The organism is Streptomyces endocoffeicus (assembly GCF_016741935.1).
GTDB classification, from domain to species: Bacteria; Actinomycetota; Actinomycetes; order Streptomycetales; family Streptomycetaceae; genus Streptomyces; species Streptomyces endocoffeicus.
In genome coordinates this window covers 288,358-346,028 of the sequence record NZ_JAERRG010000004.1, presented here as the reverse complement: position 1 = coordinate 346,028, position 57,671 = coordinate 288,358, and the positions used below count along the sequence as shown (strand labels likewise).

The window sequence follows — 57,671 nt, the reverse complement described above, 5'->3', positions numbered from 1 at the left end:
GACCTCGCCGCGGTGAAGGCGGCCGGAGAAGCGAAGCAGAAGGCGGAGCGGGCGCGGGCCGACGCGGCCCGCACCGGGGGCGCGCCCGCGCCCGGCCGTCTGATCTTCAATGTCGACGAGGCGGATTTTCAGCAGGACGTCCTGCAGCGCTCCACCGAAGTGCCGGTCGTCATCGACTTCTGGGCCGAGTGGTGCGAGCCGTGCAAGCAGCTCGGTCCCGTCCTGGAGCGGCTGGCCACGGAGTACGCGGGGCGGTTCGTCCTCGCGAAGATCGACGTCGACGCCAACCAGATGCTCTTCCAGCAGTTCGGCGTCCAGGGCATCCCCGCGGTCTTCGCGGTGATCGCGGGCCAGCCGGTGCCGCTCTTCCAGGGCGCCGCGCCCGAGGCACAGATCCGCCAGGTGCTGGACCAGCTGATCCAGGCGGCGGAGCAGCAGTTCGGCATCGTGGGTACACCGGTCGAGCCCGGCGACCAGGCCGAGGAGGCCGAGGAGGCCGCCCCGGAGGTCCCCGAGTCGCCGCAGGACCTCGCGCTCGCCGCGGCCCATCAGGCGCTGGACGCCGGTGACCTGGGCGGTGCGGTGCGGGCGTACCAGGGCCTGCTCGCCGACGACCCCGGCAACGGCGAGGCCAAGCTGGGCCTGGCCCAGGCCCAGTTGCTGGAGCGCGTCTCGGGGCTGGACGCCACGCAGGTGCGCAAGGCGGCCGCGGAGAGCCCGGCGGATGTCAAGGCCCAGATCGCCGCGGCCGACCTCGACCTGGTGGGCGGTCATGTGGAGGACGCCTTCGGCCGGTTGGTGGACGCGGTGCGCCGTACGGCGGGGGAGGACCGGGACGCGGCCCGCGTTCATCTCCTGAGTCTGTTCGAGGTGATCGGCGGTGAGGATCCCCGAGTGGTGGCGGCGCGCGGCGCGTTGGCGCGGGTGCTGTTCTGACCTCCGGCTCCTCAAACAACACAGCGACCGCTCTTTACCAAAACTTGGTAAACGCGGTCGCTGTTACTGCCAGTAAATGCAAGCCCCGGCTTTGTCCGGTCTTGGAGTAAATCTCCCTCTCTTTCCGGTCACTTTCCGGCAACCCTGAGTGCCCGATCTCGACCGTCCTGCCGCGGTTCGGTTATCCGTCCGTTACTCGCTAGTAACGAGCCCCTTGTGCCCAGGCCGCGAATGGACCACGATCGGCCAAGCTCGGTCCATCCCCCCGTAGCTCGGCATCCGGTCGGCGCGTCGGTGTGGTTGGGTCCCCACCGGGCAGGTCGGCGGCAGTGGCGCCGACCGTGGACAGGGGGGTCTCTGCCCACAACGCAGGGCCTGTCCAGGAGGTTGCGCGAGATTGCGTGGCCAGTGGTTGTCGCTCGGGGGTGATCGCCGGTGTTTCGGGTGCGGTGTGCGCCTGTGAGACGTGGGCGCTCTCCTTCCCGAGGACGTAGCACTTCTCCCATCCCAGGTCCGGGGCCCCGCCCCGGCCGGAGATGTACGTCCGAGAAGGAGGAAAGTCATGGAGTCCGTGGCTCGTGGCGGCACCAGATGGAAGCGGTTCGCCGTTGTCATGGTGCCGAGCGTTGCTGCCACGGCCGCGATCGGCGTCGCCCTGTCCCAGGGTGCGCTCGCGGCCTCGTTCAACGTGTCCGGTCAGCAGTTCAAGGTCTCGGTCGACCGGCTCGACGGCACCGGGTTCGCGCAGTACGGCGCGCTTGACACCCAGCACGGGGGCAAGAAGATCCCCGTCGCGGTGTCGGCGTTCAAGAGCGCGAAGCTCAAGGGCCTGTGCCAGTCCGTCGTGATCCCGGTTCCCGTCTTCGGCGATGTGTCGCTGAAGCTGACGGCCGGCAATGGCAGCAAGACGGTTGAGGCCAAGAACCTCTTCATCGATCTCGATCAGCTCAACGCGGACGCCACGTTCCGTGGGATCGACATCGGTGTGGCGGCGGGTGACGCCCACAAGGGTCCCGGCATCAACAAGGGCGATGCGGCCGATCCCGGTTCGTTCGGCCAGCAGTCGGATTCGGCGACGCTGGTCGGTGTGAAGCAGACCGCCTGGGCGACCAGTGCGGGCACGTTCAAGCTCTCCGGCCTTTCGATGAAGGTCAGCAAGGGCAAGAACGAGTGCTTCTGATCAGCTGAGCCAAGGGTGGGGGGCCGCGGTGCTGCCCCTCACCCGGGCATCGACCCGCAGCGTGTATGCGCCAGGCTAGTACCGCTGCAGAACAACCGCGATCACACCGATCGCCAGCCCCAGGGAGCTGTTTTCAATGAGTGCCGAGTCGCCGGGGGCGAGTGACCGTATCAGCCGTTGGCGGGGGTCCTTCAGGGCATGGCGCTGGCAGCGCCCGTTCTGGGCGGGGCTGTTGAGCCTGCTGGCGGGCGTACCGATCATGTACTTCCCGTACAACGACCTCAACGCCGGTGGATTCACCATCAACATGTCCACCACCGCCGGATCGGCCTCGCTGATCATCGGGGTGCTGTTGGTGGTCCTGGGCCTGACCATGTGGTTCCAGCCCATGGTGCGGGTGTTCGCCGGAGTCGCCACGATCCTGCTCGGTCTGGTGTCGATCCCCGTCTCCAACTTCGGCGGCTTCCTGCTGGGATTCCTGCTCGCGCTGTTCGGCGGCGGCATGAGCATCGCCTGGGCACCCGGGGAGACTCCCTCCGCGCAGCCGGCCGAGGGGCCGGGAAACGCGTCGGAGGACGACGGGAACGGTGGAAGCGTGCCGGAGCCGGCCGGGGCCGGGTCCGCGTCGGACCAGGAAGCCAGGAATGGGAGGCACCGTGCGGGGTGAAGACCGACCCGAGCAGCCGGAGGGAGTGAGCCCACGCCGGGTCAGAACCGGCCCACGGCACGCGGCACCGAAGAAGTCGGTACTCACCCGCCTTCAGGTGCCCGCCGGCAAGGCCATAGCGCTGGCCGCCATGCCGACGGCCGTGCTGATGGGCATGGGGCTCACTCCGCAGCTCGCCTCGGCCAACCCCCGGCCCGAGGACCGCTACAAGCCCGGCCCGTGTGTGTCGCAGCCGGACGAGGCGGACAAGGACGACGCCAAGGGCAGTAAGGACGCCCAGGGCGAGGACAAGGACGCCAAGGACTCCAAGGACGCCAAGGACTCCAAGGGTTCGTCCGAGAAGGGCTCCAAGGACGGCTCCAAGGGCTCCGAGGAGCCCTCGGGCAGCCCGACCGGGTCCCGGGACGACAAGGCCGCTCCTACACCGTCTCCGTCCAGTTCCTCCTCCGCTCCGTCGTCCGGCTCCGGGGACGAGAAGGAGTCGACGGAGCCCTCGGCCTCGCCGAGCCCCTCCAAGTCCAAGAACCCGCTGGACCCGCTGGGACTCGGGGACGTGCTCCACGACGTCCTCACGCCCGGCGAGAAGAGCGGGGACGACTCGGCCGAGCCGAGCACCTCGCCGAGCCCGTCCTCCAGCGACAAGCCCAGCTCGTCGCCGTCGCCGTCCCCGTCCAAGTCCTCCGACAAGCCCACCGATCCGGTCAAGGACACGGTGGACAAGGTGGGCAAGGGCGTCAAGGACACCGTGGACGAGGTGGGCAAGACCGTCGACGACGCCAAGGACAAGGCGGACAAGGCGCTTCCCAAGCCCTCCGCGTCCGCCTCGAAGGACGCGGACGGCAAGGAGGCGTTCCCCTGCCCGAAGTTCGACGCCGACGCGTACGACAACGCCGAGACGGAACCCACCTCGAGCCTGCTGCCCGAGGACCCCTGGACCCTCAAGAGCACGATGCTGAGCCTGCACGGCCTGGACTACAAGGGCATCGTGGAGGTCAAGACGCAGGGGGGCCAGATCAAGAAGGTCCTGAAGTTCACCGCCTCGGGCGTGGACATCAAGGACCTCCACCAGCTGGTGGTGGGCCCGGCCGGGACCACCACGCATGTGCAGGCGCGCGAGGGGTCCACCTCGACCATTCGCGACGGCACGGTGACCATGTACACCGAGGAGCTGAAGGGGAACCTGCTGGGGCTCATCCCGATCACCTTCAGCCCCAAGAGCCCGCCGCCGGTGAACATCCCCGAGGTGTTCTTCACCGATGTCACGGTCACCCAGGCCGGCCAGTTCGGCGGCACGCTGACCGTTCCGGGGATGCATCTGTTCAAGACCGGGGAGTGATCCCGCGACCCACCGACCCGCTCGGGAGCCGCACGCCCCTCCGCGAGGAGGGAAACGCCCGTGGGCACCGCCTCCACTCGGAGACGGTGCCCACGGTCGCGTTACGGGGCGCCTCGGCGCTACTCGCTCGCGCCGCCCAGGTGGTGGACCCGGACCATGTTGGTGGTGCCGGGGACGCCGGGGGGCGAACCGGCGGTCATGATCATGGTGTCGCCCTCGGAGTAGCGGCCCAGCTTCAGCAGCTCGGCGTCCACCAGGTCGACCATCGCGTCGGTGTGCTCGACATACGGCACCACGTAGGACTCCACGCCCCAGCTCAGCGTGAGCTGGTTGCGGGTGGACGCGTCGGTGGTGAAGGCCACGATCGGCTGCTGGGCGCGGTAGCGGGACAGTCGGCGGGCGGTGTCCCCGGACTGGGTGAACGCCACCAGCGACTTGGCGCCCAGGAAGTCGGCGATCTCGCACGCCGCACGCGCCACCGAACCGCCCTGGGTGCGCGGCTTCTTGCCGGGCACCAGCGGCTGGAGACCGCGCGAGAGCAGCTCCTGCTCGGCGGCCTCGACGATCCGGGACATCACCTTGACCGTCTCGATCGGGTACGAGCCGACCGAGGACTCGGCGGAGAGCATCACCGCGTCGGCGCCGTCCAGGATCGCGTTGGCGACATCGGACGCCTCGGCGCGGGTCGGCCGGGAGTTGGTGATCATCGACTCCATCATCTGGGTCGCGACGATCACCGGCTTGGCGTTGCGGCGGCAGAGCTCGATCAGCCGCTTCTGCACCATCGGGACCTTCTCCAGCGGATACTCCACCGCGAGGTCACCACGGGCCACCATCACCCCGTCGAAGGCCGCGACGACCTCGGTCATGTTGGCGACCGCCTGCGGCTTCTCCACCTTGGCGATCACCGGCACCCGGCGGCCCACCTCGTCCATGACGCGGTGGACGTCCCGGACGTCGGACGCGTCCCGGACGAAGGAGAGGGCGACCATGTCGCAGCCCATCCGCAGGGCGAACTTCAGGTCCTCGATGTCCTTCTCGGACAGCGCGGGCACGTTGACGGCCGCACCCGGCAGGTTGATCCCCTTGTGGTCGGAGATCACCCCGCCCTCGATGACGATGGTCCGTACCCGGGAGCCCTCGACGGCGGTGACCCGCAGCTCGACATTGCCGTCGTTGATCAGGACCTGGTCGCCCTTGGAGACGTCGCCCGGCAGCCCCTTGTAGGTGGTGCCGCAGATGGTCCGGTCACCGTCCACGTCCTCGGTGGTGATGATGAACTCATCCCCGCGGACCAGTTCCACCGGTCCGTCCTTGAAGGTCTCCAGACGGATCTTGGGGCCCTGGAGGTCGGCGAGGACGCCGACCGCGTGCCCGGTCTCCTCGGAAGCCTTGCGGACGCGGTGGTACCGCTCCTCGTGCTCCGGGTGGCTTCCGTGGCTCATATTGAACCGGGCCACGTTCATCCCGGCCTCGATCAGGGACTTCAGCTGGTCGTAGGAGTCGACGGCGGGGCCCAGAGTGCAGACGATTTTGGAACGGCGCATGAGGCAGATCCTATCGGGTTTGTTTCGGAGCGGAATATTTCAATCAAGGGCACAGCGGAGCGGAACCGCAGCCTAGGCGCTGACCAGGTCGAACGTCTGGCTGGCGATCTCCAGCTCCTCATCGGTGGGCACCACGGCCACCGCGACCCGGCTGGTCTCCGTGGAGATCAGCCGCGCCGTGGCGGAGCGCAGCGCGTTGCGGACGCCGTCCACCTCGATGCCGAACGCGGTGAGGCCGCGCATCGCCGCCTCCCGCACCGCCGCGGAGTTCTCCCCCACACCGGCGGTGAACGCGATGGCGTCCACCCGTCCGAGCACCGCGGTGTACGCGCCCACATACTTCCGCAGTCGGTGGATGTAGATGTCGAAGGCGAGCTGGGCGGCCCGGTCGCCCTCGCCCATCCGGCGGCCGATCTCGCGCATGTCGTTGTCCCCGCACAGCCCGGCCAGCCCGCTGCGCTTGTTGAGCAGCGTGTCGATCTCATCGGTCGACATGCCGCCCACCCGGGACAGATGGAAGATCGCCGCCGGGTCGATGTCCCCGGAACGGGTACCCATCACCAGGCCCTCCAACGGCGTCAGCCCCATCGAGGTCTCCACGCACACACCGCCGCGCACCGCCGAGGCGCTGGCCCCGTTGCCCAGGTGCAGCACGATCGTGTTGAGCTCCGCGGGCTCCTTGCCCAGCAGCTCCGCGGTGGCCCGGGAGACATACGCGTGCGAGGTGCCGTGGAAGCCGTAGCGCCGCACCCCCCAGCGGTCGGCGGTCGCCACGTCGATCGCGTAGCGCGCCGCCGCCTCCGGGATGGTCGAGTGGAACGCGGTGTCGAAGACCGCTACCTGCGGCAGGTCCGGGCGCAGCGAGCGGGCCACCTTGATCCCGGTGACATTGGCCGGGTTGTGCAGCGGGGCCAGCGGGATCAGCTTCTCGATCTCCTCGACCACCTCGTCGGTGATCAGGGTCGGCTCGGTGAACCGGGTGCCGCCGTGCACCACCCGGTGGCCGACCGCCGCCAGCTCGGGCGAGTCGAGGCCCAGGTCCTTGGCGGCCAGCTCGTCGGCCACCTGCTTGAGGGCCGCCGCGTGGTCGGCGACGGGGCCCTCGCCGATGCGCTCCACGATGCCGGAGGCCGGACGGGAGCCGTCGGCCATGTCCAGCAGCTGGTACTTCACGGACGAGGAGCCGGAGTTGAGGACGAGGACTCGGGAGCCGTTCACGCGGAGTGCGCCTTCTGTGTCGGGGACGTCGGGGAGGCCGGGGACGTCGGGGAGGTGGCGGTCGCCGGGGACTGGGCCTGGATGGCGGTGATCGAGACGGTGTTGACGATGTCCTGCACGAGTGCCCCGCGGGACAGGTCGTTCACCGGCTTGCGCAGGCCCTGGAGCACCGGGCCGACCGCGACGGCGCCCGCCGAGCGCTGCACGGCCTTGTAGGTGTTGTTGCCGGTGTTCAGGTCCGGGAAGATCAGCACGGTGGCCTTGCCCGCCACCTCGGACCCGGGCAGCTTGGTCGCCGCCACCGCGGCGTCCACCGCCGCGTCGTACTGGATCGGGCCCTCGACCAGCAGATCCGGGCGCCGCTCGCGGACCAGCTCGGTCGCCTTGCGGACCTTGTCCACGTCCGCGCCGGAGCCCGAGGTGCCGGTGGAGTACGACAGCATCGCGATCCTCGGCTCCACCCCGAACTGGGCGGCCGTCGTCGCCGACTGGATGGCGATGTCCGCGAGCTGCTCGGCGCCCGGGTCGGGGTTGACCGCGCAGTCGCCGTACACCAGCACCCGGTCGGCCAGGCACATGAAGAAGACCGAGGAGACGATCTGGGCGCCCGGGGCGGTCTTGATGATCTCGAAGGCGGGCCGGATGGTGGCGGCGGTGGAGTGCACCGCGCCGGAGACCATGCCGTCGGCCAGCCCCTCCTGGACCATCAGGGTGCCGAAGTACGACACGTCGGCCACCACGTCGTACGCCAGCTCGTAGGAGACGCCCTTGTGGGCGCGCAGCTTCGCGTAGCCCTCCGCGAAGCGCTCCCGCAGCGGGGAGGTCTGCGGATCGATGATCTGCGCCTCGGCGAGCTGGATGCCGAGCTCGGCGGCGCGCTTGCGGATCGGCTCCTCCTCGCCCAGCAGTGTGAGATCGCACACATCGCGGCGGAGCAGTACGTCGGCGGCGCGCAGCACCCGCTCCTCCGCGCCCTCGGGCAGTACCACCCGGCGGCGGTTCGACCGGGACCGCTCGATCAGCTCGCGCTCGAACATCATCGGGGTGACCCGGCCGGAGCGGCCCACCGAGATGCGCTCGGTCAGCGCCGCGGTGTCCACATGCCGCTCGAAGAGGCCCAGCGCGGTCTCCGCCTTGCGCGGCGCGCTCGCCGTGAGCTTGCCCTCGATGGCGAACAGCTCGGCCGCCGTCGGGAAGGACCCGCCCGCCACCGAAACCACCGGCGTCCCCGGGGCCAGCCGCGAGGCCAGCGCCAGGATGTCGGGACCCGGCCGCTCGTCCAGGGTGAGCAGCACCCCGGCGATCGGCGGGGCGCCCGCGCTGTGCGCGGCGAGCGCGCCGACGATCAGGTCGGCGCGGTCCCCGGGCGTCACCACCAGGCAGCCCTCGGTCAGCGCGGGCAGGAAGCTCGGCAGCATCGCGCCGCCGAAGACGAAGTCCCGCACATCCCGGGAGAGCCCGGTGTGATCGCCGAGCAGCACCTCGGCGCCCAGGGTGCGGACGATCTGGGAGACGGTGGGCGCCGACAGCGACCCGTCCTCGGGCAGCACATAGCTGGGGACCGGCAGCTTGGCGGCCAGCCGGTCGGCGATGGCCGCGCGGTCCCCGGGGGCCACCCGGTTGACGACCACCGCGACCACGTCGCAGCCCCGCCCCTCGTAGGCGCGGTAGGCGTTGTGGGCCTCGGCGCCGGCCGACTCGGCGGTCTGCCGCTGCCCGCCGACCACCGTGATCACCGAGGCGCCGAACTCATTGGCCAGCCGTGCGTTCAGCCCCAGCTCGTCGGGGAGGCTGGTGGCCGCGTAGTCGCTGCCCAGCACCAGGACGTAGTCATACGCGTCGGCCACCTCGTGGAAGCGGCCGACCAGCTGCGAGACCAGCTCGTCGGTGCCCCGCTCGGCCTGGAGCGTGGCCGCGTCCTCGTAACGCATGCCGAAGACGGACTCCGGCGACTGGCCGAGCCGGTAGCGCGCCCGCAGCAGGTCGAAGAGGCGGTCGGGGTCGTCGTGCACCAGCGGGCGGAAGACCCCGACCCGGTCGACATGGCGGGTCAGGAGCTCCATGACCCCCAGCTCCACGACCTGGCGTCCGTCGCCACGCTCGACTCCGGTCACGTACACGCTGCGTGTCACGCGTGCTCTCCGTTCCTCTGGCGTTCGTCGGTGTTTTCGTTATGTGCGCCCATCGGACACAAATTGGTCACATTGACCGGCCCAGTCCTCTTGACAATACCTGCGACCGTGATTAAGGCGCTTGTCGCGCGGGGGATACAGCACCACCCCGCCCATGAAACAATCGGACTGGCTCACATCTACCCGTAGGGAGCAGGAGACACAGCACGATGCGCATCGGAGTTCTCACCGCAGGCGGCGACTGCCCCGGTCTCAACGCTGTGATCCGGTCGGTGGTGCACCGCGCGGTCGCCGGCCACGGAGACGAGGTGATCGGATTCGAGGACGGTTTCAAGGGGCTCCTCGACGGCCGTCACCGCAAGCTCGACCTCGACGCCGTCAGCGGCATCCTCGCCCGCGGCGGCACCATCCTCGGTTCCTCCCGCCTGGAGCGCGCCCGGCTGCGCGAGGCGTGCGAGACCTCGAAGGACCACGCCCGCGACTACGGGATAGATGTGCTGATCCCGATCGGCGGCGAAGGCACCCTCACCGCGGCGCGGATGCTCTCCGACGCCGGGCTGCCGATCGTCGGCGTCCCCAAGACGATCGACAACGACATCTCTTCCACCGACCGCACCTTCGGCTTCGACACGGCCGTCGGCGTCGCCACCGAGGCCATGGACCGGCTGAAGACCACCGCCGAATCCCATCAGCGGGTGATGGTCGTCGAGGTCATGGGGCGCCACGCGGGCTGGATCGCGCTGGAGTCCGGGATGGCCGGCGGCGCCCACGGCATCTGCCTGCCGGAGCGGCCCTTCGAGATCGACGGGCTGGTGAAGATGGTCGAGGAGCGGTTCGCCCGCGGCAAGAAGTTCGCCGTCATCTGCGTCGCCGAGGGCGCGCACCCGGCCGAGGGCTCCATGGAGTACCAGAAGGGCGAGATCGACCAGTACGGCCATGAGCGGTTCACCGGGATCGGCAACCGCCTCGCGGCCGAGCTGGAGCGGCGCCTGGGCAAGGAGGCCCGTCCGGTCATCCTGGGGCATGTGCAGCGTGGCGGCACGCCCACCGCGTACGACCGCGTACTGGCCACCCGCTTCGGCTGGCACGCCGTCGAGGCGGCGCACCGGGGCGACTTCGGCATGATGACCGCGCTGCGCGGCACGGACATCGCGATGGTGCCGATCGCCAACGCGGTCACCGAGCTCAAGACCGTGCCGGTGGACCGGATGGACGAGGCCGAGTCGGTCTTCTGACCCGCCACGGCCTCCGGCTCTCCCTTTCCCGTCTCTCGACTTCTTCTCGTCTTCGTCTCTCGTCCTCGCCTCTCGTCTTGATCGGTCGCGGCGGTCTTGATCATCCCCCCGTGGAAGATCAAGACCGCCGCGGCCGTGCGCTGTTGGCGAGGTTCAGCCTTGAACGAACGGCCGGAGTGAACAAGGCTGTCCCCTGTCCGGGACATGTTCCGGAGCAGTCCCGGACAGGGCCGGGACACAACGGCGGGGGAGACAACCACAGATGGCCGACGCGGACAGAGCACCGGATCCACAGGGGGCGCGGAGCCCGGGGGAGTTCATCGCCGCGCTGCAGGCGCTCAAGGACTGGTCCCGGCTGACCTACCGGGAGCTGACCACGCGGGCCGACGCGGTCGGGGACGTACTGCCGCGCAGCACGGTCGCCAATATGCTCGGGCGCGCCACGCTGCCCCGCGAGGAACTGGTCGCGGCCTTCGTACGGGCCTGTGGGGTGGGGCCCGCGGAGCTCACCGTATGGCTGGCCGTCCGCAAGGACCTCGCGGCCCGCGCCGCCGGCGTCACCGAGATCGAGCCGGTCGAGCTGGCCGAGCCCATCGAGCCCATCGAGCCCATCGAGCCCGTCGAGCGTGGTGGGCGTGGTGGGCGTGGTGAGCCCGCACCGCCGACCGGCCTCTCCTCCTCCCGTACGCCCGATGCGGGCGCCCGGCGCCTACGGATGCCGATGCTGAGCGCCGCGCTCGGGCTGACGGTCGTCGTGGCCGCCGTCGCCGCCGTGCTCGTCTGGCGGGCGCACGACGACGAGGGCGGGGGCGAAGGGCGCGGCGGACGGGACGACAAGGGCGGGTCCGTGGCGGTCTCCCCGGACGACTCGGCGCCCACGCCCGCGCCCGGGAAGTACCGGATCCGGGCCGTCCACTCCTCGCTGTGTCTGTCCGAACGCCGGACGGACAAGACCTCCTGGGTCTATCAGGTGCCGTGCGCGGAGGTCTTCCCCTCGTTCTCGCTCAAGCGCCTGGACGACGGGCTGTGGCAGATCGCCACCCTGCACCCCGAGCACGGCCCCGGCTGCTCCGGGATCATGGGCCAGAGCAAGGCCGAGGGCGCCTGGCTGGGCGACGACTACTGTGAGAGCCGCGGAGCGGGCGAGGAGTTCCGGCTGGAGGCCGTGGACCGGCCCGCCGAGGGGTTCCGGCTGCGGCCCGCGCACACCGGCCAGTGTCTGGCGCTGCCCGGCGGCACCACCCGGCGCTGGGCCCATGTGGTCCAGCTGCCGTGCCGGTCCGACGCCCCGGGGCAGGTCTTCCGCTTCGACCCGGTGGGCTCCGGGGCGAAGGGGCGGCCGTCAGGGGCGAAGGGGTAGTCGTCGGGGCGAAGGGGTAGCCCGCGCCGCCGCCGTGGTCCCGGCCCTCTGATACTGTCCCCGCCTGATCAAGGGGGAACTGGTCAGGGGATGTAAGGAGTTAAGGGCGGGATGCGTGGTTTATGGGGCCGTGTGTGGCAGCGCCGCACGCCCCTTGTCGTACTGATGGCGGTCGTGGGGATCGCGGGGGCCGTCCTCGTGACCCGGGACAGCGGCGGCGGCCATCTCGCCGCCAACCGGGCCCAGTTGAGGAAGGCGTGCGACGGCACCCTGCCGTACGGGGACCTCGAACGGCTGGTGCGTGACGAGCGGCCGGGCGAGCTCAGAGAGCACGGCACGATGCTCGCCCCCGGCCAGGAGAGTCGCTCGTTGCTGGACTGCTCCCTGTCGTGGGGCGACGGATTCGGGGTCAGGGTCCACGCCGAGGCGCTGGTCTCCGATGTGCCCGAGGCCGTCGAGACCCGGGACCTCCTCGAACCGGCCGGTGGCCGTGGCACGTTCGTGGCGCCGGGCACCACCGGCCAGTACGGGAAGCGGGGCGCCTGGCTGGTGGCCGACTGCCTGGGCGGGCTCGGCGGCCGGGTCCGGCCCACGACCGATCTGTATGTGACGGCCCGGGTGACGGACGGGACGGAGGGGGCCGACGGGACGGACGGGACCGACTCGGCGGACGAGCCCGGTGAGGCCGACGGGGCCGATGAGGCGACGGCGGGCAACGGCAAGCCGGACCGCGCCACCGCGCTCCTCGGCTTCCGTACCGCCGTACACGTGGCCAACGCCCTCACCAAGGCCCAGCACTGTGGCTCCGGCCCGCTCACGACGCCCACCGCCGTGCTGGACACGGACGAGACCCATGGCGCGCCCGGCCAGGGCCTGCGCAAATGCGAGTGGATCGACGGCTCCTCGCTCCCCGGTGTCGCCTCCGGTTCCTGGACCACCCTCGGCGATCTCCAGGAGTCCACCGGCCTGAGCGCGTGTGCCGGGGAGTGGGACGCGGAGAAGAACGCCGGTGAGCGCCCGCGCCCGAAGCAGTGGCGGGTCACCGAGGTCGAGGCGGCCAGCTGGTCGGGGATCCTCGGCCGGTCGGCGTACGACTCCTACGAACGCGAGGGCCATGTGCCCGGGTGGGGGGCGGAGGACGACAAGCGCCCCTCCGAGGCCGGTTCCGAGGCCGGTTCCGAGACGGACTCCGAGGCGGACGCGGGCGCTGACACCCGGCAGGAGGACCGCGTCTCCTCCTACGCCGGACGGCCCCAACTCGCCCTGTGGGCCCAGTCGGTGTGCGGCGGCCGCACCACCTACCACCGGGTCGCCGTGCTCCCCGAGATCCGGCTCGAGGACGGCGAGACGGCCGTCATCGGCGGCAAGGACCGCGCCAGGCTCTCCACCGCCGCGCGTACGGTCCTGGACCGCTATCTCGACGCCGACGACGGCTGGCCCGCGTCCGCGAAGTGCCGCGACACCAAGGTGCTCGGGGAGGTCGAGCAGTGGCACTGACCCGACCCGCACTGACCCGACCCGCACTCACCCGCCGCCGGATCCGCGCCCTGGTGGCCGTCGCGGTGGCGCTGGCCGCCCTCACCGGGGCGTTCGTCTGGTTCGCGGGCAGCGAGGACCGGGCGCTGGAGGGGGCCTGCGACGGGGTGCTTCCGGTGGGCGAGGTCCGCTCGGTGCTCGGCGACGACACCGAACTGGACGTCACGAACCGCACCGAGGGCTCCTTCGGCAAGAAGGCCGACAGCGCCGCCAAGAGCGGCGAGAGCGGCGAGAGCGCCAAGAGCGGCGAGAGCGACAAAAGCAGCGCCAAGCGGGCCAACTCCCTCTCCGTCCACTGCCGGATCACCGCCGAGGACACCGGCCACATCGCCGTCTCCATCGCGGGCTCGCCCCGCCCCCGCGCCGAGTACGGGTACGACGACCTCTACACCGCCGTACCCGCCCGCCGAACGCTCCCCGTCCCCCTCGGCCACGGCTGGTCCGGCCTGTTCGCCACCGACACCGCACGGCTGGACGACGCCGAGGACGGCACGGCCACCACCGCCGTGCTGCTCGACTGCGCCCGGCGCGGCGACAGTCTGCTGATCACCGTCGAGACCGCGCTGCGCGGCGCCGCGACCCTCGACGACCCCGCCGTCCGCCCCGACTTCGTCCGCACCGCCACCGCGACCGCCGAGGCGGCGAACGACCACTGGGGCTGCGGCGCGCGCCTGGGCAAGCCGGTCCGCAGCGTCGGCCTGCCGGTGAACGAGGACGAGTACGAACCGCTGCTCGGCGCCAAGGGCACCTGCGCGGCCGTCCCCACCGCCTCGCGCTCCGCCGTCTCGACCGCCCGCGAGACCGCCCGCGACCGCGCACCGCGCGAGAGCTGCGTCCTCGGCACCCGGGACGGCTCACCGCTGTACCGGCTGGAGGCGTACTACGGCCCGTACGCGGAGGACGCCCGCTCCCAGTACACCCGGGACTACGACTACGAGAACGTGACCCCCGCCGAGAAGCCCGCCGGGCGGCTCGGCCGGAGCGCCTACTGGGCCGGTGCCACCTGCCCGCGCGGCGCCGAGTCCGCCCTCTACCTCATCCGCGCCGACGCCGCCGACGGCGAGACCCGCCGCCGCCCCGACCTCGCCTACGAACGCGCCGCCCTGGCGGCCTTCGCCACCGCCTCGGCCACCCACCACGGCTGCGCGGCGCCGAGCCTGCCCAAGGGCTGAACCACTGGCCGAACCGGGGATGTCCGGCGGACCGTGCCGCCTGCGCCGGGCACACCGTCGCGGCGGCGCCGTCATCCCTTGACGGCGCCGCCCAGGGCGAAGCCGCCGCCCAGACGGCGGGAGATCAGGATGTAGAGCAGGAGCACGGGTGTGGAGTAGAGGATCGAGAAGGCGGCCAGCTGGCCGTAGACCACCTGGCCGTAGTTGCCGAAGAAGGTGAAGATCGAGACGGACGCGGGGAGTTGTTCGGGGGAGAGCAGCAGCATGAAGGGGACGAAGAAGTTGCCCCACATCATGATGAAGCTGTAGATCATCACGACCGTGATGCCCGGCCCCATCAGCGGCAGGATCACCCGGATCAGGCTCTGCAGCCAGGACGCCCCGTCGGTCCACGCCGCCTCCTCCAGGATCACCGGCACGCCGTCCATGAAGTTCTTCATCAGCCAGATGGCGAACGGGAGTTGGGAGGCGGCGAGGAAGAGGGCCGTGCCGGACATGGTGTCGATGAGGTCCACCTGGACGAAGAGTCCGTAGACCGGAACCATGATCGCGGTGATCGGCAGACAGGTGGTGAAGAGCACCGTCAGCAGGTACGGGCGCACGACGCGGGAGCGGAAGCGGGAGAGCGGGTAGGCGGCGAGGGCCGCGCAGGCGACGGTCAGGACGGTGGCGCCGCCGCACAGGAGCAGGCTGTTGAGCATCGGCGTGAAGGTGATCTCGTCCGTCCACACCGCCGAGAAGTTGTCCATCGTGGGCGAGCCGGGCGCCGAGACCCGCAGGGTGGCATCGTTGTCGATCGAGGCCAGGACCAGCCAGGCGAGCGGGAGCAGGAACGCGGCGGCGACGAGCAGCAGCGCGGCGTCGGCGGCCAGCCGGCGGCGCAGCCGCGGGGACCAGCGGGGGCCGCCGGTACGGCTCTTGGCGGAGCGGGGCCAGGGGCGGGCGGTGCGGGCGGAGAGCGCGGACAACCTCGGACCTCCTCGCGCGCTTGCGAGCGCAGTCGATCAGCGTCCGTTATATGTAACCGGTTGCCACTCGCGTTGGGGAAGACGCGTGCGCGGTTCGCTCCTTACGGCGTCTCCTTACGGCGTCTCCTTACGGCGTCTCCCTACGGCGTCTCCTTACGGTGTCGGTGGGGCGACGGTCACCGGCTGGTCGTTCCGCAGCTGGTCGAAGAGGCGCCGCGCCTGCGTCTCGTTCCACTGCACCGCGCTGCCCTTGGAGGTCCGGAGGTTGGTGTTGGACACCGGGACGTTGAGCTGCTTGCCGTTGCCCGAGGTGACGCCCTTCACCGCCTCGAACAGGGACATCAGGGTGGGCAGGCCCATGTCCTTGTCCACGATCAGCGTGTCCAGGCCCGCGCGCACGGTCGGGAAGGCCGCGAACGGGTTGGCCAGGACGCCCGGTGTGGCGGCCTTGCCGGCGAGCGCGGCCAGGAACTTCTGCTGGTTCTGGGTGCGGCCCAGGTCGCCCTTGGCCTCCTGCTTGCGCTGGCGGACGAACGCGAGCGCCTTGGCGCCGTCGAGGGTGTGGCAGCCCTTCTTCAGGTCCAGCCCGGACTTGGGGTCCTTGATGTCCCGGTCCACGCACATCCGCACCCCGCCGACCGCGTCCACGACGTCCACGAACCCGGAGAAGCCGATCTCCGCGTAGTGGTCGATGCGCAGCCCGGTGTTGCGCTCGATGGTCGAGACGAGCAGATCGGGGCCGCCCATCGAATAGGCGGCGTTCAGCTTGTTCTGGGACGGGTTGTAGCGCCTGCCGGTCTCGGGGCGCACGAAACCGGGGATGTTCACCCAGGAGTCGCGCGGCAGGCTCATCATCGTCGTGCCGTTGGAGCCGGTGTGCAGCACCATCATCGAGTCGGTGCGGCGGCCCTCGGCCGAGCCGGTGCGCAGGCTCTTCCTGGCCTCCTCCGAGAGCCCCTCCCGGCTGTCGGAGCCCACGATGAGGTAGTTGGTGCCCTTTCCGGGCGGGGGGCGGTCCGGGGCCCTGCCGAGGTCGACCTCGCGGTTGAGCTGGGTGTCGGCCCAGACGTAGGCGCTGCCGGAGGCGAGGAGCAGCGCGGAGACCGTCACGATGCCCAGCCGGACGAGCCGACGGCGCCTGCTGAGCGGCTCCTTGGGGGCGCGGCGCCGGACGGTGGGGGTGGGCACGGGTGGGGGTACGGGCTCGAGGGTGCTGGTCTCGTCGCCCGTCCGGTAGGGGGCCGGTTTGGTGGGCACGCCGTGGGGTGCGTGGACGCCATGGGGCGCGGGGCCCCCTTGAGGTCCTGTTGGGGGCATGCCCTGGGCCCCCTGCACGGGGATGCTCTGCGTGTCCGCCGTGGAGATCTCCCAGGCCCGCGCCGACGGCGGGTCCCCGGCGGCCCATCCGTCCAACCGATCGCTCATGGACGGCAGTCTGCCGAGCGGCCGGAGACGCCCGCCGTCCATTCATAGAGGTATGACAACTTCGGCGCCGCGTTGAACGCGGACCCGGTCGCCGTACGTTCACCGCGACGTACGTCACCCCGCCGTACGTCACCCCGCCGTACGTCACCCGCCGTACGTCACCTCGGTGTCAGGCTCCGGTGCGCGGGTGCCTCGCCGAGCGCCTGGGCGGCCGTCCCGGAGCGCTGGATGCGGTGCCACCGCAGCCGCGTCCCGAGCAGGAGGGCGACCACGGACTGGATGACCACCAGATACATCAGCTGCCGGTAGACGAAGAGCTGGAACGGCAGCGACCACAGCGCCCGCATCCGCTCCCCGTCCAGCCGCAGCGCGTATCCCGCGCAGACCATCTGGATGGTGAGATAGCCGAACCACACCCCGGCCGCCTCCGCCGGGTCGAGGAAGAGCGCCCCGTACAGAGCGAAGAGGTCGATCACGGGCGCCAGCAGCGGCAGCAGCACCTGGAAGAGCGTGAGATAGCTGAGCCCCCGGCGGCCGAAGCGCCCCACCGAGCCCAGCGAGACCACCGCCCGGCGGTGCTTCCACATGGCCTGGAGCGTGCCGTAGCCCCAGCGGTACCGCTGCCGCCACAGCTGGCGCAGCGAGGTGGGCACCTCGGTCCAGGCGACGGCGGTCTCCTCGTACACCACCCGCCAGCCCGCCCGCCACAGCGCCATGGTGAGGTCGGTGTCCTCCGCGAGGGTGTCCTCGCTGACCCCGCCGACGCCCATCACCGCGTCCCGCCGGAAGGCCCCGATGGCGCCGGGCACGGTCGGCATGCACTCCAGCACCTCGAACATCCGCCGGTCGAGGTTGAACCCGAAGACGTACTCCAGGTGCTGCCACCTGCCCAGCAGACTGCGCCGGTTGCCCACCTTGGTGTTGCCGCTGACCGCGCCGATGGCCGGGTGGGCGAGCGGCTGGATGAGCTGGTGGATGGCGTCCGGTTCGAAGACGGTGTCGGCGTCGACCATCACCACGATGTCGTGCTTGGTGTGCGCCAGACCGGTGTTGAGGGCGGCCGCCTTGCCCGCGTTGGGCTGGCGGACCACCAGCACCCGGCGGTCCTTGACGCTCGCGGCGATATCGGCCGTACGGTCCGTCGAGCCGTCGTCGATCACGACGATCTGCAGCCGCTGGTGGGTGGAGGCGAGCAGCGAGCGGATGGTGGCCTCGATGCCCGCCTCCTCGTTGTACGCGGGGATGAGCACCGTCACCGGCTCGTTCACCTCCCGCAGCCAGGGCGCGCCCGGCCGGAAGCGGGTGAGCCGCCGGACATGGGTACGGGCGAACAGCACGAGCATCAGCAGCCGCAGCACCCCCAGCGCCCCCGCGATCCCCAGCACCCACGCCATGGTGGACACAAAGCCCCGGCCGATGGCCGCGACCCAGATCAGCGCCTTGCCCTCCCAGCGCTCCAGGCCGGAGACCGGGACCTCGACCGGGGGCACGCCGAGCCCGCCGGTCACGGTGGTGAACTTCTTGGCGCGCGGGTCCTTGAGCAGCTTCTCCGTCTCCTGGTACGCGGTGTCCGTCTGGCTGAACTGCCGGACCATCCCCTGCGAGGGCTTCGTGCCCGACCGGTCGGCGGCCACCAGCGCATAGCCCTCCGCCGCCACGCGCCGCGCCGCCTGCCACTCGTCACCGCACAGCGTGTCCACATCGGTGGTCAGCGGCAGCCGCAGCAGCCTCGGCTGAACCCCCACCGAGCCCGCCAGCGCCGACTCGGTCAGGGACAGCTCCATCGAGGAGCGACTGGCGGACGCCGTGCCCATGTCGGCGCCGGTGTAGGTGTTCGAGCCGATCTCATGGCCCTCGGCGCGGATCCGGCGTACGAGGTCGGGGTACCGGGCCGCCTTGGCACCGGAGACGAAGAACGTGGCCCGCGCGTCGTACCGGCGCAGCAGGTCCAGCAGCCGAGGCGTCTGGACCGGGTCAGGACCGCCGTCGTAGGTCAGCGCCACCGTCCCGGCGGGCATCCCCACGGTCCGCACCCGGCCCCCGTTGATCTGCACCACCGGCCCGCCGTCGGCCAGCGCCCGGGGCACCGGGCTGACGCACGGCCGCCGCGCCTTCGCCGCGTCGACCTCGTGGTTGGTCCAGCCCTGGAACATCAGCAGGCCGAACATGGCCGGAAGGACGAGCAGAAGGAGCAGCCAGTGCGCGCGGGGGTCACGGGACCGCTTGTGCCGACCTCCCCGGGACAGGTGGTTTGGTTCCTGGCGTTTTTTCGACCGGTTGCCCTCAAACATGGTTGGTCGCACCGTAGTTGCCGGGCCGGGAACGGGTCCGGTGAAGCAGCGGGAATGGATAAGAATTCCCGGGACGCTCCCCGCCGGGTGGCCGCATCGCGTAGTGAACCCGCGGAAGGCCCGCCTGCGCGGCTCGACTCTGCTTGACTGCCGCGCATGAGCTCTCCCGATTCGTCGGTGTTCGAAACCACCGTGCCCGCGTCCGCCGACTACCTCACCCGGCTCGCCGCGAGCGACACCGGACGTGAGTACAAGGCGCGGATGCTGGACGCCCTCGGCTTACGGGCCGGGCTGGCCGTCCTCGACGCGGGCTGCGGTCCCGGCACCGATCTCCCGGCCCTCGCGGAGGCGGTGGCCCCCGGCGGTACGGTCATCGGGGTCGACCGTGACCAGGCGATGCTGGACGCGGCGGCGCCGCGCACCGCCGCGCATCCATGCGTCGAGCTGCGGCGGGGCGATATCCACGCTCTCCCGCTGGACGACGCCGCGGTGGACCGCGCCCGCACCGACCGGGTGCTGCAGTGGGTGGACGACCCGGCCCGCGCCCTCGCCGAGTTCCACCGGGTCCTGCGGCCGGGCGGACGGCTGGTGATGGGCGAGCCCGACTGGGACACCCTCGCCGTCGACCACCCCCACCCGGCGCTCTCCCGCGCCTACACCCGCCACATCACCGAGCGGGTGATCCGCAACCCCGCCATCGGCCGCCAGCTCGCCCGTCTCGCCACCGACGCCGGGTTCCGCGTGCCGGAGGTCATTCCGGTCACCCAGGTCTTCCGCGACGTCCGCGCGGCGGACCGGATCTTCGGATTCGAGCGCACCACCCGCCGCGCCGTCGAGGCCGGTTACCTCTCCGACTACCAGGCGACCATCTGGCTGCACCACCTCGCCCACCGCCCGTTCTTCGCCTCGGCGACGCTGTACGTGGTGGTGGCGGAGGCGTAGCCGGCCGGTGGCCGGCGACAACCCTCGCCAGGGCTTGTCCGGCGGATCGGATGAGCCCTCGGCGATCAGTCACCGGCCGCACAGGTGTCCACGCCGCGAAGCGGACCGAGGCACGGCCAGCCCCGGCACGGGCGCCCACCGGCCGCGGTGTGACCGGTGCCGCGGCGGACCGTACGGCGACTGCCAGGCAGGTCGCTCGGTTCGTCGGTGGGGAATGATGGACAGGCAGGTGGGCACGAACGCCCAGTTCTTGGACACAGAGATACACCGGTTCCAGTGAGAAGACCGCAGCGAAAGGGAGCACGGCGCACAGGTGCGACGCGCGACGGATCAGCGCTTGGGGGAGCTCACTTGGCGTACAACGGATCGTCCTTGACAGGGTGACTGTGCGGGCGGGAGCACGGTAGCGGCACACGGGAGTGCGGTTCCACTGATTTTCGGGCGGGTGGCGTTGCCCGCCGGTGGGCGCCCAGCCGGATCGCGGCAACGGCAACGGTGACCGTGCCGTGAGAGACGTAGGCAGGCCGCGACGGCCTCAGGCGGCCCGGAACCAGGTGGCCAGGGCCTCGTGGAGACCGTCGCTCGTGGTGCCCTGCCAGGCGATGTAGCAGTCGGGGCGGAGCAGCAGGGCGGTGTCCAGGCCGGGGACGGTCGCGGTGTCGACGTGGGCGGACCAGGGGCCCGGGTCGAGGGCGCCGGTGGGGTCCAGGAGGAGAGGGCGGGCGGTGCGGGTCAGGTCGCGGAGGCCCGGGAGGTCCGGCGCCCAGTGGCCGACGAGGGGACCGGTCGCCGGTCCCATGGCGTAGGTGATGTCCGCGCCGGAGAGCAGCCCCGCGATGTGCTGCCGGGTCGTGGGCTGGTCCAGCAGCTCGCCGAACAGAGCGCGCAGCGCCGTCACATCGCCGCCCGGCCGGGTCAGCAGCGCCTGCGCCTGCGTGTGCATGGCGACCCGCCGGGCCGCGGGGTGCCGCTCCGACTCGTACGTGTCGAGCACCCCCTCCGCCGCGTGGCCGCGCACCTCGGCGGCCAGCTTCCAGCCGAGGTTCACCGCGTCCTGAAGGCCCAGGTTGAGCCCCGGGCCGCCGATCGCCGAGTGCACATGGGCGGAGTCGCCGAGCAGCAGGACGCGGCCCGCGCGGTACCGGTCGGCGATCCGGGTGTTGCCGCCGAAGAGCCGCCGCATCAGATGCGGTCCCGGCCCGGTCGGCGGGGAGAGGGTGATGTCCGTGCCCAGCACCCGGCGGGCGCTGGCCCGCAGTTCGTCCAGCGATGCCTCGCCCTCGGCCGGCTGCCCCCATTCCACGGTGGTCAGCTTCGGGTCACCGTCCGGGGACGGCGCCCAGGCGATCAGCCCCTGCTCGGTCCGCAGATGCCGGTACGGCGGTATGACGCCGAAACCGGGCACGGTCAGGCCGCCATCGGCACCGATCGCGTCCGGGAGCACGCCCACATGTCCGGTGCGCGACACCGAGTCGTCCGTCGTCACGCCGGGGAACGCGATCCCGGCGAGTTTCCGGACCGCGCTGCGCCCGCCGTCGGCGCCGACCAGGAACTCCGCCTCGATCGGGGCTTGTTCGCGCAGCTCGACCGTCACCGACTTCTCGCCCTGCGTCAGCCCGATGACCTCCTGCCCGCGCCGGATCTCGACGCCCAGCTCCGCCGCGCGCTCGGCGAGCATGCGCTCGATCCTGCGCTGCGGCACGAGGAGGGTGTAGAGCGGGTTGTCCGGCAGGTCGCTCAGGTGGAGCGGGAACGCCCCGAAGGTGAAACCGGGCGCTGGTTTCGGGGTGGTGCCGGGCGTGGTCAGCCGCTCGTACAGTCCGCGCCGGTCGAGCATGCGGATGACCTGGCCCACGAGGCCGTTGGCACGCTGCGTGTCGGTCGGTTCGGTGAGGCGTTCCAGGACGACCGGGCGCACACCGGCCAGGGCGAGTTCGCAGGCGAGCATCAGGCCGTTGGGCCCCGCGCCTGCGATGACGACCTCGATCATGAATTCCCCTTCGGGGCAGGTTGGTTGAGGGTTTACGGGGTGGAAAGCCCCGCCGCGATCTGGGCGAGTGCATCCGTGAGCAGGCGGCGTACCGGCACGGCCGCGTCGGTGCGGAGATGGTGGGCGATGGCGGTGTTGACCGCACCCATGACCGCCGAAGCGACGAGGTGCGGGTACAGGTCCTGCTCCAGGTCGCCGCCGGTCCGTTCCGCGACGGCCGCCGCGATCTCGGCCTCGGCGACGGCCCCGGCCCGCAACATCTCGCCCCGTAGGGCGGGTTCCGCGACCATCACCCGCACGCCGTCCGCCCACCGCGCCGCGTCGGCGACGGGCGGATGGGCGGTCGCCTCCACGTCCGACGCGAAATGCCGCAGTACGGAGTCGGTGATCGCGTCCCACAGCGGCTCGTCCGACCGTTCGCGCAGCGCCTCCGCGACGCGCAGACAGCGGTCGAGGTGGCGGAACGCGATCGCCTCGGCCTTGCTCGAGAAGTAGTTGTTGAACGTACGCGGCGAGACCCCGGCGGCCTCGGCGATGTCCTCCACCTTGACCTTGTCGAACCCACGCTCCACGGTCAGCCGCACCGCGGCCCAGCTGAGCGCGGCATGCGTCTGGGCCTTCTTCCGCTCTCGCAGTCCCATGCGGCGAGCGTAGCAAAACTTGCGGACTCCGCAAATATGCGGAGCCCGCAAGTTTTAGATTGACGGGGCGGTCAGGTCCAGCTCGGCCCAGATTTCCTTGCCGACGGTGCGCTCCCGGACGCCCCAACGGTCCGCGAGGGCGCGGACAATGAGCAGGCCGCGGCCGTGCTTGTCGCGGGGCGACGGGTGGCGGGGCTGGGGGAGCCGCTCGCCCCGGGGGTCGGATACGGCGATCCGCAGCCGGGTCTTGGTGAGTGTGAGCTGCACGCGGAAGAGCCGCTCGGGTACGTGTCCGTGCCGTAGCGCGTTCGTGGCCAGCTCCGACACGATGAGCGCCGTGTCGTCGGCGAGCGCCGGGTGCCCCCATTCCGCGATGAGTCGCGTTGCGTGCTGGCGGGCCCTGGTCACGCTTATCGGTGTCGGGACGTAGTCGACGCGGCCCTCGTTGATGACGGGGTCCGGGATCCGGGGGTCTTGGGGCGCGAATGCCATCGCGTACCTCCAGTGGGCAGGGCAGGGCGGACTCCGTCCGCCAACTGACGTCCCTGTGCGAGCGGTTCATCACGGAAGGTAGTCTCATTTCGGCCTACGAGGCAATCCGCTCGGGGAAATTTGTAACCGATCTTGCGTGCGGACTGTGTCTGGGCACACACTGGGCGTGAAGTGGGGAGGGCGTCAGGTGGCAGGGGATCAATCCGAGCAGGGGAACCGCGCCTCAACGGTTCTTGGGCGCAAGCTGGGTGGGGAGCTTCTGCGGCTGCGGAACATGGCCGGTTTGACGCAAGTCCAAGCCGCGAACGCCATCACCGCGTCCAATGGGAAGGTCGCCAAGATGGAGAGCGGCTGGGTGCCCATGCGCGAGCCGGACATCCGGACACTCTGCACGCTGTACGGAGCGAGCGATCCGGCGACGGTGGGCACGCTCCTGGAGTTGGCGCGCATCGACCGTGAGCGCCGTAAGGCCAAGGGTTGGTGGAACGATGTCCAGGTCCCGGGGGCCATGAAGGAGTATGGGCCGTTGGAGAATGCCGCTACCGCGATCAAGGCGTGGCAGGTCTCCTATATTCCGGGTCTGCTTCAGACTCCTGGCTACGTCCGAGCCCTACGGCGTACAGCGCTGCCGGACGAGAATCCCGAGGTGACCGAGAGGTTCGTGGCGGCGCGGCTCGCTCGGCAGCACAGGCTTTCAGGGCAGCCGCCGCTGTCGTTCTCAGCGGTTATTCCCGAAGCCACGCTGCGCATCGCGGCGTTCGATCCGGAGATGCTGCGGGATCAGTTGGCGTCGCTCCTCGACTGGGGCGAGCGTCCCCATGTCACGCTCCAGGTCCTTCCCTTCGGCGCAGGATTCGTCGAGGGGCTCAGCGGCTCGTTCAACGTGCTCTCGTTCGCCGAACCGGGAGCTATGGACGTGGTCTACGTGGAGTCCTCGTACTCACACGTGTGGATCGAGGGTGGTGATGGCGCCGCCCGGCACGTGAGTATCTTTGAGAAGACCGCGCAACGTGCTTTCCCCGAGCCCGAGTCGCGTGCGTTCCTGGAGCGACTCATCAAGGAACTCTGAGTGACACCCTTCGTTTTCCGGAAGTCGAGCTACAGCAACCCCCAGCTTGAATGCGTGGAGGTGGCCACGAACGTGCCCAACACCGTGGCGGTACGCGACTCCAAGGACCCGGAGGGTCGAATACTCCGGTTCACCCCCGCCGCCTGGGCGGACTTCCAGGGTGCCCTCTGCGAGCTGTCGACCTAACGTCGCTCGATCTGGGCGCGCAGCGCCGTCGCCCTGGGGTCGTCGTAGCCGGAGAGCAGACGCAGGGCCTCGGCCCGATGCTGACGGGATTGGGCGCCGTCGTCTTCGGCGAGAGCGGCGGCCAGGCCGTCGAGGGCCAATGCCTCATGCCAGCGGTCGCCCAGCGCGTGGTGGGCCGCCGCCGCACGGCGATGAAAGTCGGCGGCTTCGTCCAGACGGCTCATCGCTCGGTACGTCTCGCCGGCTCCGTGCCATGCCATGGCTTCGCGACTGCGGTCGCCGAGGCGGCGGTGGAGCGAGGCCGAGCGCTGGAAGGAGACGAGTGAGTCGGAATGCTCACCGAGGGCGCGCTGCGCGTTGCCCAGGGCGATGAGCCAGTAGCCCTCCAGCACATGGTGCCGCAGGTCCAAAGCGATGTTGACGGCCTCTGAAGCCGTGCGCAGTGCCGCGTCGAGCTCTCCGTGGCCCAGATGGATCGAGCTCAGCAGACGGAGTGCCCTGCCCATGTTGGGTCGGTCGTTTCTGGCCCGGTAAGTGGCGTACACCAGCTCGGCGTTGTGAGCGGCCTCATCGACCCGCCCCGCTTGGTAACAGGCATCGGCAAGATTGATCAATGCGATGGACTCCCAGTGAGGGAAGCCGAGTTCACCGAAAGCCGATCGGGCGCGATGGAAGCACGTCTCAGCATTGGCCAGCTCGCGCAGGCGCAAGTGCACCAGACCCAGCAGATTCAGGCACTGGGCCTCGCCGTACCGATCACCCGCCTCACGTCGGATCGCCAGTGCGCTCGCGTGGCATTCCCGGCTCTTGATGAGGGCATTGCCCCTCGTGTAGCTCATGCCCAGGCATTCGAGCAGCCAGGCTTCGCCCGGGGGGTCACCGAGACGGCGTACCGCCTCCAGACCGATCGGAGCCACGGCAAGCCAGTCGTTGACCGAGGTGGAGGGGGCCCGCGCGTAGAAGAGAACCGCCGACAGCTGCCAGGCATGCCGGTCCAGACTGGCCGCCCCGGCGGCGCGTACGGCAGCGAGAAGGTTCGCGTGTTCGCGCTCGGACCAGTCCACCGCGTGGTCGTACTCGGGGAAGCTGAGTGGCAGCACCCCTTCGTCCGGCGGAGCGAGCGACAGGTGGTCTTCCTCTGGTTCGATCCAGCTCTGAACGGCGTCGGCCGTGTGCACGTACCAGTCCAGAACGCGGCGTAGAGCCGCCGTGCGGTCCTCTGCGGGCTCCTCGTCCCGTGCCTGCTTGGTGGCGTAGGCGCGGAGCAGGTCGTGAAACTCGTACCGGTCCGGCGCGGTCTGCTCCAGCAGATGTGCGCCGACCAACGTGTCCAGTGCCTGTCGTACCCGTCCTGCCGGTAGTCCGGCGAGTGCGGAGGCGGCGTGCAGACTGAACTCGGGGCCCGGGTGGATGCCGAGCAGCCGGAAGAGACGGGCGGCAGAAGGGGCCAGGGCGCGATAGGACCAGGCGAAGACCGTGCGGACGGCCTCGGCCTCGTCCTCATCGCCCGTGCTGAGCACATCCCACAGGGCGGATTCATCACGCAGGTCGGTGATCAGGTCATCCAGCCGCATGTACGGGTGGGTCGCGGCTCGTTCGGCCGCGATCCGCAGCGCCAGCGGAAGGCAGGCGCAGAGGTGGGCCAGCTCGGTGAGCTTCTCCGCGTCGTCCTCCGGCCGATAACCGGCGGTGACCGCTCGCAGCAGGGCCACGGCCTCGGGCTCGGGGAGGGTGCCCAACGTTATGCGTCGGGCGCCATCTCGTATGGCCAGCCCGGACAAGCGGCTGCGACTGGTCACGACGGCCAAGCTACCGGTGGAGCCTGGCAGTAGCGGGCGGACCTGGCTGACGGTGGCCGCGTTGTCCAGCACCACGAGCATGCGGCGACCGGCCAGCAGTGAGCGGTACAGTCCGGCGGCTTCATCGAGGTTGTGCGGAATGGCGCGGGGGCGGACCCCGAGAGCGGTAAGAAAACCGTGTAACACCTGCTGGGCAGTGACCGGCTCGCCAGGATCGTAACCGCGCAGGTTGACGTAGAGCTGGCCGTCGGGGAAGCGATCGCGGACCTGGTGTGCCCAGCACAGCGCGAGCGAGGTCTTGCCCGCCCCCGCGGTCCCCGTGATGACATAGACGGAAACGACTAGAGGGCCGCCGCCATCGGCGACCATCACCGCGTTCAGCTGATTCAGTTCGTCTGTGCGGTTGACAAAGCCATATACGTTTGCGGGGAGTTGCCGGGGTACCGGAGGGCTCGTACCACCACCCTGATGGTGGAAATGGACCCCGCCATGGACGTTACCGGCCTGCACGACATCGCGAGACGATCCGGACAGCTCACTGTGCGTACCATCGCTGGGGTACTCCTGGCCCTGATTCACTTCGGAGCTCTCCCCAGAGTCTCAGCCTCGATTGCCGACGACGTCCCGCTCGACATAGGAAGTGATGTCTTCACCGGCGGCGAAGAGGTCGGCGATGAATCCCTCCCACTGCTGAACAGTTGCCGGATCGGTGAACCGGACAGCGCCTTTGGGCGCACTTTCCTCCGTGTACATCACCTGGTAAAGGACGCGCCCGCCCAGGACCACCAATTCCGGCAGCGGCCCCTCGCTCTCAAGACGGCTGACGGCCGCTGCCGGGACGACTCGAACCGGCTCGCCGTTCTCCGACCGTACCCGGAGCGAACGCAACTCCCATTGCACATACAGTGTGAGCGGCTGCTCCACGATGCGAACGCGATGGAAGACCGAGCCGCGGGACGCGGCCTCTTCCGCCTCTTCTCGCAGCGCCGGAGCCCGGTCTTTCAAAAGCCGCTGGGCCTCCGCCAGATCACCTCGGCGGAATGCGTTCCAGCTTGGGCTGTTGCTCTCTTTGAAATACTGCTTTCGTTCCAGCTTCCAGGAGCCGCGGTTGCGCGTCTGTTCGTAGTGCAGGTCGAAGTCATCCGAATAGTCATCGAGTTCCAGCCAATCGCCCTCTGCCGGGTTGAGAGGGGGAACCGGGATGTCAAGCATCGGGAATATCCTTCTTCGCGTGGTCGAGCACAATGCCGGGGATGACGACCAGCCTTTCCCCTGTGTCCAGTGCGACTCCATCCGGGAGTCGCGTTCGGTAAACCTCAGTAAGGTCTTGGCCGATGACGGCCACGTCACCGTTGGTGAGTCGCCACATGTCGGGACAGGTCTTCTTGTCGTCGCAGTCGGGGTCTCGCTCTTGGGGTGACTGCCCCAGGCGCCTGTCGAATAACGCTGACGGATCCGCCTGCCATGCCATGGCCCTCGCCCCCTTCAGCCCTTCGGCGAAGGGCGTATGTGAGCCAACGTACAGCCGCCTGGCTTGTGCGCGGGAGGAGCGTGAAGGTCTGTATTGAGCCGAATGACCGAGTCGGTCACTCCCCCTCCTTGCCGAAGCGGGCAATCGCCTCCAGGACCGCGTCCCGCATCGTGGGGCTGCCCGTGTGTCCCGAGTCGTCGATCACCTTCAGCTCCGCGTCCGGCCAGGCCTTGGACAGCTCCCACGCGGTCTTCAGCGGGCTGCCCAGGTCGAGCCGTCCATGGATCAGCACCGCTGGGATGCCGGTCAGCCGGTGCGCGTCGCGGAGGAGTTGTTCGTCCTCGAGCCACGCGTCATGGGCGAAGTAGTGGGCGCAGATCCGGACGAAGGCCATCAGCGCGTCGTCGGTCTTGTCGCTGTAGTAGCCCGGACTTCCAAGTGCCTCGTGGGCGATGACCGCGTCCTCCCAAGCGCACCAGGCCCGCGCCGCCTTGGCCCTGACCGCCTCGTCCGGGCTGTTCACCAGCCGGTCGTAGGCCGCGACGAGACCGCCATCCCGCTCCGCCTCCGCCTCCGGCACCGCGTCGCGGAATGTCTCCCAGGCGCCGGGCAGCAGGCGTCCGACGCCGTGGTAGAGCCAGTCGATCTCGTCCGGCCGGGTCATGGTGACGCCTGAGATGACGATCTCGGAGACCCGCTCGGGGTAGCGCTCGGCGTAGGCGAGGATCAGGGTTGAGCCCCAGGAGCCGCCGTAGAGGAGCCAGCGGTCGATGCCCAAGTGCTCGCGCAGTCGCTCCATGTCGGCGATGAGGCGGTCGGTGGTGTTGTGGTCGAGGCCGACGGACGGGTCGGAGGCGTGCGGCAGGCTTTCACCGCAGCCACGCTGGTCGAACAGGACGATCCGGAAGACCTCGGGATCGAACATGGTGCGACCGCCGCGACGCCCTCCGCTGCCGGGGCCGCCGTGCACGCACAGGGCCGCCTTGCCCTGGGGATTCCCGCTGGTCTCCCAGTAGATCCGGTTTCCGTCGCCGACCTCGAGGAGGCCGTGCGCGTACGGTTCGACGGGCGGGAACGGCTCGGCCATGGCGGTCTCCTCCTGAAGGGGTGAAGAACAACCTCGCGAGGCTAGTCCATGGTCGAGACGGCGTCTCTTGATTTGTCCTCAGCTGTCCGACGGCTGATCGCATGGCCCGAACCCGTGGGGCGGGCGGCGTCATCAAGCCGTTGAGGGACCGTTTCGTTGAGTCCTAGCCGTTGAGTGCGAGAGCTGTCGCGTCGCGGCTGCCGCCCAGCGCGCCGAGCGCGGTTCGGACGAGCAGGCTGATCTTTGCCTCGGTCTCGTCTCCGGTGGCGGAGGAGGCCGAGGAGGCCAGGGCCGGAGAGTCCGCCGGCAGGTCGTGGACCTCGTGCAGAAGGGCCAGGTAGACCCGGCGACACCAGGCGGGGTCCGCCACGGTGATCGCTCCCGCGTCTCGCAGACGAGCGAAGAGCAGGTCAAGGCCGTCGAGAACGGCCGGTGTGAGGGCCGAGGTGAGCTGGACGGCGAAGCGGTGGCTGAGCTTGAGATCGAAGACGATCTCCGTGAGACGGTGCAGCGCGATAACGGGCGGCGCGGTCTTCACTCGTGCTTCGGACAGTCCGAGCAGGTAGCGCTCGCTGAGCTGCCCGGCCAGGGCGTCCAGCAGCGCGGTGCGGGAAGCGAACCGGCGGTGGACGGTGGCGCGGGCGAGCCCCGCGGCGTCCGCGATCCGCTCCAGGGACGCGTTGGCGTCCTCGGCGAGCACGGTCTCGGCTGCTTCCAGGATGCGGGCCGTGCTGCGCTCGGCGTCCGCCCGTATCCGCCGGGAAGGGCTGTTCCCGCCCATGCCGCCTCCTCCTTCGTCAGGGTCACCCTACCCTCAGCGACAGCAAGTGCGACATCGATGACTCGTTTATTGACGAAGTGAGGCAGCGATGTTTCACTTAAGGCGCTTGAACTCTCTCCTACAGGAGCACGTCATGGATCTTCAGCTCGTCGGCAAACGCGTCCTGGTCACCGGGGCGAGCAGGGGCATCGGCCTTGCGATCGTCCGGGCGTTTCAGGAGGAAGGGGCCTTGGTCACCGCGACGGCGCGAAGCATCACGCCCGAGCTCGAGGCCACCGGAGCCGCTTTCGTCCGCGCCGACCTCTCCACGGCCGACGGCCCGCGGCGCATGGTCGAGACCGTCCTGGCCGCCGATCCCAGGCTTGATGTCCTGGTCAACAACGCCGGTGGCGGCGCCATGCCGGACGAGGCGTTCGGTGATCCGCTCGACGGCGGGGACGACGTCTGGGCGGGCGGGTTCGCCCTCAACCTCGACGCGGCGGTACGGACCATCCGCGCTGCCCTGCCCTCGCTCACCGAGGCCAGGGGCGCCGTGGTCAACATCAGTTCCGACAGCGCCCGTCGGCCGGGGCCGGAGCCGCTGCCCTACACCGCCGCCAAGGCAGCCCTCAACACCTTCACCCGACAGCTCGCCGAGCGCGTGGCGTCCTCCGGAGTGCGCGTCAACGCGGTGTCGCCCTCATCGACCCGCACGAACCTGGTGACGGGCAAGGACGGATACATCGCGCGAGTCGCGGACAGTATGGGCATCGACCACGACACGCTGGTGGCAACCCTGCCGAAGCAGAGCGGGCTGCTCACCGAGACCCTGATCGACCCCGCCGAGATCGCCCGCGCGGTGCTGCTGCTGGCCTCCCCGACCATGCCGAGCGCGATCGGCGCGAACTGGTTCGTCGACGCGGGGGCCACCAAGACGGTCTGAACGTTGTTCGGCCGGCTATGTGTTCAGCAGGGCCTTGAGGCGGGCCGCGCCGTGGTGGGTCAGCCAGTCCTCGAAGGTGAGCAGGCCGGGGTGGAGGGCGCGCAGGGGCTCGATGTCGACCGAGGGGTGGATGCCGTCGTTGAGGGACTGGATGCCGCGGGCCGCTTCCTCGCTCTGGGCGCGTACGGCGGCGAGGGGGATGTGGACGTACGGGACTTCCCGGCCCGTGGCACGGCTGATGGCGGCGAAGGCCGCGATGTCGGACAGCGCGATGAACTGCTGGCGGGTGTCCGGGTTGTAGCGGCGGCTTTCCGCGGACTTTCAAGCTGTCCTTGCAGAGGAGGGGTGAACGGTGCCCGATTTGGTGTTCCGTAAGTCGAGCTACAGCAACGGGCACGAAGAGTGTGTCGAGGTGGCCACCAACGTGCCCGACGTCGTGGCGATACGCGACTCCAAGAACCCCGACGGCCCGATACTCCGCTGCGCGCCCGCCGCCTGGGCGGACTTCCAGAGGGCTCTGACCCAGAACGCGATGTGACGCGGATCACCGGAACTCGATGGTGGTGCCGGTCAGCCAACACACGTGACCACAGATATGCGTACCCGGGTGCGGGCCGGGGAGCCGGACGCGTTCGCGGAGTTGTTCGACGCCTACGCGCAGGTCGTCTACCACCACGCCTTCCGTCTGACCGCTGACTGGTCCGTGGCCGAGGACGTCATGTCGGCCACGTTCATGGAGGCGTGGCGGCGCCGCGAATCGGTCGACCCCGAAGGGGGACCCCTGCGGCCCTGGCTCCTGGGTATCGCCACCAACATGGCCCGTACCCAATGCCGTAGCAACCGGCGTTACCGGGCTGCCGCCGCCGCTGCCGCCGAGGCGGGGCCCGCCTCGTTGCGGATACCCGACCACGCCGAGGAGACGGCCTCACGCGTGGACGACCGGCGCCGGATCAACGCCACCCTCGCCGCGCTGAGTTCGCTCAAGCGCGCCGAACGCGAGGTCCTCGTCCTCTGCCTCTGGGAGGGCATGGAGTACGCCGACGTCGCCCGTACCCTCCGCATCCCCATCGGAACCGTCCGCTCCAGGCTGTCCCGCGCCCGTACCAAGCTGCGCAAACTCGCCGATGCCGAACTGGGCCGCACAAAACGGGAACTCACTCCGCGAACCCGGCAGGTAAAGGGCGATCGCACCCACGCGATCCGGTCCGCAGAGGAAGGAATCCGATGAACCACGCCAGCCCCTCCCAGCCGCACCCGGCTGAATGGCCGGAGACCCAGGAACTCCTGGGCACCGAGGAGCGGGGTCTGCCGGCGGGCCGCCACGAGTTCCACAAGGAGCACCTGATGGCCCAGATCCACGACGACCTCCGAACTACCAACGGCACCCCGACCGCCCCCGCGCGGCAGCGCGACTCGCAGCGCAACCCGCGGCGCAACCCGTTCCTGCGCCGCAACGTGCTGCTGCCCGCCATGGCTTGCGCCGTGGCCGCGGCGGTCGTGGGCGGCTTCGCCCTCGCCGGTGGCGCCGGCGGCAACGGCGAGGGCAAGACCTCCCTGGCCACCGGGCCCGCGCTGACCACCCAGGTCGGCACCGCCGACGCCAAGGCCGCCCCCGAGCTGCTGAACCGCATCTCCCTGGCCTCGGCCGACACCTCCGGACCCACGGTGGGCGATGGCCAGTTCATCTACATCGCCTCCAAGGTGGCCAACACCTACCCCAAGACCGTGGACGACAAGACCACGGTGGTCAGCGAGGAGTTGCACACCCGCCAGGTCTGGCAGTCCCCGGACGGGAAGGACGGATGGCTGATCGAGCCAGGTCAGACCAGCGGCCAGGGCATCACCCTGGCCGGTGAGCACCCGATCGGCGCGGCGTACAACTCCCTGGTGAAGCTGCCCACGGACCCCGATGCGCTGCTGAAGAAGATCTACCAGGACAACGACCCGAGCAAGGGAGTCCCCCGCGACCAGGCGGCGTTCGTCGCCATCGGCGATCTGCTGACCGAGAGCTACCCGCCCGCCAAGCTCGCCCCCGCCCTCTACAAGGCCGCCGCCAAGATCCCGGGCGTGGTCGCGGTGGACGACGCGGTCGACGCCCTGGGCCGTCATGGGGTCGCGGTGGCGCGGCTGAACGAGGCCGATGGCCAGCGCGAGGAGTGGATCTTCGACAAGAAGACCCTGGCCTTCCTCGGCGAGCGCACGGTCCAGGCCCAGCCCCCCGAGGACGGCCCGATCAAGCGTGGCACCGTCCTCTTCACCGGCGCGATCACCGAGCGCGCGGTCGTCGACGGCAACAAGCAGCTCCCTTCCCAGGTGGGTTGACGTGAAGCGACAGGCGAAACAGGCGAAGAGGTGGGCTGACGTGAAGCGACAGGCGAAACAGGCGAAGAGCGTGCGCGAAAGCACATCGACGGCCTCCACGTCCGCGGTGGCCGCTCTCCTGGTCACGGGAGTGATGATGGGGGCCGCGCTGGCGGCCCCCGGGTCCGGCCTCGGCGTGCGGACGACGAGCGCCGTCACCAGCACCGGGTCCGGCACCGGGTCCCCGGTCAGGAGCATCACCCTGATCACCGGGGACCGGGTCCGACTGGACGCCGAGAACCAGGTGATCGGCGTCCAGCACGCCCCCGGCCGCGAGGGCGTCCCGGTATCCGTCCGCCGCTCCGGAGACGACAGTTACGTCCTGCCGTCCGACGCCGCCGCCCTGATCGGCCAAGGCGCCCTGGACAAGCGGCTGTTCAACGTCAGCGGCCTCGTGCGCGCCGGGTACGACGACGCCCGTCGCGGGACGCTGCCACTGATCGTGTCGTACCAGGGGAAAGCCGCGAAGAAGAGGGACGCGGCGAAGACGGCGCTGTCAGCGGCGGATGTGACCGTACGCCGCGAACTGCCCAGCGTGGGTGGCGCCGCGCTCAGCGTGCGCAAGGCCGACGCCGACAGCGCCTGGCAGGCGCTCACCGCGACCGTCGGTACCGGGCACGCCCGCACGGCGGCCCCGGGGATCGCCCGCGTCTGGCTGGACGGCCGGTTCAAGGGGCAGGCGAGGCCCAAGGCCGGGGCGAAGGACGTCAGCCACAACGTCACCCAGATCGGCGCGCCGACCGCCTGGGACGCCGGATACGACGGCAAGGGCGTCAAGGTCGCCGTCGTGGACTCCGGCATCGACACCACCCACCCTGACCTCGAAAAGGCGGTGACGGAGGCGAAGGACTTCTCCGGAACGGGGAGTACCGACGACAGGTCCGGTCACGGCACCCATGTCGCGGCGACGGTGGCGGGCTCGGGCGCCCGGTCCGGTGGCCTCTACAAGGGCGTCGCGCCCGGCGCGGAGATCCTCAACGCCAAAGTGCTGAACGACAGCGGCGAGGGCACCGACTCCAGCGTCATCGCGGGCCTGGAGTGGGCCGCCGACCAGGGCGCCAAGGTCGCCAACCTCAGCCTGGGCCAGTCGGACACCCCGGGGCAGGACCCGGTCGAGACGGCCGTCAACTCCCTCTCGGAGCACAAGGGCCTGCTCACCGTCGCCTCGGCGGGCAACGACGGCCCCAAGGCCGGAACGATCAGCACCCCCGGCTCGGCGGACTCGGCGCTCACCGTCGGAGCCGTCGACGGCGAGGACGGCATCGCCGGATTCTCCAGCACCGGCCCGACCGCCGACAGCACGCTGAAGCCGGACCTCACCGCCCCGGGCGTGGACATCGTCTCGGCGAAGGCGGCGCACGGCGACATGGGGGACCCGGCCGCGGACGGCTACGTCGCCATGTCCGGTACGTCGATGGCGGCACCGCACGTCACGGGCGCCGCCGCGATCCTGGCCCAGGAGCACCCGGACTGGACCGGACAGCGGATCAAGCAGGCGCTCACCGCCTCCACGAAGCCGACCGCCGGTCTCGACGTGTACCAGCAGGGCACCGGCCGGGTCGACGTGGCCCGGGGGATCGCGCAGAGCGTGGTCGGCGAACAGACGTCGGTGTCCTTCGGTGAGCAGATGTGGCCGCACACCGACGACCAGCCGGTCACCAAGCGGATCACCTACCGCAACCACGGGGAGAAGCCCGTCACGCTGGACCTCTCGGCCACCGCGACCGGCCCGGAGAGCAAGGCCGCCCCGGACGGTCTCTTCAGCCTCAGCGCACGCCAACTCGCCGTCCCGGCGGGCGGCACCGCGAGCGTCGACCTCACCGCGGACACCCGCACCGAGGGGCCGGACGGCGCGTACTCGGGCACGCTGGTCGCCACCGCGCAGGGCGGCGACACGGAGGTACGGACGTCCTTCGGCGTCATCCGCGAGGCCGAGGCGTACGACGTCACCCTGAAGTTCCTCGACCGGCAGGGCAAGCCCGTCAGTTCGCCGCTCACCGAGATCAAGGGTTACACCACCGACTACTGGACCACCGCGTTGGAGGACTACCAGGAGACCTCGAAGGGCGTCTACAAGCTGCGTATCCCCCGGGGCGACTATGTGGTGGACACGGTGATGCCCGAGGACACGGACACCTCGCTCCTCGTCCAGCCGAAGCTCGCGGTCACCAAGGACGCCACGATCACCTTCGACGCCCGCGAGACGAAGCCGGTCGAGGTCACCGCCCCGGAGAGCGCGAAGATGGCCGCCGGCTATCTGAACTACCGCCTGGGCGTGCCCAACGGTCTCAACGCCACCCTGTTCTTAGGCGAATCCTTCAAGGGGCTGCGCACCGCGACCCTGGGCCCGTCCCCGGACGCCGGGAAGTTCAGTACGCAGATCGGCGGCCTGTGGCAGAAGGGCAGTACCACCTACAACCTGCTCTACAACCTGCCCGACCGCTTCCCCATCGGCTACCGGCGCACGGCCCAAGCGAGCGAACTGGCCCTGCTGAAGCGGCGCATCGGCTCGTCCGCCCCGGACCGCAAGGGTGTCCTCAACGCGCTGTGGAGGGGCCCGGAACTGTCCCTGGGCGCGACCAGCGCACCGTTCGCGCTCCCGGCGACCGCGAAGACGTATGTCACCACGCCCGAGGGCTTCCCCTGGACGGTCGGCGTCAGCCAGCAGGGTCCCGCCGCGGACGACGGCACCGATGTGTTCTACCCCGAGGAGCAGCCGACGTCGTACCGGCCGGGCCGGACGTACGAATCGACCTACAACGTCGGTGTGTTCAGCCCGGCGGTGGACAAGGACCACACCGCGCGCCGCTCCGGTGACACGCTCGACATGTGCGTCCCGAGTTTCGCCGACGGCGGCGGCCACGCCGGTTCCTCCCGGGTGAGCGAGCAGCACACGACCGTCACCGCGGGCGGCAAGAAACTGCTCGACAACGACGGCGACCTCTGCCAGACGGCCGACGGCCTCCCCGCCACCTCGGCGCCGTACACGATCCACACGGACGTGACCCGCCCGGCCGAGGTCGCCGGTGTCACCAGCCGTCTCACCGCCGACTGGGGCTTCACCTCCGCGAAGCCGAAGGGCTCGGAGGCCGCGTCCCTGCCCCTGTCCACCGTTCGCTTCCACCCGGAGCTGACGACGGCCAGTACAGCGAAGGCGGGCAGCCGGATCACCGTCCCGCTCTCCCTCCAGGGCCCGGCCGCCACGCATCTCAAGTCGCTTGCGGTGCAGGTGTCCTACGACGAGGGCGCGACCTGGACCAAACGACCGGTGACCACCACGGGTGGCAAGCGGAGCCTGGACCTGACCCACCCGAAGGACGCCACGTCGGTCTCCTTCAAGGCCGATCTGACCGACACCGACGGCAACACGTACGCCGTGACGATCTTGAAGGCGTATCTGCTCTCCTGACCGAACCGCTAGGAGCGAGCGCGGCCCCCGTGAGCAACACGCTGACGGGGCCCGCGCTCGCCGGGCCGACGCGGCGGGTCATGGCCACCTTCCTCTGCGTACATCACCTGGTAAAGGACCCGCCCGCCCAGATCAGTCAGCGGCTCTCCTTGCCGAACCGGGCGACCCCCGCCGCCCGGCTATGTGTTCAGCAGGGCCTTGAGGCGGGCCGCGCCGTGGTGGGTCAGCCAGTCCTCGAAGGTGAGCAGGCCGGGGTGGAGGGCGCGCAGGGGCTCGATGTCGACCAAGGGGTAGATGCCGTCGTTGAGGGACTGGATGCCGCGGGCCGCTTCCTCGCTCTGGGCGCGTATGGCGTCGAGGGGGATGTGGACGTACGGGACTTCCCGGCCCGTGGCACGGCTGATGGCGGTGGCGGTCTCCGGTGGGGTGAGGGTGTCGCCCGCCAGGTCGAAGGCGCGGGAGCGGAAGCGGTCGGGGTCGTCGAAGGCGAGGGCGGCGAAGGCCGCGATGTCGGACAGCGCGATGAACTGCTGGCGGGTGTCCGGGTTGTAGGGGGTGGCCAGGGCGCCGTCCCGCAGACCCCAGGTGGGGTGGAGGAGGTTTTCCATGAAGGACGTGGGGCGCAGGACGGTCGCGGGCATGCCGATCGCGCCGATGTGCTCCTCGATGCGTCGCTTGCTCTCCAGCGTCGACAGCCCGCTGTCGCCGTCGGCGCCGAAGGCGGAGGCGTAGAGGAGGAGTTGAGCCCCGGCGCGCTGCGCGGCGTCCGCCACGTTTCTGCCCCGCCGTACCTCGTCGTCCGGTCCGTATTCGGCGGGCAGGCCCGGCATGCCGGGGGTGGGCTGGACGCTGAAGACACCGTGGGCTCCGCGGGCCGCCGCGTCGAGCGAGGCGCGGTCGTCCAGGTCGCCCGCGACCAATTCGGCGCCCGCCGAGGCGAGGGCGACCGCCGCGGGGCCGGTGGTGTCCCGGGTGAGCGCGCGTACATGTAGGCCGTCCGCGAGCAGTCGCCTCGCGGTGGCGCCGCCCTGCTGCCCGGTCGCGCCGGTCACCAGGATGATTCGTTTCGACGTCATGGGGGTCATGGCGGAAGGCTCCCGAGTAGAATCGGAACGAGTAACCCGGTTAACGTACCGGAACGGCTGACCCGCTTGTCAATCAGGGGGATGGGGACGGAGATGGTGAGGGAAGCGGCGCACGGCGCGACAGAGGGTGACGGGCTGCCTCCGGAAACGGTGTCGCCGGAAACGCTGCCTCCGGAAGCGCTGCCTTCGGAAGGGCCGTCACCGGAAGGGCTGCCCTCGCGGGCCGACGCGCGGCGGAACAGGGCACGGGTACTGGCCGCGGCCAGGGCCTCGTTCGCGGCGGAGGGCCGCATGGTGCCGCTCGGCGCCATCGCCGCGCGGGCCGGGGTGGGCGCCGGGACGGTGTACCGCCACTTCCCCTCCAAGGAGGACCTTTTCGAAGCGGTGATCGCCGACAGCGTGGAGGGGTTCGTCGCAGAGGGGCGGGCGTTGGCCGTGGCCGAGGACCCGGGGGCGGCGTTCTTCGGCTTCCTGGAGCGCGTGGTCAGGGAGGCGTCGCTCAACCGCGCGCTGTGCGAGGCCTTCGCCCGGGAGGCGCCCGGCCGCATTCCCGATGCGGCGGCCGGTGCCAGGCGCGAGTTCGGCGACGTGCTGAGTGCGCTGCTCCGGCGCTCCCAGGAGGCCGGAGCGGTCAGGGCGGATGTCGAAGTGGCGGATGTACAGGCGCTGGTGGCGGGGTGCGCGGCCATGGAGCAGGGGCGCGGCCCCGGCGCCGGGGTGCTGACGGCGGTGATGTGCGACGGACTGCGAGCGGAGCGAACCGTAACGAAATTCCGTAACGGAATGGATGAGGCCGGCGGTGGAGCCGCCGTTACGCGTGACGAAATCGGTCGCTGCGAGATGTGCGGTGGCCCGCTGCCCGGCGACCGCACCAGCCGTGCGGGCCGCCCCGCGCGGTTCTGCGGGGCGGCGTGCAGACAGAAGGCCCACCGGCGGCGCACACGCGACAGTGGCTGACCGCCTGCCCGTGACCGATCGGCCGCGCGGTCGGCTGGGTGACGTACGTCATGTGAACACGGCCGTCCCTGCGGACAGTTGAGGGTGTGACCACAGACAGGGACATCGGCGCGGCCACTCGCTCCGGCGCCGCCACCTCGCTGGACTGGGCGGTGATCGGCCCGTTCATCGGCACCGCGATCCTGGGCGCCTGGGACGGCAAGCGCATGGCCGCGAAGGTCTCCGGGCCCCGCCTGCAGCGCATCTTCGCGGTGGTCCTGCTGGCTGTGGCCGCCTTCATGCTCGCCGACGCCGTGACGTGACATGACGTGACGTGATGTGACGGCAGTGCGGCGGGGTCAGACCTCTTCCTTCATCAGCCGCAGATACACCACCGAGAACAGCGCTCCCACCAGCAGCAACAGCAGTGCCACCGCCGTGCCGTAGCCGATCAGGGACTTGTTGAACGCCTGGTCGTACATGAAGACCGGGAGGGTCTGGCTGCGGTTTCCCGGACCGCCTCGGGTCATGGCCCAGATGAGGCCGAACACCGACAGCGTCTGCAGGGTGTTCAGCATCAGATTGGTGCCGATGGAACGGCGGATCATCGGCAGGGTGATGTGCCAGAAGCGGCCGAGGCCGCCGGCGCCGTCGACCTCCGCCGCCTCGGTGATCTCCTTGGGGATCTCCGACAGCGCCGCGGAGTAGACGAGCATCGAGAAGGCCGTGCCGCGCCAGACGTTGGCGAAGGAGACGGCGAGGATGGGCAGGGTGTAGAGCCAGTTCTGGGACGGCAGCCCCAGCCAGTCCAGCAGCGCGTTGAGCGTGCCCTCACGGCGGAAGAACGCGTACAGCAGGAAGCCCGCCACGATCTCGGGGACGACCCAGGCCGCGATGACGATCGAGCCGGTCAGCGTGCGCACCGGCCGGGAGGCGCGCTGCATCAGGGCGGCCAGGGCCAGGCCCAGGGTGTTCTGGCCGACGAGGGAGGAGAGGAGGGTGAAGACGAGGGTGAGGACGACCGCGTTGCGGAAGTCGTCGTCCCCGAAGGCGCGCCGGAAGTTGTCCAGGCCCACGAAGTCCGTGGAGGACGCGCCCGTGAGCTGCATATTGGTGAAGGCGATATAGACGCAGTAGGCGATCGGGCCACCGAGGAAGAGCAGCAGCATGACGGTGGCGGGGGCGAGCGGAAGCCAGCGCAGGGGGCGGCCGCGACGGGGGCCCGGCCGGGCCGGGGTCTCCGTCGGGGCCGCCGCCACCTTGGTCGCGGTTGCCATCGGGGGGCGGCCCTCAGCCCTGGCCGCCCGCCGCCACCGTGGCGCCGTCGGCGATGGACTTCAGCTGGTCGTCGTAGGACTTCGCGGCCTTCTCCGGTGAGGCGTCACCCGTGGTCGCCGCCTCCATCGCCTCGCCGATCGCCGTGGACACCTGCGGATAGACGGGGGTGGTGGGGCGGTAGTGGGTGTTCTTCACCAGGCCCGTGAAGAAGGTGATCCCGGGCATGGAGGAGGTGTACTTCGGGTCCTGCGCGACGTCCTTACGGACCGCGATCTGCGCGTCGACGATGTCCCAGGTGACCGCGTTGTCCTTGGTCTGGAGCCGCTCGATGAACTTCCAGGCCAGATCCGGGTTCTTGGACTTCGCGGTGATCGCCCACGTCCAGCCGCCGGACATGCTGACCTTGCCGGGCGCCTGGCCGTTCTGCGTGGGCATCGGGGCCTGGCCGAGGGTCTTGGACCACTCGGGCCAGGGCTTGCCGCCGGTCTTCAGCCAGTTCTGGCCGAGCCAGGAGCCGTCGAGGGCGATGGCCAGCTTGCCCTCGGGGAGCCATTCGCTGAAGACGGTGGTGCCGACGTTGGGGTCGAGCGCGTCGGAGATGTCCGGGCCGAGCTTCTCCGAGTAGACGGTCCTGAGGAAGCCGAGGGCGTCGCTGAAGCCCTTGCCGCCGGTGACCCACTTCTTGGCGCCGGGGTCGTAGAGCGGGTTCCCGCCCGCCTCGCCCGTGCCGTACAGCAGCATCTCGAAGCCCTGCATCACGGAGGTCTCGCCCGGGGCCTTGCCGGTGTAGACGTTGAGCGGGGTGACGCCGGGGACCTTCTTCTTGATCGTGCGCGCCGCCTCGAGGATCTCGTTCCAGTTCTTGGGCGACCAGTCGGCGGGCAGCCCGGCCTTGGCGAAGATCTTCTTGTTGAACCACAGGCCCCGGGTGTCGGTGCCGTCCGGGACGCCGTACGTCTTGCCGTCCTCGGCCTTGGCCGCCGCCTTCGCGGTGTCGACGAACTGGTCCCAGGTCTTCCACTTGTCCAGATAGTCGTCCAGGGGGCGCAGATAGCCCGCCTTGATGTCGGAGTTGATCCGGAAGGTGTCCTCGTAGACCAGATCGGGGGCGGTCTTGGGGGACCGCATCATCTGCTGGACCTTGGTGGCGTAGTCGTTGTCCTGCGCCTGGATCGGGATCAGCTTGACCTTCTTGCCGGGGTTGGCCTTCTCGAACTGCTTCTTGACCTCGGCCAGATGGTTGTCCTTGAAGCGGATCTTGTTGTCGGTGGAGCGGTTGTAGGCGACCTTGACGGTGTCCGGGTCGCTGCCCGAACCGCCACCGCAGGATGTGAGTCCGGCGGTGGCGGCGAGGGTGGCGGCGAGGATCAGTGGGGCGGTGGGGCGCACGGGCACGACCTCCTTGCTGGCCTCTGTGGGCTGCGGGCTGACCGTAAGGTCGGCTTCAACGGAAGGTCAATCCCCGTGACCTGGATGGTCACTTGATCGAACGCCGCCGGGCGGGCGGACGGGGCTCAGTTCGGTGTCAGCCGTTGTAACCCGCGAGCGCCTTGGTGAAGTCGTACGTGCCCTGGTCGATACCGCTGCACGCGTCCCCGTCCGTGCCGGAGCCGCACTTGCGGTCGCGGTTGAGCGACCAGAAGCTGACGCGGGCCAGGTGGTGGCTCTTGGCGTAGGAGACCATGTCCTTGAAGTTGTTCAGGGATATGGTCTCGCCCGCGACATCGGTCTTGCCGTTCATCGAGGAGAAGCCGGCCTTGCGGTAGGCGGCGTCGGAGGAGAGGCCGTACGCGCTCGCCACCGTGTTCTTCAGGCCGTCCACCGCGGACTTGGTGGCCGCCGCCATGTCGATCGAGCCCTGCCCGAAGTCGAACGGCATGACCGCCCAGCCGTCCACGTCGAGCCCGGCGGTGGCACCGCGCTTGACCAGGTCCTTGCCGTTGGAGTCGGGGCCGCTCGTGGTGGTGCCGAAGGTGACGTACACCTTGATGCCGCTGTTCTTCTGCTTGACCGTCTTGAGCGCGTCGATCACCCGCTGGCGGACCGTCGCGTTCTCGAACTCGGTCGACTCGATGTCGATGTCGATCGACTTGAGCTTGTAGGCGTCGATGACCTTCTGGTACGCGCTGGCCAGCGCGGACGCGGAGGAGCACTTCTCGCCCAGCTTGTTACCGCTCCAGCCGCCGAAGGAGACGGTGACATCGCCGCCCGCCGAGCGGATGGAGTTGATCGTGGACTGGTCGTTGCCGCCGGTGAGCGCGCGGGAGCCGTCCCACTTGGGGTTGCAGCCGCCGTCGGACAGCATGAAGGCCATCGTGAACTGCTGGGTGCCGGTGGCCGACATGACGTCCGTGGCCTTGGGCGGGGAGCCCCAACCCAGGTACAGGTAGGGGCCGTTGAGCCCGCTGGGCGCGGCGGCGGTGCGCGCCGCCGACGGCGCCGCCTGGGCGGTGGCCGCCGTGGTGGCGCCCGCCGCGAGCAGGCCGATGGCGGCGGCGAGGGCGAGTCTGCGGTGATGCCGGGAACGAGGCATGGCTGACGGAGCCTCCTGGGTGGGGGGTGGGAGGAAGTCGAGCGAGCCTGAACCTAGCGAGGCGGCATGGCCGCGACAAGATGTCGGATAGGAAACTTTCCTATCGGGTGCGGATGGTGTGCGATCCCGGGTGCGTGGGGCGCCGCCGGGGTGCGTGGGGCGTCGCCGGGGTGCGGTGCGGGACCAGGGCGATGCCGGGCCTGATCTTTCCCCGCGGCCGCGCTCTACGTGTCGCGGTGCCCCCTAACCCGCCACCAGCGTGGTCACCAGGCGCGTCATGGCGGGCCTGGGATCGGGCGTGCCCGGCCAGCTGGTCATCAGCAGATGGTGGGCGGCGCCGACGACGGCGAGGGCCACCGTGCTCGGGTCGGCGGTCTCCGCGACCCGGCCGAGCTTCTGTTCCTCCCGCAGATAGCCGGTGATGGCCTGTTGGATCGCGTCGAATCCGGGCGCCCCGCCCTCCAGCGCGTCGCGGATGCGGAGTGTGGCGCCGGGGCGGGTCATGGCCAGCCCCGAGATCGCCGGGCCGCCGGAGTCGAACAGGGCGAGGGCGACGGCGTCGAGGTTCCGCGCCACCGTGTGCCGCCCCACGAGCTCCGACAGCGACCGCGCCTTGGCGGCGGTCCGTGCGAACCGGTTCAGGCAGAGCTCGGCCACGAACTCGTCCATTCCCGCGAAGTGGGCGTGGAGCAGCCCCTTGGCGCACCCCGCCTCGGTGGTGACGGCCCGGCTGGTGAGGGCGCCGGGTCCGTGCTTCTCCACGACGCGCTCGGCGGCCGCGAACAGCTGCTCGCACACGTCCGGCGTCGCCACTCCGCGCGGTGACATGGGCCTCTCTTCCGTTCCGCTTCCGCCGCCCGCACGGCGGGCGACTGCCGTGATGCTAGCGGAGATTGCAGGTTTGGGCGGATGCCCATACCTTGGGGCCCACGGAGTTTGGGCGGATGCCCATTCATCTCCGGTGCACGCCCGTTCCGCGTGGGTGTGCGCGTTCTCCGTCATCCATCACAGGAGGTCCCGTGCCCGAGGTCGTCAACACGGAGCAGACGCGCGCATGGAACGGCCCCGAGGGCAGCCACTGGGCCCGCCACCAGGACCGCTGGAACGCCGTGAACGGAGGCTTCAACGAACCGCTGCTCGACGCCGCCGCGATCGCCGCGGCCCATCGCGTCCTGGACCTCGGCTGCGGGTCCGGGCAGACCACGCGCCTCGCGGCGCTCAGGGCGCCCCAGGGGCACGCGCTGGGCCTCGACCTGTCCGGCCCCATGCTGGCCGAGGCGCGTGCCCGCACCCGGCGGGAGGGCATTGCCAACGCCTCCTTCTCCGAAGGCGACGCGCAGGTCCACCCCTTCGAGGCGGGCGCCTTCGACACGGCGATCAGCCGCTACGGGGTGATGTTCTTCGACGATCCGGTGGCCGCGTTCGCCAACGTCGGGCGCGCGCTCGCGCCCGGCGGCCGGCTGGCCTTCATCTGCCCGGCCGGGGCCGAACTCAACGGCTGGGCAGTGGCGATGGACTCGCTGCGCGACATCCTGCCGGTCGGCGAGTTGGGGCGGCCGGGGCTGCCCGGCATGTTCTCCCTGGCCGATCCGGAGCGCATCCGCGACGTCCTCACCGCGGCCGGTTTCACCGCCATCGCGGTCGACCACGTCCAGGCGGACGGGGAGTGGGGGCCGGGGGCCGAGGACGCGGCGGACTTTCTGCTCGACACCGGCCCCGGCCGCCGCGTCATGGAACCGGTCGACACGCCTGCGCGGGAGCGAGCCCGCCGCACTCTGATCGACCACCTTCGGGCCCACGAGGGGCCGGACGGCACGGTCCGGCTGCGCAGCACCTCGTGGCTCGTCACGGCGGAATGGGAGGCGCGGGACCGGGCCTAGCCCGGCCTAGCCCGTGATGGTCCGATTCCAGAAGTGGTGGGTGAGGCCGCTTGCCGAGGTCGCCGACTCGACGGTGAAACGGTCCTGGACTTCGGCCAGTCCGTCCCACATCGAGACCCCGGTGCCGAGGGTGATGGGCACGGTGACCAGGTGCATGAAGTCGATGAGATCGGCCGTCAGAAACTGCCGGACGGTGGAGGGGCCGCCGCCGATGCGAATGTCCCGGCCGTCGGCGAGGTCCTGGGCGTAGGCGAGTGCGTCCTCGGGCGTGGCGTCGAGGAAGTGGAAGCTCGTCCCGTTGTCGAAGTGGATGGGGTCGCGTCGATGGTGGGTGAGCACCACCACGGGCGTGCCGAAGGGGGGTTCGTCGCCCCACCAGCCTCGCCAGCCGTCGTCGGTCCACTCGCCGGTCTGTGGACCGAACTTGCCCCGGCCCATGATCTCGGCCCCGATGCCCTGACCCCAGGTGCTCGTCAGGGCGCGATCGAGGGTGATCGGTTCATCCGCGACGTCCACGCCGTGGATGAACCGCCCGTCGAAGCCCGCGAACAGTCTCTCGGCGCCCCCGATGGGTTTGTCGAGCGTGATCGTCTCGCCTGCGCTGTAGCCGTCGAGGGAGACGGAGAAGTTGTGCACTCGGACCTTGGCCATGCGGTCCACCTCCGGTGAGTGATTGCGAACTGCAACTGGTTGACGGAACTCTACGATGGAGGGGTTGCGAGTTGCAATCACTGGCACTCGGGTGTCATCAGTCAGGAGGTGCGTGCGCGATGCGTGCGGAGCCGCGTTCGGGTTGTGCGATCAACGCCGCGGTGGAGGTCCTGGGGGATCCGTGGACTCTGATCGTGCTGCGTGACGTGATCTTCGGCGGACGCCGCCACTTCCGCGATCTGCTGACCCGGAACGACGAGGGCATCGCGTCCAACATCCTCGCCAGCCGGCTGCGCAAGCTCGTCGAGGGAGGCCTGCTCAGCCGCGACGATGCCACGCGTGGCCAGAAGGCGACCTACACCCTCACCGAAGCCGGCATCCAGACGCTCCCGGTGATGGTCGCCCTCGGCGCGTGGGGGTTGCGGCACCGGCCCACCACCCCGCAGCTCGCGGTGCGCGCCCGCCTCCTCGCGGAGGGCTCCCCGCACCTCGTCGACGAGCTCATGGACGAACTGCGCGAGATCCACCTCGGCGTGACTCGCCAAAGCCCGAAGAGCCCCACCGCTTCGGAGCGGTTGCGGCAGGCGTACGAAGCGGCGATCGCGACGGCGGACAGCCCTAGTACTCGCTGAGCCAGCGGTACAGCAGCTCCGGCCGTCCGATCTGCCCGTAGTGCGGGGCCCGGGCGGCCCGCCCGGCCTCCACCAGGTGCTCCAGATAGCGGCGGGCGGTGATCCGGGAGATCCCCACGGACTCGGCGGTGGCCGCGGCCGAGATGCCCTCCTCCGCGCCGCGCAGCGCCTCGGTGACCGCGTGCAGGGTGGCCTGGGTCAGCCCCTTCGGCATCGCGGCGGGCTGCGGCGCCCGCAGCGCGGCCAGCGCCCGGTCCACCTCGTCCTGCCCGCTGGCCTCGCCCGCGGTCGCGCGGAACTCGGCGTACCGGAGGAGGCGGTCCCGGAGGGTGGAGAAGGTGAACGGTTTCAGCACGTACTGCACGACCCCGAGGGAGACCCCGTCGCGAACCACCGCGAGGTCCCGGGCCGAGGTGACCGCGATCACATCCGCGCCGTTCCCGGCGGCGCGCAGCGCCCGTACGAGCTGGAGGCCGTGCCCGTCGGGGAGGTAGAGGTCCAGCAGCAGGAGATCGGCGGGCGTCCGCTCCAGCAACCGCTGCGCGTCCCCGCCACTCCGCGCCGCCCCGACGACGGCGAAGCCGGGAACGCGCTCGACGTACATCCGGTGCGCGTCCGCCGCGACGGGGTCGTCTTCGACGACGAGAACCCGGATCGGCGCCGGATCCCCCGGTCTCGCCTGCGGCGGGCTCATGAACGGATTCCTCTCGAAACGCGGTCGAAACGCGGTGGACGCGGAAGCTCAGGGCTCCAATTTACGGAGGGTAACCGCAAGTGGCCAGATCCCTACGGTGACGATTCCCCTACACCCCGTCTCCCAGGGCCTCCGCCCCCGGCCCCCCGCCCCGGGACGGCCGGATTTGGCCGCCCGGCAGCGGGATGGAACGGCGCCCCGCCCCCGGCGGCCGCCGCCTCGGGCCCCGCGGAGCCCGGGAGACACCCCGATGCGGGGCCCGCCCGCCCTGGGCATCGCCCGCGCGGCTGGGCTTCGCCGCCCGGCGGCCGGGCTGGTGTGAAGGTGGCGGCTTCCCGGGGGAGCCGCCGCCTGGGCCCGGTGCGCGCCCGGCGCCGGCCCCCGCCCGGCCCCCGCCCGGCCCCCGCCCGGCCCCCGCCCGGCCCCCGCCCGGCGGCTGCCCGGCCCCCGCCCGGCGGCTGCTGGGTGCTGCAGGGGCCCGTGGGGGCGCCCCCGCGTGGCGTGGGGGTCAAGGCGTGGTGGCCGGGGTTGTCAGTGGTAGGCGGGCGGTGAATTCGGCGCCGCCGTCCGGGGAGGTGGTGACCTCGACCGTGCCCGCGTTGCGGCGGGCGGCCTGCCGGACCAGGGCCAGGCCGATGCCGCGGCCCGGGGACTTCGTGCTCCAGCCGCGGCGGAAGACCTCCTCGGACGCCGCCGGGTCGAGCCCGGCGCCGGTGTCCGACACGCGCAGGGTCAGCTCGCCGGCGTCCGCGCGGGCGGTGACCGTGACGCGGGCGCTGCGCGGGGCCGACTCGTTGCCGACGCCCTCGGCGGCCGCGTCCGTGGCGTTGTCGATGAGGTTGCCGAGGATGGTCACCAGGTCGCGGGCGGGCAGGCCGGGCGGGAGGACGCCGTCGTCGATGCGGCTGTCGGGGGCCAGGACGAGTTCGACGCCGCGCTCACTGGCCTGGGCCGCCTTGCCCAGCAGCAGGGCGGCCAGCACCGGCTCGGCGACGGCCGCCACCACCTGGTCGGTCAGCGCCTGGGCCAGCTCCAGCTCGGCGGTGGCGAAGTCGACCGCCTCGTCCTCCCGGCCCAGTTCGATCAGCGAGACGACGGCATGCAGCCGGTTCGCGGCCTCATGGGCCTGCGAGCGCAGCGCCTCCGCGAAGCCGCGCAGCGAGTCCAGCTCGCCGGAGAGCGCCTGGAGCTCGGTGTGGTCGCGCAGCGTGACGACCGTGCCGCGCTGCTCGCCGCTGCTCACCGGTGAGGTGTTGACGACCACGACCCGCTCCGCGGTCAGATGCAGCTCGTCCACGCGCGGCTCGGCGGCCAGCAGGGCGCCGGTCAGCGCGGGCGGCAGGCCCAGCTCGGAGGCGTAGCGGCCGACGGAGTCCTCGGGCAGGCCGAGCAGCTCCCGCCCGCCGTCGTTGATCAGCGCGATCCGCCGCTGGCCGTCGAGCATCAGCAGCCCCTCGCGCACGGCGTGCAGCGCGGCCTGGTGGTAGTCGTGCATCCGGCTCAGCTCGGCCGCGTTCATCCCGTGGGTATGGCGACGCAGCCGGGCGTTGATCACATACGCGCACAGGCCGCCGGCCGCGAGCGCCGCGGCCGCGACGGCGAGCAGCGCGAGCAGCTGGCGGCGCACCTGGGCGCTGATGGTGTCCACCGTGATGCCCGCGCTGACCAGCGCGGTGATCCGGCCGCCGGCGCGGGCGTCGCGCACGGGGGCCACGACCCGCACGGAGGAGCCGAGGGTGCCGGTGTACGTCTCGTCGAAGATCCGCCCGCGCAGCGCGGGCTTGATGTGACCGAGATAGGTGGCGCCGATCTGGCGCGGATCGGGGTGCGCCCAGCGCACCCCGTGGGTATCCATGATCGTGACGAAGGTGACGCCGGTGTCCCGGCGCACCTTCTCCGCGTACGGCTGGAGCCGGGCCGTGGGGTCCTTGGACCGCGCGGCCTCGGCGACCGACGGGGAGTCGGCGACGGCCGCCGCGGCGGCCGTCGCCCGCTGCCGCGCGGCCACCACCGCCTGCTCGCGGTCGGTGACGTAGGCGAAGACGGCGCACCCGGCCACCAGGGCGGCGACCAGCACGACCTGCATCGCGAACAGCTGGCCCGCCAGGCTCCGGGGGTGGGGGATGCGCATGGCCATCAGTCTGCACACGCATCTTTGTATGAACGAAATGAACGGAAGGGTGACCCCCGTCACAGGGCTGGGGCATAGTCGCCGGGACCGTTCAAGGCGGTGTGCGAGCCGCACACAGTACAGCGCCGGGACAGTTGGACGGCAGAACAGAAGGAGGCAGCACCGTGGCTGCGGACACCACGCCGCCCGCATCCGGGCGTACGGAACCGGATGGGACGAAGCCGAAGAAGGAAAGGATTCACTACCTCTACCTCGCCGTCATCGGCGCGGTGGCGCTCGGCATCCTCGTGGGCTTCGTGGCCCCCGATACGGCGGTGGAGCTCAAGCCCATCGGCGAAGGCTTCGTCAACCTCATCAAGATGCTGATCTCGCCGATCATCTTCTGCACGATCGTGCTCGGCGTCGGCTCGGTGCGCAAGGCGGCGAAGGTCGGCGCGGTCGGCGGTCTGGCGCTCGGCTACTTCATGGTGATGTCGACCGTGGCCCTCGCCATCGGCCTGGTCGTCGGCAACTTCCTCGAGCCCGGCAGCGGCCTCCACATGAGCCATGACGCGGCCCAGGCCGGACAGAGCCAGGCCGAGGGCGCCTCCGAGTCGACGGCGGACTTCCTGCTCGGGATCATCCCGAAGACGCTGATCTCCGCCTTCACCGAGGGCGAGGTGCTGCAGACCCTGTTCGTGGCCCTCCTCGCGGGCTTCGCCCTGCAAGCGATGGGCAAGGCGGGCCAGCCGGTGCTGCGCGGCATAGGCCACATACAGCAGCTCGTCTTCAAGCTGCTGTCGATGGTCATGTGGGCCGCCCCGGTCGGCGCCTTCGGCGCGATCGCCGCCGTGGTCGGCGAGACCGGTCTGGACGCGCTCAAGGCGCTCGCGGTCATCATGATCGGCTTCTATGTGACCTGCGCCCTCTTCGTGTTCCTCGTCCTCGGGACGATCCTGCGGCTGGTCGCGGGCGTGAACATCCTCCTGCTGCTGAAGTACCTGGCGCGGGAGTTCCTGCTGATCCTGTCGACGTCCTCCTCGGAGTCGGCGCTGCCGCTGCTGATCGCGAAGATGGAGCACGCGGGCGTCAGCAAGCCGGTCGCCGGTATCACGGTCCCCACGGGCTACTCCTTCAACCTGGACGGCACCGCCATCTACCTGACGATGGCCTCGCTGTTCATCGCCCAGGCCATGGGCGACCCGCTCTCCATAGGCCAGCAGATATCCCTCCTCGTCTTCATGATCGTCGCGTCGAAGGGCGCCGCCGGTGTCACCGGCGCGGGCATGGCGACGCTGGCGGGCGGTCTCCAGTCGCACCGGCCCGAACTCGTGGACGGCGTCGGCCTGATTGTCGGCATCGACCGCTTCATGAGCGAGGCCCGCGCCCTCACCAACTTCGCGGGCAACGCGGTCGCGACCGTCCTGGTCGGCACCTGGACCAAGGAGATCGACAAGGAGCGGATGAACGAAGTCCTCGCCGGACGGCTGCCGTTCGACGCGGAGGCCTTCGCCCGCGACGGTGGCGGCCACGGCCCGGCCGAGGACGACTCCGAGACGGCCGAGGGCAAGTCCCTCCCCGAGCGGCGTGACGGTGACACGGCGAAGGAGCACGTGCCCGCCTGACACCCCACGCGCAACGCGGCCCTGCCCTCCTGAATCGGGGCAGGGCCGTGCGCGTTTCACGGCGCTGGAAGGCGAATGGCGCCCCGCGTCTTCCCCCCGTTGGAAGACGCGAGACGCCGGCATTGGCCGGGCCGCCGATGGGCCCTTGGCGGGCCGCGGCTGGTCCTCGGCTGATCTTCGGCGCCGAAGGCGAGCTCCCTGCCGGGTGTCCGGTGGAGCCGCACAGCGGTGCTTTCCCCTCCCCGCCCCTTCCCTCAACTGGGGCTCCGCCCCAGCCCCCGCTCCTCAATCGCCGGAGGGGCTGGAAGGCGGGGCTTCGCCCCAGACCCTGCTCCTCAATCGCCGGAGGGGCTGGGCGGCGGGGCTTCGCCCCAGACCCCGCTCCTCAAGCGCCGGAGGGGCTGGACACCCTGCTCCTCAAGCGCCGGAGGGGCTGGACGGTGGGGCTTCGCCCCAGACCCCGGGGTCCAGGGGCGGAGCCCCTGGTAGCGGGAAGGGGCGGGGAGGGGAACAGCCCGCCGCAGGCGTCACGATCCACCGGACACCCCCTACCGTTCGCCGTCCGGCGCGCGGCGCAGCTGCTCCGGGAGGGCCGTCCACTCGGGGCCCTCGCGCAGTGGCTTGACCCAGGCGATGTTCCCGCCGGTGTCCACGTAGGCGACCCGGCCCATGGCCTCGCGTTCGAGGTCGTAGACGAGTTCGCCGATCCGTGGTGTGCTCCGTGTTCCTCCTGCGGTGGTCATGAGCCGCCTCCTCGGCACCTCACTGCCATACCGTCCCCCGTTCATCGTCGGAAGAGGGCCCGGAGACCGGAGAGTTCCGGTCCGGCCGCCGCCGCCAGCGGTGACCGGGGAGAGCTTCTGGTGCCCGTGGGACCCTCGAACACTCGTAGGGTGCTACGAGCCGCTGATATACCGCTGATGCCTCGCTGACCCGAACCCGTGGGTAGGCTTCGAAGTGGTCACAGTGAAATCTCTGGTACCAACGGGGGCAATGTGTGGATGGGACCGAGTTTCGCCTGTTGGGACCGGTCGGAATATGGCAGAGCGAGCGTCCGCAGGGGCCGACCGCCGCACAGCAGCGGTCCGTTCTGGCGATGCTGCTGATGGCCTCCGGCCGCGTGGTGTCCGTTGACAGGCTGGTGTTGGCAGTATGGGGCGAGGATCCGCCGGGGTCCGCGCGAAACGCCGTACAGGTACAGATTTCCAAGCTGCGGCGGATCCTGTCCGCCCTGCCCGGGGCCGAGTTGACGACATCGGCGAAGGGCTACTCCCTGACCGTCGCGCGTGAGCAGGTCGATCTGCACCGGTTCCGCGATCTGGTGCGGGCCGCGCGGGAGGCTCCCAAGGACGCCGGGGCCACCGGGGAGCCCGAGGCCGCCGTGGCCGCCGAGGACCGGGCCGGGGAACTGCTGCGCGCCGCACTGCAGTTGTGGCGCGGGCCCGCGCTGGCGGATGTCGCGGGCGGCTGGCTGCCCGAGACCCTGGGCGCCGGTCTGGAGGAGGAGCGGCGTGCGGCGGTCGAGGAGTGCGCCGCGATCGATCTGCGCTCCGGACGCCACCACGAGGCCGCCGCGGAGCTGTCCGCCCTGGTGGCCGAACACCCCCTGCGGGAGCGCTCGGTGGCGCTGCTGATGGAGGCGCTACGGCGCTGTGGCAGGCGGGCCGACGCCCTCGCGCTGTTCCGCTCCACCCGCCGGAGGTACGTGGAGGAGCTGGGCATCGAGCCCGGCGACGAGCTGCAGCGGCTCCACCGGCAGGCGCTCGAGGACAGCCGGGAGGGCAGGGACGGCCACGACGGCCGCGACGGTCGGGACGGCAGGGACGGCAGGGACGGCCGGTCCGGGGACCCCTCCGGGTCGTCCGGCGCCTACGGGAGCGCTCCCGTGCCGCCGACGCCGCCCGACGCGGCACCCGCCCCCGCCCCCGCCCCGGCACCCGCCCCCGCACCCGCGCCCGCCCCGGAGGGCATCCCGCTCGCCGACGAGGCCCCCGAGCTCGCCGCCGACCCCGCCGCCGAGCCCTCGGGCATGCCCGTCACCGCCCCCGACCAGATCACCGTCGTCACCGCCGTACCCCAGCAACTCCCCTCCGACGTAGCCCACTTCACCGGCCGTGAGCGCGAACTGGCCGGGCTGGACGCCCTGCTGCCCGCGGGCACGGGCACGGGCGGGGGCGGGGGCGGCGGACGGCCGCCCACCGCCGCGAGGATCACCGTGATCGCGGGCAGCGGCGGCCTCGGCAAGACGACCCTCGCGGTGCACTGGGCCCACCGCGTCCGCGACCGGTTCCCCGACGGCCAGCTCTATGTGAATCTGCGCGGCTTCGGCCCCACCGACTCGGCCATGAGCGTCGCCGAGGCCGTACGGGGCTTCCTGGACGCCTTCCAGGTGCCCGCCCACCGGATCCCCGCGACCATCGAGGCGCAGACCGCGCTGTACCGGAGCCTGCTGGCCGACCGCCGGATGCTGATCTTGCTCGACAACGCCCGGGACGCCGAGCAGGTGCGGCCGCTGCTGCCCGGTTCCCCCGGCTGTCTGGTGGTGCTGACCAGCCGTAACGAGCTCACCAGCCTGGTCGTCGCCGAGCAGGCCCAACCGCTGCCGCTGGATCTGCTCGACCGCGACGAGGCGCGCGAACTGCTGATCAGCCGGGTGGGCGCCGAGCGGGTGGCCGCCGAGCCCGAGGCCGTGGAGGAGGTCATCACGGTGTGCGCCGGGCTGCCGCTCGCGCTCGCCATCGTGGCCGCCCGCGCCGCCACCCACCCCCGCTTCGGCCTGGAGGCGCTCGCCGGGGAGCTGCGCGACGCCCGCGGCAGCCTCGACGCGTTCGAGGGCGGGGACGCCACCACCGACGTCCGGGCCGTCTTCTCCTGGTCGTACCACACCCTGGGCGCCGACGCCGCCCGGCTGTTCCGGCTGCTGGGCGTCCACCCGGGCCCCGACATCGCGGCCCCCGCGGCCGCCAGCCTGGTGGGGATCCCGGTGCCGCAGGCCCGCCGGCTGCTGATCCAGCTGACCCGGGCGCATCTGATCACCGAGCGCGCCCCCGGGCAGTACGGCTTCCACGATCTGCTGCGCGCCTACGCCATGGAGCTCACCCAGGCGTACGACGCGCGGGAGGAGCGCCGCACCGCGCTGCACCGGATGCTCGACCACTATCTGCACACCGCCGTCGCCGCCGGGAGGGCCTTCACCCCGCACCGGGAGCCGATCGCGGTCGAGCCGGTCCGGCCCGGCGTCAGCGTCGGCGAGTTCGCGGGGCACGGCCAGGCGCTGCTCTGGTTCATCGTCACCTGTCCGGCATTGATGGCGGCCCTTCAGGAGGCCGCCGAGGCCGGATTCGAGACCCACGCCTGGCAACTGGCCTGGTCGCTGATGGAGTTCCTGGACCAGCGCGGCCACTGGCACGATCAGCGCACCGTGCACCGGACCGCCCTGGGCTCGGCCCATCGCATCCGCAGCCTCACCGGTCAGGCCCACGCCTGCTACGGCCTGGGCCTCGCCGATCTGCGGATGGGACGCTACGACCGGGCCCGCGGCCAGCTGGTGCGCGCCCTGAACCTGCACCGCGAGACCGGCAACGCCGTCGGGCAGGCCCTGGCCCATGGCGCGCTCAACTTCGCCGGCGAGCGGGACGGCCGCCATGACGAGGGGCTGCACCACGCACTGCGCGCCCTGAAGCTGTACCGGGCGGCGGGCCACCGCAGCGGCGAGGCGTACGCGCTGAACAACGTCGGCTGGGCGTACGCCATGCTGGGCGACTTCCAGCAGACCCTCGTCCACTGCGAGAAGGCGCTGAACATGATGCGGGAGGCGGGGGACCGGCGCGGGGAGTCCGCGGCCTGGGACAGCCTCGGCTACGCCTATCAGCACATCGGCGACCACCAGCAGGCCATCAGCTGCTTCCGGCACGCGGTGGACCTGCGGCGCGGCCGGGGCGAGCGGGTCCGGGAGGCCGAGTCGCTGCACCGGCTGGGCAGCGCCCAGCTCGCCGCCGGGGACCGGGCCGGGGCCCGCCGCAGCTGGCAGCAGGCCCTGACCCGGTTCGACTCCCTCGGCCACCCCGACGCCCACCGGGTCCGGGACGGCCTCACCGGGCTCGGCGGGTCCGACGGCTGACGGAACGTAAGGAGCGGGCGTACGGCTCAGGCGGGCCGCAGCCAGATCGTTCCCAGTGGCGGCAGCACCGGCAGGATCGAGGCCGGACGGCCGTGCCACCCCGTGGGCTCGGCCTTCAGCGGCTCGGCGTTGACCACGCCACCGCCGCCGTAGCGCCGGTCGTCGGTGTTCAGCACCTCGCGCCACACCGGCACCGCCTCCGGCGTCCCGACGCGGTACTCATGCCGGACCACCGGGGAGAAGTTGCTGATGGCCAGCAGCGGGGAGCCGTCGGCGTCGTAGCGGAGGAAGGCGAAGACGTTGTCCTCGCGGGCGTCGCCCTCGATCCAGGAGAAGCCTTCGGGGTCGGTGTCCCGCTGCCACAGCGCGGGCGTGGCCGTGTACGCCTGGTTGAGGTCGCGGACCAGATCGCGGACGCCCCGGTGGTCGGGCTCGGCGGAGTACGACGGGTCCAGCAGCCACCAGTCGGGGCCGTGCGCCTCCGACCATTCGGCGCCCTGCGCGAACTCCTGCCCCATGAACAGCAGTTGCTTGCCCGGGTGGGCCCACATGAAGCCGAGGTAGGCGCGGTGGGTGGCGCGCCGCTGCCACCAGTCACCGGGCATCTTCGACACCAGGGCCCGTTTGCCGTGCACCACCTCGTCGTGCGAGATCGGCAGCACATAGTTCTCGCTGTACGCGTACACCATCGAGAACGTCATCTCGTGGTGGTGATAGGCGCGGTGCACCGGCTCGTGCCCGAGATAGGCCAGCGAGTCGTGCATCCACCCCATGTTCCACTTCAGCCCGAAGCCGAGGCCGCCGAAGCCGCTGGGGCCCACATGGTGGGTGGCGCGGGTGACCCCGTCCCACGCGGTGGACTCCTCGGCGATGGTGACCACGCCGGGGCAGCGGCGGTAGACGGTCGCGTTCATCTCCTGGAGGAAGGCGACCGCGTCCAGGTTCTCGCGGCCGCCGTGCGCGTTGGGCGTCCACTGGCCGGGCTCGCGGGAGTAGTCGAGGTAGAGCATGGAGGCGACGGCGTCCACGCGCAGACCGTCGATATGGAACTCCTCGCACCAGTACACCGCGTTCGCCACCAGGAAGTTGCGCACCTCCGTACGGCCGTAGTCGAACTCCAGCGTGCCCCAGTCGGGGTGCGCGGCCCGCAGCGGATCGGCGGGCTCGTACAGCGGACGGCCGTCGAACTCCGCCAGCGCCCAGGCGTCCTTGGGGAAGTGCGCGGGCACCCAGTCCACGATGACCCCGATGCCCGCCCGGTGCAGCGCGTCCACCAGGTACTTGAAGTCGTCGGGGGTGCCGAGGCGGGCCGTGGGCGCGTAGAAGCCGGTCACCTGGTAGCCCCAGGAACCGCCGAAGGGGTGCTCGGCCACCGGCATCAGCTCGACATGGGTGAAGCCCAGGTCCTTGACGTACGCCGGGAGCTGCTCGGCGAGCTGCCGGTAGGTCAGCCCCGGCCGCCAGGACGCCAGATGCACCTCGTAGACGGAGAACGGCAGTTCATGGACGCGCCCGCCCTCGCGCCGCGCCATCCACGCGTCATCGCCCCACTCGTGGTGCGAGGCGTGGACGACAGAAGCGGTGGCGGGCGGGCACTCGGTGCGCCGCGCCATCGGGTCGGCGCGCAGCGAGTGGCCGCCGTCGGGCCGGGCGATCTCGAACTTGTAGCGCGCGCCCTCGCCGACGCCGGGCAGGAACAGCTCCCACACGCCGCTGCCGCCGAGCGAGCGCATCGGCAGCGCGGTGCCGTCCCAGTAGGTGAAGTCGCCGGTCAGCCGCACCCCGAGGGCATTGGGCGCCCATACGGTGAAGCGGGTGCCGGCCACGCCCTGGTGGGTCATCGGCCGCGCGCCGAGCGCCCGCCACAGCTCCTCGTGGCGGCCCTCGCCGACGAGGTGCAGATCGAGCTCGCCGATGGCGGGCAGGAAGCGGTACGGGTCGTGCAGCTCGAGCTCGGCGTCCTCGTACGCCACCAGCAGCCGGTAGTCCGGGATCTCCCGCAGCGGCAGCACCCCGGAGAACAGCCCGTCCCCCTCGGCCCGCAGCCGCGCGCGCAGCCCGGCGGCGGCGACGGTCACCGACCGGGCGTACGGGCGCAGGGCCCGGAACAGCACCCCGCCGCGCACCGGGTGGGCGCCGAGCACCGCGTGCGGATCGTGATGCGCCCCGGCCAGCAGCCGCCGCCGGTCCTCGTCCGCCGGCGGGGGCGCGGCCCGTACCCCCCGCTCGTCCTCCACCGCGTCGTCGGGGCCCGCGCCACCCCCGGCCACGGGCCGCCCGGCAACCCGCGACGGCCCGCCCACGCCGCCGTCCTCCTCCTGCCGCCCCTCGTGTCGCTCTTCGTCCGCGCGCGGCGCCCGGGGCACGGGCGGTGAGCCGTAGGACACCCGGGCCCCGGAGCTGGGGTGCGCGGGCGGATGGGCGCGGCCGGAGCGGAACGTCGCCGGGACCGCCGGGCCGGTTGGGGCGCCGGTGGCGGCGGGCGCGTGGCCCGGTCCCTCGTCGGACGGGTACTGGCCGGACGGCGGTCGTGCGGTCACGGGGTGGTCCTCCCGGGGGTGTCGGAGGTGTCGGAGGGAACGGCGGGCAAGGGGCCGGGCCGGGGCGGACCGCCCCGGCCCGGCCCGGGATCAGGCGCGGGTGGCGGCCAGGCGGTGGATCGCGGTCATCGGGACGGACAGCCAGTCGGGGCGGTGCCGCGCCTCGTAGAGCACCTCGTAGACGGCCTTGTCGGTCTCATGGGCGCGCAGCAGCTCCGGTTCGTCGCGCGGATCGGTGCCGGACGCCTCCGCGTAGCCCGCGCAGTACGCGGCGCGGGTGCGGCCCGCCCACTCCTGCGGGCGCTCATGGCGGCCCACGGCCGCCGCGTAGTCGAAGGACCGCAGCATGCCCGCGATGTCGCGCACCGGCGGCTGCGGGCGGCGCCGCTCCGCCAGTGGACGGGACGGCTCGCCCTCGAAGTCGATGAGCGACCACCGCCCGCCCACTCCGCCGCCGTCCCCGGTCAGCAGCGCCTGCCCCAGGTGCAGATCGCCGTGGATGCGCTGGGCCGCCCAGGTGCGGCCCGCGCGCCCCAGCGCGGCCAGATCCTCGTACGCGCCGTGCAGCGCGGTGCGGTACGGCTGGAGGGCGGGCACCGCGGCGGCGGCCGAGTCGAGCCGCTCGCTCATCGCGGCGGCGAGGTGCTCGATCTGCGGGCGGCGCAGCACGGAGGTGGGCAGCGCGCGGGCCATCGCCAGATGGACCTCGGCGGTGGCGTGCCCCAGCGCACGGGCGGCGTCGGTGAAGTCACCGTCGGCGGCCAGGGCGTCCAGCGCCAGCTGCCAGCCGTCCCGGGAACCGGCCAGGAAGGGCTGGAGCACCCCCAGCGTGAAGGGCTCCGGCCGTGGCCCGGCACCCTCGGCCGGGGGCTCGGCCTCGAACCAGGCGGCGGGCGCTGGCACCCGGACGCAGCCGGTGCGGGCGAGCGCGAGGGGGAGTTCCAGGTCCGGGTTGGTGCCGGGGCTGACCCGCCGGAAGAGCTTGAGAATAAACGTATCGCCGTACACCACCGAGGAGTTGGACTGCTCGGCGGTCATCACCCGGGGCGCGAGCGCGGAGGGGATCGCGCTGGACGGCTCCCGTACGAAGCGCAGCGGGCCGAGCCGTCCGGGCATCCGCAGCCGCTCCAGCAGCAGCGTGGTGAGCCGGGGGTCGGCCAGCGCCTCGTACACCGTCTGCCCGTCCAGCGGACCGCCGCTGGGCCGGCCGATGAGCGCGGGGGCGAGCGGCGGCGGCAGGGCGGGGCGCGCCCCGAGCAGCAGCTGGTAGCAGTCGCTGGCCGCCGCCCCGCGCCGGTGGCCGCAGCCGAAACCGTGCCGGTGGCCGGGCGGCTCCGGCTGCTCGGCGCGGATCAGCAGATGGAGCAGCCCGGGGGTGCCGCCGCTCGCCCGCCACGGCAGCAGCTCGGTCGCGGAGACCAGCGCGAAGCCGGT

The 57,671-nt window shown here is 71.1% G+C and carries 47 protein-coding genes and 1 pseudogene (2 of these 48 only partly in view); 23 read left to right on the top strand and 25 right to left on the bottom strand.

Going from position 1 to position 57,671, the window contains the following annotated elements; translation table 11 throughout:
* The 4 genes from JK364_RS14050 to JK364_RS14035 form a co-directional block, all read left to right on the top strand.
* Positions 1-936 carry the 3' portion of a tetratricopeptide repeat protein gene (locus JK364_RS14050; protein WP_201851215.1) on the top strand. 36 nt of this gene lie to the left of the window's left edge, so the window shows 936 of its 972 coding nt (coding positions 37-972); its start codon lies beyond the left edge, outside the window; it ends in the stop codon at positions 934-936.
* A gap of 562 nt (positions 937-1,498) precedes the next feature.
* Positions 1,499-2,116, top strand: a complete 618-nt coding sequence (locus JK364_RS14045; RefSeq protein WP_201851213.1) for a DUF6230 family protein — start codon at positions 1,499-1,501, stop codon at positions 2,114-2,116.
* Between the two features lie 136 nt (positions 2,117-2,252).
* On the top strand, positions 2,253-2,783 hold the full coding sequence (locus JK364_RS14040; protein WP_201851211.1) for a DUF6114 domain-containing protein: 531 nt from the start codon (positions 2,253-2,255) through the stop codon (positions 2,781-2,783).
* On the top strand, positions 2,761-4,119 hold the full coding sequence (locus tag JK364_RS14035; RefSeq protein ID WP_201851209.1) for a hydrogenase expression protein HypF: 1,359 nt from the start codon (positions 2,761-2,763) through the stop codon (positions 4,117-4,119). Before JK364_RS14040 ends, JK364_RS14035 begins: the two co-directional genes overlap by 23 nt.
* Positions 4,120-4,238: 119 nt before the next feature.
* Here JK364_RS14035 and pyk read toward each other — a convergent pair whose 3' ends face one another.
* From pyk to pta, 3 genes are all read right to left on the bottom strand, one after another.
* Positions 4,239-5,666, bottom strand: a complete 1,428-nt coding sequence (gene pyk / locus JK364_RS14030) for a pyruvate kinase (protein WP_201851207.1) — start codon at positions 5,664-5,666, stop codon at positions 4,239-4,241.
* A gap of 72 nt (positions 5,667-5,738) precedes the next feature.
* Complete coding sequence (locus tag JK364_RS14025) at positions 5,739-6,884, bottom strand: acetate kinase (RefSeq protein WP_201851205.1); 1,146 nt, start codon at positions 6,882-6,884, stop codon at positions 5,739-5,741.
* The gene (gene pta, locus JK364_RS14020) at positions 6,881-9,016 is read right to left on the bottom strand and encodes a phosphate acetyltransferase (protein WP_201851203.1); all 2,136 of its coding nucleotides are present in this window, start codon (positions 9,014-9,016) and stop codon (positions 6,881-6,883) included. The genes JK364_RS14025 and pta overlap by 4 nt, the downstream gene beginning before the upstream one ends.
* Positions 9,017-9,225: 209 nt before the next feature.
* Here pta and JK364_RS14015 point away from each other — a divergent pair, with 209 nt between their 5' ends.
* The 4 genes from JK364_RS14015 to JK364_RS14000 all read left to right on the top strand — a co-directional run bounded on the left by JK364_RS14015 (position 9,226) and on the right by JK364_RS14000 (position 14,319).
* Positions 9,226-10,251 (top strand): 6-phosphofructokinase, encoded by a 1,026-nt coding sequence (locus tag JK364_RS14015; RefSeq protein ID WP_201851201.1) that lies wholly within the window; start codon positions 9,226-9,228, stop codon positions 10,249-10,251.
* Between the two features lie 262 nt (positions 10,252-10,513).
* Positions 10,514-11,611 carry an XRE family transcriptional regulator gene (locus JK364_RS14010; RefSeq protein ID WP_201851199.1) on the top strand — a complete coding sequence of 366 codons (1,098 nt, stop codon included), beginning with the start codon at positions 10,514-10,516 and terminating at the stop codon, positions 11,609-11,611.
* Positions 11,612-11,722: 111 nt separating this feature from the next.
* A complete protein-coding gene (locus JK364_RS14005; protein WP_201851197.1) occupies positions 11,723-13,108 on the top strand; it encodes a hypothetical protein in 1,386 nt (461 codons plus the stop codon).
* On the top strand, positions 13,099-14,319 hold the full coding sequence (locus tag JK364_RS14000; protein WP_307841266.1) for a hypothetical protein: 1,221 nt from the start codon (positions 13,099-13,101) through the stop codon (positions 14,317-14,319). The genes JK364_RS14005 and JK364_RS14000 overlap by 10 nt, the downstream gene beginning before the upstream one ends.
* 71 nt (positions 14,320-14,390) lie before the next feature.
* On the opposite strand, the gene JK364_RS13995 is transcribed toward JK364_RS14000, so the two are convergent.
* The 3 genes from JK364_RS13995 to JK364_RS13985 all read right to left on the bottom strand — a co-directional run bounded on the left by JK364_RS13995 (position 14,391) and on the right by JK364_RS13985 (position 19,003).
* Positions 14,391-15,287: a carbohydrate ABC transporter permease gene (locus JK364_RS13995; protein ID WP_372461946.1), complete on the bottom strand. Its 897-nt coding sequence runs from the start codon at positions 15,285-15,287 to the stop codon at positions 14,391-14,393.
* Positions 15,288-15,440: 153 nt separating this feature from the next.
* Entirely contained in the window at positions 15,441-16,712 is a 1,272-nt protein-coding gene (locus JK364_RS13990) for an LCP family protein (protein WP_201851195.1), read from the bottom strand.
* A gap of 158 nt (positions 16,713-16,870) precedes the next feature.
* The gene (locus tag JK364_RS13985; protein WP_201851193.1) at positions 16,871-19,003 is read right to left on the bottom strand and encodes a bifunctional polysaccharide deacetylase/glycosyltransferase family 2 protein; all 2,133 of its coding nucleotides are present in this window, start codon (positions 19,001-19,003) and stop codon (positions 16,871-16,873) included.
* Positions 19,004-19,159: 156 nt separating this feature from the next.
* On the opposite strand from JK364_RS13985, the gene JK364_RS13980 reads away from it, so the two are divergent.
* Positions 19,160-19,945: a methyltransferase domain-containing protein gene (locus JK364_RS13980; RefSeq protein WP_201851191.1), complete on the top strand. Its 786-nt coding sequence runs from the start codon at positions 19,160-19,162 to the stop codon at positions 19,943-19,945.
* A gap of 535 nt (positions 19,946-20,480) precedes the next feature.
* Here the strand turns inward: JK364_RS13980 and JK364_RS13975 are convergent.
* Genes JK364_RS13975 through JK364_RS13965 form a run of 3 tightly spaced genes read right to left on the bottom strand, consistent with a single transcriptional unit; the run spans position 20,481 to position 23,068 of the window.
* Entirely contained in the window at positions 20,481-21,935 is a 1,455-nt protein-coding gene (locus JK364_RS13975; RefSeq protein ID WP_201851189.1) for an FAD-dependent monooxygenase, read from the bottom strand.
* 32 nt (positions 21,936-21,967) lie between these two features.
* Positions 21,968-22,576, bottom strand: coding sequence for an acyl-CoA-like ligand-binding transcription factor (locus JK364_RS13970; protein WP_201851187.1), 609 nt, complete (start codon positions 22,574-22,576; stop codon positions 21,968-21,970).
* Positions 22,577-22,630: 54 nt separating this feature from the next.
* Positions 22,631-23,068 carry an ATP-binding protein gene (locus JK364_RS13965; RefSeq protein ID WP_201851185.1) on the bottom strand — a complete coding sequence of 146 codons (438 nt, stop codon included), beginning with the start codon at positions 23,066-23,068 and terminating at the stop codon, positions 22,631-22,633.
* A 187-nt stretch (positions 23,069-23,255) separates the two neighbouring features.
* Between JK364_RS13965 and JK364_RS13960 the strand changes: the two genes are divergently transcribed.
* Positions 23,256-24,137: a helix-turn-helix domain-containing protein gene (locus tag JK364_RS13960; protein ID WP_201851183.1), complete on the top strand. Its 882-nt coding sequence runs from the start codon at positions 23,256-23,258 to the stop codon at positions 24,135-24,137.
* On the top strand, positions 24,138-24,323 hold the full coding sequence (locus JK364_RS13955) for a DUF397 domain-containing protein (protein ID WP_201851181.1): 186 nt from the start codon (positions 24,138-24,140) through the stop codon (positions 24,321-24,323).
* Here JK364_RS13955 and JK364_RS13950 read toward each other — a convergent pair.
* The 5 genes from JK364_RS13950 to JK364_RS13930 form a co-directional block, all read right to left on the bottom strand.
* A complete protein-coding gene (locus tag JK364_RS13950; RefSeq protein WP_201851467.1) occupies positions 24,320-26,491 on the bottom strand; it encodes an ATP-binding protein in 2,172 nt (723 codons plus the stop codon). The two genes, JK364_RS13955 and JK364_RS13950, sit on opposite strands and share 4 nt — an antisense overlap.
* A 231-nt stretch (positions 26,492-26,722) precedes the next feature.
* Positions 26,723-27,334, bottom strand: a complete 612-nt coding sequence (locus JK364_RS13945; RefSeq protein ID WP_201851179.1) for a DUF6879 family protein — start codon at positions 27,332-27,334, stop codon at positions 26,723-26,725.
* Positions 27,327-27,593 (bottom strand): hypothetical protein, encoded by a 267-nt coding sequence (locus JK364_RS13940; RefSeq protein ID WP_201851177.1) that lies wholly within the window; start codon positions 27,591-27,593, stop codon positions 27,327-27,329. The genes JK364_RS13945 and JK364_RS13940 overlap by 8 nt, the downstream gene beginning before the upstream one ends.
* Before the next feature lie 115 nt (positions 27,594-27,708).
* A complete protein-coding gene (gene pip, locus JK364_RS13935) occupies positions 27,709-28,680 on the bottom strand; it encodes a prolyl aminopeptidase (protein ID WP_201851175.1) in 972 nt (323 codons plus the stop codon).
* A gap of 163 nt (positions 28,681-28,843) precedes the next feature.
* Complete coding sequence (locus tag JK364_RS13930) at positions 28,844-29,461, bottom strand: TetR/AcrR family transcriptional regulator (RefSeq protein WP_201851173.1); 618 nt, start codon at positions 29,459-29,461, stop codon at positions 28,844-28,846.
* 133 nt (positions 29,462-29,594) lie between these two features.
* Between JK364_RS13930 and JK364_RS13925 the strand changes: the two genes are divergently transcribed.
* The 6 genes from JK364_RS13925 (at position 29,595) to JK364_RS13900 (ending at position 36,153) form a co-directional block, all read left to right on the top strand.
* Positions 29,595-30,383, top strand: coding sequence for an SDR family NAD(P)-dependent oxidoreductase (locus tag JK364_RS13925; protein WP_201851171.1), 789 nt, complete (start codon positions 29,595-29,597; stop codon positions 30,381-30,383).
* 112 nt (positions 30,384-30,495) lie between these two features.
* Entirely contained in the window at positions 30,496-30,684 is a 189-nt protein-coding gene (locus JK364_RS13920; RefSeq protein WP_201851169.1) for a hypothetical protein, read from the top strand.
* A gap of 51 nt (positions 30,685-30,735) precedes the next feature.
* Positions 30,736-30,921: a DUF397 domain-containing protein gene (locus tag JK364_RS13915; protein WP_201851167.1), complete on the top strand. Its 186-nt coding sequence runs from the start codon at positions 30,736-30,738 to the stop codon at positions 30,919-30,921.
* Between the two features lie 45 nt (positions 30,922-30,966).
* Complete coding sequence (locus tag JK364_RS13910) at positions 30,967-31,611, top strand: RNA polymerase sigma factor (protein WP_307841265.1); 645 nt, start codon at positions 30,967-30,969, stop codon at positions 31,609-31,611.
* The gene (locus JK364_RS13905) at positions 31,608-32,705 is read left to right on the top strand and encodes a CU044_5270 family protein (protein WP_201851165.1); all 1,098 of its coding nucleotides are present in this window, start codon (positions 31,608-31,610) and stop codon (positions 32,703-32,705) included. Before JK364_RS13910 ends, JK364_RS13905 begins: the two co-directional genes overlap by 4 nt.
* A 40-nt stretch (positions 32,706-32,745) precedes the next feature.
* Positions 32,746-36,153 carry a S8 family peptidase gene (locus JK364_RS13900; RefSeq protein WP_307841264.1) on the top strand — a complete coding sequence of 1,136 codons (3,408 nt, stop codon included), beginning with the start codon at positions 32,746-32,748 and terminating at the stop codon, positions 36,151-36,153.
* 179 nt (positions 36,154-36,332) lie between these two features.
* Here JK364_RS13900 and JK364_RS13895 read toward each other — a convergent pair whose 3' ends face one another.
* Positions 36,333-37,229 (bottom strand): NmrA/HSCARG family protein, encoded by an 897-nt coding sequence (locus JK364_RS13895; RefSeq protein WP_230991891.1) that lies wholly within the window; start codon positions 37,227-37,229, stop codon positions 36,333-36,335.
* 159 nt (positions 37,230-37,388) lie between these two features.
* Here JK364_RS13895 and JK364_RS13890 point away from each other — a divergent pair, with 159 nt between their 5' ends.
* Positions 37,389-38,195, top strand: a complete 807-nt coding sequence (locus JK364_RS13890; protein WP_372461949.1) for a TetR/AcrR family transcriptional regulator — start codon at positions 37,389-37,391, stop codon at positions 38,193-38,195.
* Between the two features lie 113 nt (positions 38,196-38,308).
* Positions 38,309-38,497: pseudogene (locus JK364_RS13885) on the top strand (TSUP family transporter); the annotation flags it as partial.
* A gap of 36 nt (positions 38,498-38,533) precedes the next feature.
* Here the strand turns inward: JK364_RS13885 and JK364_RS13880 are convergent.
* From JK364_RS13880 to JK364_RS13865, 4 genes are all read right to left on the bottom strand, one after another.
* Entirely contained in the window at positions 38,534-39,451 is a 918-nt protein-coding gene (locus JK364_RS13880; RefSeq protein WP_201851159.1) for a carbohydrate ABC transporter permease, read from the bottom strand.
* Positions 39,452-39,464: 13 nt separating this feature from the next.
* Positions 39,465-40,841, bottom strand: a complete 1,377-nt coding sequence (locus JK364_RS13875) for an ABC transporter substrate-binding protein (RefSeq protein WP_201851157.1) — start codon at positions 40,839-40,841, stop codon at positions 39,465-39,467.
* A gap of 136 nt (positions 40,842-40,977) precedes the next feature.
* Entirely contained in the window at positions 40,978-41,985 is a 1,008-nt protein-coding gene (locus JK364_RS13870; protein ID WP_201851155.1) for a chitinase, read from the bottom strand.
* Positions 41,986-42,228: 243 nt separating this feature from the next.
* The gene (locus JK364_RS13865; protein ID WP_201851152.1) at positions 42,229-42,813 is read right to left on the bottom strand and encodes a TetR/AcrR family transcriptional regulator; all 585 of its coding nucleotides are present in this window, start codon (positions 42,811-42,813) and stop codon (positions 42,229-42,231) included.
* Positions 42,814-43,004: 191 nt separating this feature from the next.
* Between JK364_RS13865 and JK364_RS13860 the strand changes: the two genes are divergently transcribed.
* Entirely contained in the window at positions 43,005-43,865 is an 861-nt protein-coding gene (locus tag JK364_RS13860) for a class I SAM-dependent methyltransferase (RefSeq protein ID WP_201851150.1), read from the top strand.
* A gap of 6 nt (positions 43,866-43,871) precedes the next feature.
* On the opposite strand, the gene JK364_RS13855 is transcribed toward JK364_RS13860, so the two are convergent.
* On the bottom strand, positions 43,872-44,516 hold the full coding sequence (locus tag JK364_RS13855) for a dihydrofolate reductase family protein (protein WP_201851148.1): 645 nt from the start codon (positions 44,514-44,516) through the stop codon (positions 43,872-43,874).
* Between the two features lie 119 nt (positions 44,517-44,635).
* Here JK364_RS13855 and JK364_RS13850 point away from each other — a divergent pair, with 119 nt between their 5' ends.
* Entirely contained in the window at positions 44,636-45,148 is a 513-nt protein-coding gene (locus tag JK364_RS13850) for a winged helix-turn-helix transcriptional regulator (RefSeq protein ID WP_201851146.1), read from the top strand.
* Here JK364_RS13850 and JK364_RS13845 read toward each other — a convergent pair.
* Positions 45,135-45,842, bottom strand: a complete 708-nt coding sequence (locus tag JK364_RS13845; protein ID WP_201851144.1) for a response regulator — start codon at positions 45,840-45,842, stop codon at positions 45,135-45,137. The genes JK364_RS13850 and JK364_RS13845 overlap by 14 nt on opposite strands.
* A gap of 508 nt (positions 45,843-46,350) precedes the next feature.
* A complete protein-coding gene (locus tag JK364_RS13840) occupies positions 46,351-47,973 on the bottom strand; it encodes a sensor histidine kinase (protein ID WP_201851142.1) in 1,623 nt (540 codons plus the stop codon).
* A 164-nt stretch (positions 47,974-48,137) separates the two neighbouring features.
* On the opposite strand from JK364_RS13840, the gene JK364_RS13835 reads away from it, so the two are divergent.
* On the top strand, positions 48,138-49,577 hold the full coding sequence (locus JK364_RS13835) for a cation:dicarboxylate symporter family transporter (RefSeq protein WP_201851140.1): 1,440 nt from the start codon (positions 48,138-48,140) through the stop codon (positions 49,575-49,577).
* Positions 49,578-50,125: 548 nt separating this feature from the next.
* Here the strand turns inward: JK364_RS13835 and JK364_RS13830 are convergent.
* Positions 50,126-50,320, bottom strand: coding sequence for a hypothetical protein (locus JK364_RS13830; RefSeq protein WP_020868332.1), 195 nt, complete (start codon positions 50,318-50,320; stop codon positions 50,126-50,128).
* Between the two features lie 278 nt (positions 50,321-50,598).
* Between JK364_RS13830 and JK364_RS13825 the strand changes: the two genes are divergently transcribed.
* A complete protein-coding gene (locus tag JK364_RS13825) occupies positions 50,599-53,697 on the top strand; it encodes an AfsR/SARP family transcriptional regulator (RefSeq protein WP_230991889.1) in 3,099 nt (1,032 codons plus the stop codon).
* A gap of 26 nt (positions 53,698-53,723) precedes the next feature.
* Here JK364_RS13825 and glgB read toward each other — a convergent pair whose 3' ends face one another.
* Both glgB and JK364_RS13815 read right to left on the bottom strand, forming a co-directional pair.
* Positions 53,724-55,967, bottom strand: a complete 2,244-nt coding sequence (gene glgB / locus JK364_RS13820) for a 1,4-alpha-glucan branching enzyme (protein WP_372461948.1) — start codon at positions 55,965-55,967, stop codon at positions 53,724-53,726.
* A 360-nt stretch (positions 55,968-56,327) separates the two neighbouring features.
* Positions 56,328-57,671, bottom strand: partial view of a maltokinase N-terminal cap-like domain-containing protein gene (locus JK364_RS13815; protein WP_201851137.1) — the 3' portion only. The gene runs 189 nt beyond the window's last position; only the last 1,344 of its 1,533 coding nucleotides appear in the window; the start codon falls outside the window, past its right edge — the gene reads right to left on this strand; its stop codon occupies positions 56,328-56,330.

What these genes read in the sequence shown, in the direction of transcription:
- JK364_RS13865 (WP_201851152.1), bottom strand. Translation starts at nt 42,813, where the DNA reads ATGTCACCGCGCGGAGTGGCGACGCCGGACGTGTGCGAGCAGCTGTTC.
- JK364_RS13945 (WP_201851179.1), bottom strand. Translation starts at nt 27,334, where the DNA reads ATGCTTGACATCCCGGTTCCCCCTCTCAACCCGGCAGAGGGCGATTGG.
- pip (WP_201851175.1), bottom strand. Translation starts at nt 28,680, where the DNA reads ATGGCCGAGCCGTTCCCGCCCGTCGAACCGTACGCGCACGGCCTCCTC.
- JK364_RS13980 (WP_201851191.1), top strand. Translation starts at nt 19,160, where the DNA reads ATGAGCTCTCCCGATTCGTCGGTGTTCGAAACCACCGTGCCCGCGTCC.
- JK364_RS14005 (WP_201851197.1), top strand. Translation starts at nt 11,723, where the DNA reads ATGCGTGGTTTATGGGGCCGTGTGTGGCAGCGCCGCACGCCCCTTGTC.
- JK364_RS13990 (WP_201851195.1), bottom strand. Translation starts at nt 16,712, where the DNA reads ATGAGCGATCGGTTGGACGGATGGGCCGCCGGGGACCCGCCGTCGGCG.
- JK364_RS14035 (WP_201851209.1), top strand. Translation starts at nt 2,761, where the DNA reads ATGGGAGGCACCGTGCGGGGTGAAGACCGACCCGAGCAGCCGGAGGGA.
- JK364_RS13830 (WP_020868332.1), bottom strand. Translation starts at nt 50,320, where the DNA reads ATGACCACCGCAGGAGGAACACGGAGCACACCACGGATCGGCGAACTC.
- JK364_RS13850 (WP_201851146.1), top strand. Translation starts at nt 44,636, where the DNA reads ATGCGTGCGGAGCCGCGTTCGGGTTGTGCGATCAACGCCGCGGTGGAG.
- JK364_RS13920 (WP_201851169.1), top strand. Translation starts at nt 30,496, where the DNA reads ATGTCGACCGAGGGGTGGATGCCGTCGTTGAGGGACTGGATGCCGCGG.
- JK364_RS13975 (WP_201851189.1), bottom strand. Translation starts at nt 21,935, where the DNA reads ATGATCGAGGTCGTCATCGCAGGCGCGGGGCCCAACGGCCTGATGCTC.
- JK364_RS13970 (WP_201851187.1), bottom strand. Translation starts at nt 22,576, where the DNA reads ATGGGACTGCGAGAGCGGAAGAAGGCCCAGACGCATGCCGCGCTCAGC.
- JK364_RS13870 (WP_201851155.1), bottom strand. Translation starts at nt 41,985, where the DNA reads ATGCCTCGTTCCCGGCATCACCGCAGACTCGCCCTCGCCGCCGCCATC.
- JK364_RS13895 (WP_230991891.1), bottom strand. Translation starts at nt 37,229, where the DNA reads ATGACGTCGAAACGAATCATCCTGGTGACCGGCGCGACCGGGCAGCAG.
- JK364_RS13905 (WP_201851165.1), top strand. Translation starts at nt 31,608, where the DNA reads ATGAACCACGCCAGCCCCTCCCAGCCGCACCCGGCTGAATGGCCGGAG.
- JK364_RS14045 (WP_201851213.1), top strand. Translation starts at nt 1,499, where the DNA reads ATGGAGTCCGTGGCTCGTGGCGGCACCAGATGGAAGCGGTTCGCCGTT.
- JK364_RS14015 (WP_201851201.1), top strand. Translation starts at nt 9,226, where the DNA reads ATGCGCATCGGAGTTCTCACCGCAGGCGGCGACTGCCCCGGTCTCAAC.
- JK364_RS13930 (WP_201851173.1), bottom strand. Translation starts at nt 29,461, where the DNA reads ATGGGCGGGAACAGCCCTTCCCGGCGGATACGGGCGGACGCCGAGCGC.
- pyk (WP_201851207.1), bottom strand. Translation starts at nt 5,666, where the DNA reads ATGCGCCGTTCCAAAATCGTCTGCACTCTGGGCCCCGCCGTCGACTCC.
- JK364_RS14040 (WP_201851211.1), top strand. Translation starts at nt 2,253, where the DNA reads ATGAGTGCCGAGTCGCCGGGGGCGAGTGACCGTATCAGCCGTTGGCGG.
- JK364_RS13950 (WP_201851467.1), bottom strand. Translation starts at nt 26,491, where the DNA reads ATGGTCGCCGATGGCGGCGGCCCTCTAGTCGTTTCCGTCTATGTCATC.
- JK364_RS13840 (WP_201851142.1), bottom strand. Translation starts at nt 47,973, where the DNA reads ATGCGCATCCCCCACCCCCGGAGCCTGGCGGGCCAGCTGTTCGCGATG.
- JK364_RS13925 (WP_201851171.1), top strand. Translation starts at nt 29,595, where the DNA reads ATGGATCTTCAGCTCGTCGGCAAACGCGTCCTGGTCACCGGGGCGAGC.
- JK364_RS14010 (WP_201851199.1), top strand. Translation starts at nt 10,514, where the DNA reads ATGGCCGACGCGGACAGAGCACCGGATCCACAGGGGGCGCGGAGCCCG.
- JK364_RS13940 (WP_201851177.1), bottom strand. Translation starts at nt 27,593, where the DNA reads ATGGCATGGCAGGCGGATCCGTCAGCGTTATTCGACAGGCGCCTGGGG.
- JK364_RS13855 (WP_201851148.1), bottom strand. Translation starts at nt 44,516, where the DNA reads ATGGCCAAGGTCCGAGTGCACAACTTCTCCGTCTCCCTCGACGGCTAC.
- JK364_RS13880 (WP_201851159.1), bottom strand. Translation starts at nt 39,451, where the DNA reads ATGGCAACCGCGACCAAGGTGGCGGCGGCCCCGACGGAGACCCCGGCC.
- JK364_RS13985 (WP_201851193.1), bottom strand. Translation starts at nt 19,003, where the DNA reads ATGTTTGAGGGCAACCGGTCGAAAAAACGCCAGGAACCAAACCACCTG.
- JK364_RS13965 (WP_201851185.1), bottom strand. Translation starts at nt 23,068, where the DNA reads ATGGCATTCGCGCCCCAAGACCCCCGGATCCCGGACCCCGTCATCAAC.
- JK364_RS13845 (WP_201851144.1), bottom strand. Translation starts at nt 45,842, where the DNA reads ATGAGCCCGCCGCAGGCGAGACCGGGGGATCCGGCGCCGATCCGGGTT.